Genomic DNA, 55,785 nt, shown 5'->3' on the forward strand with positions numbered 1-55,785 from the left:
GCATTGCCTCCGTACTGATTACACCATCCACTAGGTCAATGGTTCGGTCGCAGTGCATCGCCATTCGCGCATCATGCGTTGCGACGACAAAGGTGGTGCCCATTTCGTGACCGAGTGACTTCATCATTTCCACCACCAAGGCTGCGGTTTGGCTATCTAGGCTCGCGGTTGGCTCATCGGCAATCACCATTTCTGGTTGATGGACGAGTGCTCTCGCAATAGCAACACGCTGCTGCTGGCCACCAGATAAATTATCTGGTCTATGATCGACAAACTCCGCTAACCCAACTCTGTCGAGAATATCGAGGGATTTTCGCTTCTGCTCCGCGAGAGACAACCCGTTGAGCATCAGTGGGTAAGCGACGTTTTCCCACGCTGACATAACGGGAATCAAATTGAAGCGTTGAAACACAAACCCTAAGCGAGTACGCCGATATTGGGCGGCGGCCATTGGGTCTCTAGGGTAGGCTTTTCCCGCCAATTCAATCTTGCCCTGATAATCCATTTCGAGTAATCCGAGCACATTGAGCAAGGTACTTTTCCCAGACCCTGACGGGCCACAAAGAGCCACCATTTCACCTTGATTGATGCGCCCGCTCACCCCTTTTAGGGCGTCAACACGCTGTTGGCCCAGTTGGTACTGCTTAAAAATGTCCGTAAATTCAAGCATAACGCCTCCTTAAGCCGCTTTTTCGATAATGGCTTGAGCTTGTAGGGTAAGAGGATGTTGGCTATTTTTTTGTTCCATCACTTTTAGCCACAGCTGCGCTTGCTCTGGCTGCTCGGCGCGAAGTGCAGCACGAATCGCGTACAAGTAGATCCAAGACGTTGCATCATAATGCTGTTGTTGGAACTGCTCATCGGCAAGCAAATCGAGGTAAATGTCGTACCCACGCTCAAAGTGATTAAACATATCTGGCAAAGACGTAAATGTTGCTGCCGCGATAGCTTGGGCAAGTAAAGATTCTGGTAACCCTTGACGGATCGCTTGCTCCTGAAGAGGAACCGTTTCGCTTTGCAGTAAGTCGAGCCCTTTTGAGATAGTCGCTAACCCTTGCTCGGTGTACTTCATCTTGTTCCACGGCATAAACGCATCTCTTCCTTTTAGCGTCTCGGTACTGCCTAGGTAGACCAAGCTCAACGGATCCGCGCCTTGGTTTTCAATCGCACGTTGCAAAGTCTCGAAGACGACCTCGACTGCATTTTCATCGCCGTCTGCCGCTTGGTTGTACTGCGCGATCACCTCTTCGCTAGGTGCTGCAAAAGCGTTAACACTAATAAGAGCGGTTGCGAGCAAAGCCATTGTGAATTTTTTCATCGAGTTATTCCCTATTCCTTGATTTGACCATCTTAGAATAGTGGCAAGTGATGTGTAATTTTGGCCAATGCGACAAACGGTATATTGATGGCGTGAATGGCAATAATGCGGCGTGAACGGTTATTGTCTGAGCGGATAAACGGAAAACAGGTAGAATTAATCACAAAGGGTCGTTAAAGTAGCGGCCATTATTACAAGCTTCGCAAAGCCAGATTCAGAGCATAGACCATGATTGATGACAACAAAGTAATTGATAACCTTAAAGATCTAGAAACCTTTTTGCTAAGCGTTGAAAGTGGCGTTTTAGGGCTGCAAAACGTAGCGGGTGTAGCGCTGGCAACACAAAATTCAACTGGCCGCCACTTTGTCGCAGTCCTCGATGACAACCATCAGCTGCTGTTAGGTCATTGGGTTACAGAAGAGATTTTTAAAACGGGCCAAGATATGGTTCGCCACGGGCCGCGAAAGTCTCACTAATTTGCGCATAACAAAAGGCTCGCAGTGCGAGCCTTTTGTTTATATTTTATTTAAATTAGCGCGTTGGGTTTGCAATCCAGTCACCGTCCAAACTGACGAGTGACTGCTCGAAATCAATAGTGGCCTGAGCCCCTAGCGGCGTCACTAGCATAGGGTGCGTATGGCAGCTATCAAAACCCGCTAAGATTGGCATCGCTTGGCCATTCAATACTTCCAGTAAAATATCCAGTGGCTGCCTACCTGTCCCTTTGTCATCAAACAACTCATGCTTACCGAGAATAATCGCGGAAACTTTATCAAAAACGCCGCACGCTTTTAGATGGCTAAACGAGCGCTCGACATCAGGTGCGCCTTTCAAACAATCTTCCAGCAATAAGATGTCGCCTTGATTTATCTCTGGCATGTATGGGCTTCCCCAGATACCACTCATTGTATTTAGGTTGCCTCCAATAATCCGACCAGAAACTCTCCCCTTACCCAAGAACTGCCACTCATTGTTTTGCACTGGTTTCGCGTGAGTTTGGCTCTCCCAATCAATCACCGTATCCGTCCAATGCGAAGGCATACGATAGAGATATGGCGGATAAGCTTCGGCTTGAGGCTGGCAAACTAAGATATCAGCGAAAGACTGATACGTTTCATCCACCAACGGCGGATATTCACCAAAGGAGGCCACCAACGCCGGACCATAGTAGGTAATTAAACCTGTTTGCGCGTAGATGCCCATTAGTAGCGCCGTAACATCGGAATAGCCAATAATGATTTTAGGGTCTCGCTTAAGTGCTTGGTAATCGATATAGGGCAACAGTGCATTGCTGTTATAGCCACCAATCACAGACATAATGCAGCGAACATTTGGGTCTCGAATAAGTTGGTTCAGTTCGTCTGCACGCTCTTTTATGCTTCCTGAGCGATAGTGGTCGCTAGCGCCTGTTAGAGAGCCTGCTTTAAGCTGAAACCCTTTACTGGTAAGAAATGCCTTTGCGCGTTCGAATCGCTTTGGAGCAAACACGGTGGCAGGAGATGATGGAGAGAAAAAGCCTATCGTATCTCCTTGATTGAGGCGCGGTGCAAATAACGGCGGCAGATCCTTGTGCATGGTGGCTATTCCTTTAAACGTTACAAATAACCACCATAAAGTACTGATACTAATAACAAAAAACAAGTTTCAGTTACGTACGAATCATAACTCTTCTGGCATGACGAGCTGATTTCGCCCACGTTCCTTCGCTTGATACAAACATTCATCTGCAATGGAAAATGCGCGTTTAGAGACTCTCAACCCCTCTAGCGTATAGGGTTCGCTGGCACCAATAGAAATTGTGACCTCGAGTTGATGATCGCCAACCACGATAGGTTTCTTGTTCACCGCGGCAATAAGACTTTGGGCACGTTCGCAGTAATCGGCGCCATCACTAACCGCAAGTAAAAACTCTTCACCGCCCCAGCGGACGATGACCTCATGGTCTTGCAACTCACTTTTTATCCGAGCCGCTACTTCTTTCAGCACACCGTCACCCACTTCATGGCCAAAGTTATCGTTGATCAGTTTGAATCGATCGATATCGACCAATGTCACTCGGTAGATGGCTTTAGGATCAAGCACCACAGGCGTCTCTAACTCGCGTTGATAAAAACGACGGTTTCCGACTGCGGTCAGAGGATCGTTGAATGAGAGATCGTGCAAATACTGATTGCGTTTGCGTTCAGCGACCCAACGAGCCACAAGCCAAACCGCGACCAGCAACGCAAAACCCAACCAAATATAGAGAAGCCGAACCCGTTGCTCCGTCAAACCTTGCTCAAACTCTTTGAGCTCATTTTGCAAATCCAGCAAATCACGTTCACGCTCTAACTCTTGAATTTCAAAAGCGGTCCCTAAGTTCTGAATCTCACTTAAAATCTGGTTGCGCTCTTTCTCATGATAGGTTTGATAGACTTGTAGCGCTTGCTCATGCTCGCCCTGTTTCTCAAGGATATTCGCCTTTAACAAATGACTACGAATCAACCAACGCTTATGGTTAATCTCTGTAAACGACGCAATACTTGTCTCAATGGCCTCGCGAGCTTCGTTCAATCTGCCGAGATCTTTCAGCGCCATTGCGTGCTCCATTTGGCAAATTCCAAGCTGCCTTGGGTACTTATCAATCGCTTCAGCATTCATACACGCAATCGCCACTCCAAGGGCTTTGTCTGGCTGCCCTTCCAACAGTAGCAATCTCGTTTCAGACTTTAAGCGAATAATTCGGTATAAAGCGGGAGTGTGCTCATCAATATAACGAATTCCTTTTGCAAACGCCTCGCGTGACTCATTTACCTTGCCCAATTTGTTGTAGACAAAAGATTGGTTCATCAGAACGATAAACTTTGTTTCAGGTTCAATAGACTCAAGTGTTTCGCCCAATATCTCTGCTCGAACTAGGTATTCGATTGCACGCTCCCATTGCTCTGAGTGAACGTACAACAGCCCAAGGTTGTTATTAAAACGAACGTTGTACTCGCTCTCGGGGTATTTTCTACCGACCTCTACACCTTTAATGAAGTATTTTTGCGACAACTTGAGTTGATTGTCGGAGTTATACAGTGCACCCGCGGTGTTATACGCTTCCAGTAATAAAAAATCCGCTCGGATATGTTCTACAAACTTGATGGCATCCATGATTTTTGTGATGCCTTCAGGGTAGGAGCCACGACGAAAATCCTTGTAAGCACTTTCAATATCGAGCTTTGCCAGCAGCCAACTTAATCGATGTACTTTAGCAATCTTGTTCAGTTCACTATCGATCGAATCGAGAGCACTCGGCTCGTTTTTCGCCGCTAGCCGACGGACCCACAGTGAAAAGATTTGTTCGATGACTTCTGGTGGGCGCGTTAAACCCGCTCGCCACTGCTCTAGGCGAACAAGCGCTTCTTCCGGTGAACGAGCCGCCAACTGATGAATGGCGAGCAATGGGTGCTGAGCATCAATCGCTAACAGTTGCTTTTCTGGAGCCAATACCGGTGTCGTTGCTTCAGTCGTAGAGAGTTTCTGAGGGCGAAACAGAAACGTCTCAAGTGTCACTACAGTGAGTAATGACAGTGACATCAAAAGTAACGCAGTGGTTGCTTTTTTGAACATGGGTTTAAACGGGGCTCCAAGAGGCTAAGTGTGTGCGATAGAAATTATACAGAAATTGAATCATTTTCATAAATCTTAGCGTCAAAAACGGCTGGATTCGTAAATGCTGACTGTCAAGGAGCAGGTTTGTCGGCTTTTTGAATGATTAGGAAAGTATGTTGTTCAGGATACTGATCAAACTCCAGATGGCGGATGGCACATCCTAACTCCATAAATAGACGCAAAAAGCCGTCCGTGCCTAGGGTTGAATAGTACATCTTTGGCCCCATGACGTTATTGTCATGCTCGCCCGCCTCTTGCGTGCCACCAAAAGAAAACAGAAGGACACCGCCTGGATTTAAGGCATTGACGAGTTTTGTCATTACATAGCGTTGCGATGACAACGGAATGTGCCAAAGACTGTCCCATGCCGAGATAAAATCATACGTCTTTGTAAACTCGAATTGACAGATGTCGGCGTGGTGAAATTGAACAGCAGGATACTTGTTCTGAGAGAGTCGGATCATTTCGCTGGAAATATCGAGACCTTCAGGGGTAAGCCCTGACGCTTGCATAAGCTCTATAATGCGACCTGTGCATCCGCAGCCAACATCCAGCCCAGTGCTAGAGTGAGAAAGAAAAGTGAGTGCTTTTTTATGAGCGTCGATACCATTGGAGAGATCAAAGGAATCACTCTGCCATCGATGTGTAATTTGATCGTACGCCAATCCAACTTCGCTAGGTTTCACTGCACTTATTTCCGTCTAATGTATTAACGTTACAAAATAAACAGATAGGAAACCAATTGCAACCATTGAATTACAAATACAAAACAAAAGTGCACTCTATATAAATAGAATGCACTTTAATAAAACCTAATTTTTATTTAGAAGGCGGTGTACCTTCCGCGTTGGAAATAATAGCATCAATTTGAACTTTTGCGTCCATTGCTATTTCTTTCACGCCAATAACGGTTCTTGCTGGGAGCTCTTTTTCAAAGAATGAAGGATAAACTTCATTAATTAAATCAATATCAGCCATATCACGAAGTTGAATATTGACTTTGACGACGTCATCCATCACATGACCAATGCTTTCCACAATAGATTGGATGTGTGTTAGACACTGCTTCGCTTGCTCTTTTGCATCACCCGATACCAAAGACTGAGTGTTCAAATCAATTGGCAACTGGGCAGCGATATGGTTGTAGTGAGAAAACGCAACAGTTTGAGTGTACAACTCGTTAAGAGGTGCCGCATCTGTGTTACGTGCGCGAATCACAATGCCATGACGATCTTCAACTTCTTGAGGAGGCGTGCCGTCACCATGAGAAATCACCACATCAATTTGGACGCGAGCATCTAATGGTAACGCTTCTACAGAGACGACTGAGCGTGCTGGTACATATGCCACAGCGCGAGCAATCGCCGAGTCTGGGAAGAACGTAGAGTACACTTCATTCACAGCATCAAGATCATTTAGGTCAGTTAGATAGATGGTCGCTTTGACAATATCGTCAAACGGGACGTCGATGCTTTCTAAAATCGCTTTCACGTTCGCCAAGCATTGTGCGGCTTGCTCTTTAACACCACCTTCAACAAGCGCGCCAGTCGCAGGGTCAACAGGCAACTGTGCAGAAATGTTGTTGTAGTGCGAGAAAGCAACGGTGTGTGTAGAAAGCTCATGAGCTGGCGCACGTTCGGTGTTTCTTGCCAATTTGATCAATTCACATGGATCTTGCGGGTAAGTCCCTTCGCCATTTGAAATGAGTGCATCCATCTGAACCAGCGCATCCGCATCGGGTAGCGCAGCAACAGCGACCACCGTTCTAGTCGGGAAGTATTCGTGGAAGAAACTACGGTACGCCTCATCGACCGCCTCAACGTCTGCGATGTTTTTCACAAAGACGTTAATTTTGACCACATCTTCCATGACGTGACTAATGCTCTCAACAATCGCTTTAATATTAACTAAACATTGGTGAGCCTGCTCTTTCACGCCACCAACGACGATTTCCCCCGTCGCTGCATCAATCGGAAGCTGCGCAGAAATATTATTGTAGTGCGAAAAAGCGACAGATTGCGTTGAATATTCGCTAATAGGTGCATTATCTGTATTTCTCGATAATTTGATGATCACGTCACTCATTTAAGGTTTATCCTTATATTATTTTAAGCAATTAAAATCACTTATGTAGGTGTTATTGGTTATAATCAGAAAGTGAGAAAATACTAAGTTAAATATAAAATGCTAAATGTGACTAGAATCAAAAACCATTTCCACTAGCATGTAATATAAGGGTTGGATATTTAATCATTCGAGACTAATTATCCGAATAACGACCACTCTTTCGTATCACACCAAGATTTAAATAAGGAATTTATTGCAAATTAATGAGTAATTTCCCAATTTAGAAAAAGACCAAGTTCGCGTATTTTGATCAACTCTGTTAGCGCCTTCACAATAACGTCTATAAAATTGATCACCAGCAAAGACCCAACCGCGGTTTAACCCTTGATTACTGCATAAATACTCCGAGGCACAACTATCAATACCTCTGAACGGTAGACTCTGCTAAACTCCGCCCATTAATGAGTAAGGCGCCCAAAATGATGACTGACGAAGAGCGAATCGAACTGCAACGAAACAACCCTCTGCATGGGTTAAAACTTGAAACAATGTTGCAAGAGTTAGTGGATTTTTATGGCTGGGACATTCTAGATACAGCAATGCGCTTCAACTGCTTTAACACAAAGCCTTCCATTGCAAGCAGCGTAAAGTATTTGAAGAAAACCGATTGGGCGAGAGAAAAGTTAGAAAACTTCTACCTCTACCGTTTTAAACGCATGCCACGCGCAAGTGCGGAGGAATACAACTTACCGCCGAGAGCGCGTACATTTCCTCATGGCCTTGAACCTAAGGAGCCAATGCACCTTACGGTAGACTCCATTTTGAAGTCGCAAGCCAAAGCGGCGTCAGCATTTAAAAAACGCTCACCTCGTGGACGCCCACCACGTCGATAATGCGCTACAAAAAAGCGCCTTACTTGTGCATCAAGCAAGGCGCTTTTTCTGTTTAGGGAGCAATCACCAATTCGGCTCACCTCCCTAACACTATTCAGTGCGCTTTTTCTTCTTCTTTTTGCCTGTGCCTTCAGGCTTAGCACGCGGCTTCATAGGCAGGAAGTAAGCTTCACTTTGATCGTCTTCGACCTCAAACCCTTCAACCTGCTCGCGCTCAAGCTGAAACTTATTCTTCTTTTCGATCACTTTGAAATGATGGTAATCATCATAATCAATCAAAGACAAACCAAGACCAACTTCACCCGCACGACCACTTCGCCCAATTCGATGCATATAGTCAGCAGGGCTGCGCGGAAGATCAAAGTTAATCACCACGGGTAACTTCTCGATGTCGAGGCCGCGCGCTGCAATATCTGTCGCAATCAGCACTTGAATCTCACCCGACTTAAAGCCATCAAGAACACGAGTACGAGCACCTTGCCCTTTGTCGCCGTGGAACACTTCCGCGGTGATACCACGTTTTGACAGTTTTTGAGCCAAGTGATTACAAGCGTTCTTCGCATTCACAAAAATCAAAGTCTGTCGCCATTGATGCTTTTTGATTAGATGCACCAATACCGCCGTCTTCTCACCTTTGTTCACACTGAATACGCGCTGTACCAAGGTACTTGATTCTGCACTTTGCAGCTGAACTTCAACAGGATCACTCAACAAGTGTTGAGCCAAGGTGGTCACCTTTTCAGGGAAGGTCGCGGAAAATAGCAGTGTTTGCTTCTTCTCAGGAAGCAGCGCAAGAATCTTGTTAAGCTCATCAGTAAACCCAAGGCTCAACATACGATCAGCTTCATCGAGGACAAGCGTTTTCACTTGGTCCAACTTGATAGCATTACTCGAAACCAAATCAAGCAATCGACCTGGCGTGGCGACGATGATGTCACTCCCACCACGAAGGGCCAACATTTGAGGATTCACCGACACACCGCCAAATACAGCCACCGTTTTTACCTTATCTCGAAGGTGGTACGAGTAAGATTTCACGTTGTACGCAACCTGTGATGCTAGCTCACGAGTTGGGACAAGAACAAGGTGTGAAACGAAGTTACCGCGAGAACGGTTTGAATCACCTTGCTTGAGAATCTTTTGTAGGATAGGCAACGAAAACGCAGCAGTTTTACCAGAACCGGTATTGGCGCCACCAACAAAATCCTTGCCCTCAAGTACGTGAGGAATGGCGTAAGATTGAATTGGGGTTGGCTGACGATACTCCAACGCCTCAAGTCGTTCGACTAAGGTTGGAATCAGGCCGAGGTCGGCAAAGGTCGCTTGCTGTGTTTGATCTGTCATTACGATAAGTGGCTCAGTGCTAGGTAAAGGGCGTGTATATTATGCTATTTAGCCCAAGGATGTTAGCGATAATGTGACTGGCCTCCATTTCAAGATTTTCTTGGCGCTCTATCACCGTTCAATGCGGACTTAAACTAGAGCAAGAGGCTGCAATTACGCAGCCTCTATCCGTTTTTTAACTGTAGTTATTAGCGCGCCTTTCTAGCGAGCACCCCTCTGCCGGCCACCAGCAATATCATGCTCAGCAATACAGCGAGGTTCATACTGCCACCACCGCCGCCACTGCCACCGCCGGAGTAACTGGGTGTCGGTTGATTAAATGTCGGCTGATTCTTGTCAGCGCGGGTTGGTTTCACTGGATTGTTCTTTTTAACCTCACGAGCACTTTGTTCTTTCAGTACTCTCGCTTGGTTTTTGCGCTCCATACCCAGTTGCTGGAACATCTCTTCTTCTACCACTAGCAGCGATGTGTAATCTGTTAGCAGTCCATATTCCAAGGCAATATCTTCAATTGCCTGCTCTTTGTCGCGATCTTTTTGCTCCAAATAGTCCATTTGCTCCTGTAGGTCACGAATCGCTGAAAGCGCCCACATTCTTTCAAGTTCAGGATGTTCAAGTGCAGTTTCCGGCAGCATCACTTTAGTACGGTACTCGCGCGATTCCCCACCAATATCCATAGTCAACTTGATGTCGGCTTCTCCGCCTTGGAAGTAGTGGCCAAACACCGTCAATTGTTCACCACGGTATAGACTGCTGATCTGCTCCGGCGTCAGGTCTTTAATTTTTACGCCATCGATATCAAGCTGGATGTTTCGGTATGCTTGATGTGTCAGTTTGCTGGTCATGCTCATCAGGTGACCTATAATATCGTCCGCGTTAGATACGGAGGTCGCAACACCGTTCGACAACTTGGTCATTGGCACGAGGAGTGGCGTGTTAGCACTGTTACCCATGATGAAAGTAAACAGTCGCACATCGTGTTTTTCCATCAATTCAAAGAAACGGCGTTTTTCGGTTACCCCCACGTTTGCGACACCATCGGTCACTAAGACAATGCCAGTCGGACGATCATCATCGAGTTTACGAATCGCAGCAGCCATTCCTTCGTAAAGGTTGGTACCATTACTCGGCTCCACCTGCTCGACAGATTGCAGCGCTTTGCTGATATTGGACTGATTGACCGCTACAAATCCACCCGTTAAGTCATAAGTATTACTGTCGAACATCACAACGCGGAATCTGTCTTCAGAAGGCAACTTACCCAAACCTTGGCGCACGCCTTCCACAAGCGTCGAGTACTTGCCAGACATGGAACCTGACTTATCCAGCACGAACACCCAGTCGCGTCCTTGTGTTACGCGAGTCAGATCATCACCAGGAGTAAAAGTCAGTTTGACCGTGCCGCGCTTAGATGACTCTGGGTCACGATGCGCCACCATATCCACTCGCCCCGGCAAGCCATCTTGCAATCGCCAGTAGAAAACGACGTCCTGATCGAGTCTCATTGAAGCCTGAGCGATTTGCATAGACTCACCCTCTTGCACAGCATCGGCGATGTGGTTGCTGATGTTTGCCTTCCACGTGGTGTGCTCGCCATCCGCTTGCTGAGAGATCACTGCCGCAGGGTGCGCTGGCAGCCTGACATCATCCACCGGATAAGCGGAGCGTAATGTCACGTTGAATGAAAAATCTTGCTCAACTTTGTCGTTTCGGGTCCAAAAGCTGTTTTTGGCGACATCCACTCCGCCCTCTTCTAGTGGGTAGACATAACGTCCGATACCATGGTCCAACAAAGCATCTTGCATATAGACGAGTTTTACCTTCACGCTCTGTTGCGGCTGCACTGGATACACTCGAATATCAAAGGTTTTGTATTCGTCTTTTTCAGTCAGTGCTGTGGCGTTGCCTTGCGCTTTTTGGTCGTCGTAAATCTTACGGGCTTTTTCTTTAGGGACCGCCTCGGCAATGACTGGTGAGCCATTGATCCAATAAATAAACTCGCCCACAACGGCGTTTTGCGGAACAGGGAATGAGTACAAGGCTTCCAGTTCAGAGTCATTGGGATTAAAGAAGGTTTGTTCAATCGATGTGGTTGCGTATCCATCCTGAATTGCGACATCAACATGATGGGATTCGATCTGAAGATCTTTATATTGGCTGCCAACGGGCTTGAGTAATCCCGCGGCTAGCGCTTTTGATGAAAACGTAGCGATAAGTACAGCGATAAACAAAACGCTCCAGATGGCGGTTTGTGAAATCATTTTCAGTCGGTTCAACATGGTTGCCTCCGTTATCTTCTGTCATCAGAGAGTCTTTCTCTGGCTGTTCAGTAGGTTGCACGAAGGCAAGGCAGCAACAAAGCTCAGCGAGCAAAGTAGCAAATAGTATTACCACAGGTGTTATCCGATACGACTTTTCTCCGCGTCGTCTGTTATTTCGAACTCATCAAACAAGGGGAAGCTCCAGCGACGCATGGCAATCACCATAGAGGTGCCATGTCGCTGCTCCATAGCCAACTCGTTGTCGCTATTGCACGATTCATAAAACTCTTTCACTAATCGTTGAATCCGCTGTTGGAGCTTGTGATTGGTAGGTAACGACATCAACCCTGTCGCCATCACCAGTTTTTCGTCATTTTTGGAAAAGTGCGTGTGAAAGAAGGTGTTTATGACCTGCTGCTGGAAGAACTGCTGAATAGGTCCCCCTGCAATCCATGAAAACGAGGAGGAAATCTTGAGTTTAATGCGATTACCCGGCATTAGCTCAATCACTTTGAGGCGATCAAGGTGCGCCAGTTTTTGAATCAACTGAGGCTCACTGAGGTTGTATTGAGTTAGGATTTGTTCAAAGCGATAACCATTGGTGATACAAACGGCGACCAGCAGTAGCGCCTTATCCGCCACTAACTGTTTTTCCTGCTCCCAAGTCAATGAAGAAAGGTTTTGACTCTCTTCTTCGGCAAGTTTAAACAGCGCTGTCATTTCCAGATCAATCAAACTGCACACCGCAGACAAACGCTCAAGGCTCATGCTGCCACCGTTAGAGAATAGGCGCTTCACCGAACCTTCACTCAAATCCAGCGCTTTGGCGACATCTTGGTAATTCACACCGTGCGATTTTAATTGCTTTTTCAGTGCCTGAATCACCTGCTCACACTCTGACATCCACCTCTCCTTGATTAATCAACGGGCTCACAACCAACCTCTTGTGAATGTTGGCCATATGACACCTCACGGAGGTATTTTTCGCAGGTTTGATGTGATATTTCAACCGCTAATTTGGCGGAAAAAAGAGTCAGCCTTAACGGTCTGACTCTTTTTAATAGCTGTGTTTTTGGGGAGTGTAACGATGCTAAGGCAAATTACATGCGTTGATTAGTTTAAGTGATGCCCACTGTTTTTAGCGCTAGGCACAACTTAAGGAGGTCACCAAGCTCCCCGCTTCAGGGAAGCCTTTTGTCAAACCAAAAGAAAATAGCTTACTTCGGGAAAGCTATCTCTTCATTGCTCTAATTTACGGTTGAGTAAACGCAAATTAGAGCACATCCATATGCTTCACACCATCTGAAACAATGAGTGAAAACCATATTGGCATACACTTAACCAATACTTAGCACAAATCTCCCGATTGATAACTATTCGGTCTCCGTTCTATTGTACATTCGTAAGGTTAAAAAATTTTTAGTTCATGTCGAAAATGGCAAAGTGATAACGTCCTTGAATATGAAACAATAAACAAGAAGGAAACTAACCATGAAATACATGCTTTTGCTTTACGCTGCTCCTGACCAAGAGCCAGAATTTGGCACTCCAGAATTCGACAAGATGATGGAAGACTTTGCCACTGCCTCAGAAACTTTCGAAAAGGATGGAGTACTTGTTGGCGGTGAGGGATTACAGACTATTGAAACAGCCACTTCACTTCGGATTAAGTCTGGTAAGGTGGAAACCATGGACGGCCCCTTTGCGGAAACACGTGAACACTTAGGGGGATACTATATCGTTGATGTGCCAGACTTGGATGCTGCACTACGGTGCGCAGAAATCATTCCTGTGGCTAAGTTTGGCACCATCGAAGTTCGCCCTTTGTTGGATTACAACGAAGCAAGTTAACGTATGAATAACGCCTCTTCAAAAGCCATCGCTGTCAGTCATATTATTAATGATGTCCTGATAAAAGAGAGGGGGCGTCTTTTGGCTGTGCTTATTTCACGCCTTGATGATTTTCAATTGGCAGAGGATGTCTTACAGGAAGCATCGATTGCTGCGTTGAAGCACTGGACTCGATCCGGCATGCCCCATAACCCTTCGGCGTGGCTGCTGAGAGTCGGTTTAAACAAGGGTATCGACCATTTCCGCATGGTAAAACGAGAGCAACGTAAAACGGAGGATCTTGTTGACATTTTTTCCGATGGTCAGGTGTATGACGTTCCCGAAACTATTCCAGATGAACGTCTACGCCTTATCTTTACCTGTTGTCATCCAGCCCTGGAAGAAAAATCGCGTATCGCTTTAACCTTGCGCACAGTTTGCAATTTAACGACCAAGGAAATTGCCGCCGCCTTTCTTGATAACGAACAAACGATGGGGCAGCGATTGTATCGCGCTAAGGCAAAGATTAAAGCCAAAGGAATTGGTTTCTCTATCCCAGATGCAGATAGATGGCATGACAGACTGGATACCGTATTAACAACCATCTATTTGATATTCACCACTGGCTATGTCATGGAAGCTGAATGTCGACGTTCGCTGTGCCAAGAAGGTATATTTTTGGCCAGACTACTTAACAAGCTGAAACCCAATGATCCTGAAATCGAAGGTGCTCTTGCATTAATGTTGTTGACCGATGCGAGAAGCACTGCACGAATAAATATTGATGGAGCAATAGTGCCTATCGAACAACAGAACACGACACTATGGCTTCAAAATAATATTGATGAAGCTCACCGCATCCTTAACAACGCCATAGAACGAAGACTACCAGGGCCGTTTCAGATAAAGGCTGCGATCGCAGATTGCCACATGATGAAACCCAACCCCGATTGGTATCAGATGTCTTTGCTTTATCAATCCCTATGGCAATTCGAGCCTACACCAGTTGTAGCTTTGAACTGGGCAGTGGTGATAGCAGAAACAGGTCATCCAGAATTTGCACTCAACAAGTTGGATGAGTTAAAAGAAGATCTTAAAGATTACCAACCTTGGTACGCAGCACGTGCGCATATTCTCAGGAAATTAGGACAAAAAGCACAGGCTAGCATTTTTTACAAACTAGCAATTGAAAAAGCCCCAAGTGTGGCGACACGTCAGTTTTTGGAACTGGGATTACGAGAAGTCACAAATTGATTTACTCTTTAGTAGTATAGCTTCGGAATCCACCAACCAATTTCTGAATAGATCGGCATAGGCATAAACCTAGAAATGCGCTTTTAGAGATAGAGAAGCCCGTGAATACCAAGACTAAACAAGCGAATCAATTGCTCCTCTGTCTGATAAAAGCTCAATGACTAGTTTGGGGCACGAAAAGAGTTAGCCTGATAAACTGACTCTTTTAAATGAAAACACAGGGTATTGTTGAAGAAGCTAGGGATGCTTTGTTCTGTTGCAGTCACTGATTACTTGGATTGATGCCGCGTCTTCTTCGCAAACTTTTGCATCGCCTCGGCGAACGTTGTTGTTTTGCCTTTCGCTTTAACTTGCACAACCCTATACCCCATTTTTTCCAACGCATGGCGCTCTGCTAACACAGCTTTATCATCTTGTTGGCTACCTTGTGCTGGCTGGTGGATATAGCACCCCTCAAGTTGGCCATCCTCAACCAGTTGGTGATGCCTCAATGCATCGATGTCAAAATTCATAGTCAATATTATCGTTCTGAGTGGAGAGTTTCTTTGGCAGGTTACATACGCTTTAAAGGCTTAACAACGGTATCTAAGCCTTCTATTTTTAGCGCTAGGCATAGCTTAAGGAGGTCACCAAGCTCCCCTTGAGGGAAGCCTTTCTTATCAAACCAAAGCAAATACTCTTCCGGCAAATCAATCAAGACACGCCCAGCGTATTTCCCAAATGGCATTTGCATCCTAGCGAGCTTCAATAAGTTATCTTTTTCTAACATCTTACCATTCTATGGTTGTTCCCAGCCCTTAAGGGTAACACCTAATCGATCAACCCAATAGTTAATCGCGTCTTTCGCGTCATCTAAGGAATCAATAATAGTAGAAAAGTCTTTGTTGCCAGCTTCGCGATCTATCGCGGCAAAAAGTGGTTTACCCGTTTGGGCATCACTCACCAATAGCTCTACACTTGCGCTGCCTACATTCGTATGCTCACCAGTCGTGACCTTTGAAATTGTAGAAATTGCGAGCCCTACAGGTAACACGCTGCTCGTTACTGCAAGCACAGGGTTAGGCGTTTCAATGTTACTTAAAGCAACACTAATACGTAGACTTTTTCCTGTTGGCGATTGGACTACATTTTTGTATGGACTAATTTTCTCTGTAAGCCTAGATACCATATATTCACTAAGCTCTTTGATCTCATCTTCGTCCAATGCATTTTCATCTGTGACAACAAATACTTGGTCTATCACCACAGAGTCATATCCACTTAACTTAGCTCGAAGGCGATCCGGGTCTTGAAGACCGATACGTGCCCATACCAAATCCACGCCTCCCGGAGGACCTGGCTTAAAGTCTTCATAAGTCGTGAACTTGGTCGCGCGCTTAATTGGTCCATTTGCGCATCCAGCAAAAATAAAGACCGATAAGAAAAGAATCAGTAATTTTTTCAACTTCATAAACAGTACTCTCAAACACAGGCAAACAGAATACTATATTATAAATTCAAATTAGTCGAACTCTATGTCTCCAAGCTCTGCCTATTTAATGAAATTATGCGTCGTGCACCGTATGAGCGTATTCCACGACAACCTGATTACCTTCGATGTAGGCATTTTGTATTTCACCATCCACGGTCATTCTGCTTTTCAGGTAAACCACTCTCGGGCCTGCTTCGCGGTGCTCTTTAAGCGATGGGAAGGTATGTTTGGGCTCTAGATGCAGATGACGACAAAAATGGCTGACAAAAGACATCGTCATCGGACGCTCACCACGAAGAACTTGTGAGAACGTCAACTGATTCATACCCAGTTTTTTGGCAAATTCCATTTGGGTTAAGCGCATTTTCGATTTCTGTGACATCCACGTTTGGTAAAGCGCTTCTCGGTCTTGTTCGGTGAATTCCATTGTTGTTCCCTGTATTGGTAGCATCAATAAATTGTCGGCACTTTTATCCAAGTGGATGTCAGGTCAGCGTTAACGGAGCTTAAAGGTTTGGTTGATATTGAAGAAAACAGGCATGAATTCGCGACGAATAAAAGCGGGAAAAACCATTCAAAAATCAAATATAAAATAGAAATAAAGCATTGATTATCAATATTTTATTCAGCTTATCATTGACAAATAATCAAGTTAATTCATGTCAGAAATTTCAAATCGAGATTGCCCTTCCACAAACGCAATCGGATCGTCGCTTTTAAACAAAACTATCACTACATTTCGCGTGCTCAACTGCACTTCTGGCAAACTATCTGAAAAGTTAGGACGCAAAGTCTCCGGTCTGTCGACTTACTCAAGTCTATGATAGCGGGACCGCCACCCAAGTCGGGTGCCATCATGCCAAGGTGTCATCTTTTTATTCAGCGAATGTATAAGGATAGATGATGAATCAACTCCCTCAAAAAACGCTCATTGCTTTAAGTCTAGTCACTGTCAGTGGAACGGCCATTGGCCACGGCTATGTTTCGGCATATGAAAACGGCGTAGCTGCAAGCCGCGCTGCACTATGTAAATTCCCAACCAGCGACACCAACGAAAAGAATGCGCAATGCGGTGCCATTCAGTATGAACCACAAAGTGTCGAAGGGCCTGACGGCTTCCCAGAAACTGGACCCCGTGATGGCAAAATTGCGAGCGCAGAAACCTCTCTCGCCGCCGCATTAGATGAACAAACCGCCAGCCGCTGGGTGAAACGCCCTATTCAATCCGGTCAACAATTCTTTGAGTGGACGTTTACCGCCAACCATGTAACAAAAGACTGGAAATACTACATCACCAAGGCAGATTGGAATCCAAATCAGCCGCTTGCTCGTCAATCATTTGATTTACAGCCTTTCTGTGTGGTCGATGGCAATATGGTGCAACCACCAAAACGTGTCAGCCATCTATGTGATGTCCCAACACGTGAGGGCTACCACGTAATTCTTGCGGTGTGGGATGTTGGTGATACGGCGGCCTCTTTTTACAACGTTATTGATGTGAAATTTGATGGGGATTTGCCTGTTGATCCTGATTGGCGCCAAGGTGGACAGATCAATCCAACCATGGATCTGAACGTCGGAGATACCGTTTTTACACGCGTATTTGACCAAAGTGGCGAAAACATCAGTTACCGAACGCAGATCGTCATTAATAGTGAAGAGCAAGGCAAAGCGAATCAGTGGTCTTTTGCCCTCGCAGACAAAATCAACCAAGAGCAAAATCTCATCCGCTCTGGTGAACGAAAAGAAGATGGGGCTTTTACCCCAGTGTATGGTTCGAACCCGATTTACCTAAAATGGGGCTCTTCACTTGAGCGTGTAGAGATCGGCTATGACATTGTAACGCCTGAACCAGAGCTCGATTTGAGTGTTGAAGGCTTGCAAGATGAGTACACTGTGACCGAAGACGCCACCGTACTTAACCTTGAACTCTTGGCGACAGGCGATCTCAACGCTGAACTGACGGTGTACAACCATCACAAGGAATCATTAGCTTCGTACTCGGGCAAGCTTGAAGACGGGGCGGCTCAGTCAGTAGAGCTAGCGCTATCGAAATCAGAGCCTGGCCATCACATGCTTGTTGTTGTGACCAAAGATGACAAAGGCACACTGGTAGAACAAGAGACTTTAGACTTCCATTTGGTAGAAGAGCAAACACCACCGCCATCAGGAGACTATGACTATGTTTTCCCTAACGGCATGGAAAGCTACACGGCGGGAACCAAAGTACTTGCGAATGATGGCAACATCTATCAATGCAAAGCGTTCCCGTACTCAGGATACTGCGTGCAGTGGTCGCCGTCAGCCAACCACTATGAACCGGGAATTGGTTCACATTGGGAGTCGGCTTGGGACAAACTGAATCCATAGTTTCACATTTTCGAAGCCAAACAGAAAAGCGAGTGTTTCCACTCGCTTTTTTATATTGGGTTCCTAAAACCAGCTTGAAATCGTTCGCTTAATCCAATCAACGAAACGTTTAAACAGGCTTCCTTGCTCAACATCTTCAAGAGCGACGAGATCAGCACGAGCAACCTCTTGCCCTTCGACGTTATAAATCACATAGCCGACTTTGTCTCCTTGTGAGATAGGGGCAGTAAGCTCACCGTTAGTTTCGATTTCTGCTGATAGCTTTGCCGCATCGGCTTTGTTAAGCGTCAAGTAGCTGTCCTGACTCACTCCCACGTTAAGTGAGTCTTTGTCTCCCATCCACACTTTCACTTCACTTAATGATTCCCCCGCCTTTGCAGGAGAAACGGTGTCGAAGAATCGGAACCCATAGCTAAGTAGCTGTTTACTTTCCGACTCTCGGCTTTTCGTACTGTTTGACCCCATAACAACGCTGATTAATCGCATATTACCGCTCGTTGCAGAGGTCGCTAAACTATAACCTGCGCCGCTAGTGTATCCGGTTTTCATTCCGTCAACGTTCAAACTGCGGTCCCGGAGCAAGCCGTTTCGGTTGTATTGGGTAATGCCGTTATAAGTAAAGGCACGCTCACTGTAGAGGGGGTAAATCGATGGTAAATCTCGGATGATTGCTTGGCTTAGCTTAGCGATGTCATGCGGGGTGGAATACAGTGCATCACTGTCGAGGCCATGAGGGTTTGAAAACGAAGTATTGGCAAGCCCTAGCTTGGTCGCCCAGCTATTCATCAGGCTGACAAAAGCCCCTTCGCTGCCAGCAACATGCTCTGCGATGGCGACACTTGCATCGTTCCCCGATTGAACAATCAACCCACGATACAAATCGAGCAACGAGACTTCAGTTCCGACTTCAATAAACATCTTTGACGAATCAGGAAAGTTTTTCGCCCAAGCGCGTTGGCTGATCGTGACTTGGTCTTCTAATGAAATATTGCCATTTCGAATTTCTTGCCCTGCAACATAAGCCGTCATCAACTTGGTGAGACTCGCAGGGTTAAGCTGAGCATCCGCATTTTTTTCAACCAGTACGGCGCCAGTGTGATAGTCCAATAAGATATAACCCTTCGCGCCGATCACTGGAGGATCAGGGATGATGGTGGGAGCAGCTACAACGCTAAAAGAAAACAAAGAGACGAGTGTGGAAGTGAAAAACGTTTTTCTCATAGTGACGCTCTATAGTCCAAATGAAATTAGGGAACGGTTTGAGTATAAACAACGTGGTCATGCACGCAGCAGCTTTGTAATCAATCGTTACCTTTAATCGCGATTTATCGAAATTATTGCGAAATCGAACCCAATTTGGGGCACAAAAAAGCCAGCGACCTGAGCGCTGGCTTTCAATTCTACTTACAACAAACTGATTAAGCGGCTTTTGCTTTCAAGCTCTTGTTCACTGCGCGGTCTTTCACTTTGAACCACAAGTAAGTCGCCACAATTGAGAAGAACAAGTACGACAGCGAGAACACAAACGGAGACGTTACTAGCCCTTGGCTAAAGCCCCATACCACACCACCAACCGTGATTGATATTTTGGCTAGGAAGCCACAGATCAGTAATACAAGTGCTAACTGAGGAAAACGGCTGCTTCTGAATGCGAACCAGTAGCACGCGCCAACAGCAAGAGTTGCAATGTATAGGCCTAATAGAAACGAATGAAGGTGTTCAGCAGATGCGACACCAGCAGTCACGGAAATGATAAACAGGATAAACAACTTCATACGACACCTCGCTTTTAAACTAGAAAAAGCTTCCTTTCATTTTTGCAAACTCATTTTGCGTATATTTTCGCCCATCTAAGAAAAAGATCAAGGGGCCAAATTGTATCTTTTTTGTACAATTAAAGCTCGACGCTCAAATGTAAGATCATTGTTAACGCTATATTTTGTAACAGTCTCGGCAGATTCTGACTTTGTGGCTTTTGAGAAGATTGTGACTTTGAGATGTTACAGTTAGATAACATTTGAAATATTTTAAAACTTTTGTTTTTTGTGACAAACAACCCTCTATAGTTGGAGGGAAAATCCGCCAGATGACAAGATGAAACCTAAGATTTCAAATTCACCCCTTCCTTTACTGATTGTTCTATTTATTTAGTGTGAGCTTAGCCACTGTTCGCGCGCCTTTGACTCGTTTAGCAAACAGAGCTCTGGTACCTTTGCGTCACATATTTTTACGTACTACATACCATGCCTTCAGAGTACAGAATCCGTAAAATCGTCGAGATAGGCGATACTCTCCACCGTTGTGGATGCGCGCCCTACAAACTGGAAAAATACACACAGTTTTACGCACGAAAACATGGTGTCGATGTGATGATTCAAGCAACCCCGACTACCGTCAACTATCAGTTCCCTGATGACAATAATGCCGTCATCATGAAGCGACATCAGCCTGCATCCATCAACTTAAGTTTGTTGGCGAACACCATCATTCGCATTAACCAACCGAGCCAAGAGCCGGTTCCAGAGCCGGTTGGTTATCCTAAATGGGTTATTGCACTCGCCAATATGGGGATCCCACCGGCCTATTTAATGTTGGTGGGCTCAACCATGGACGCGATATATCTTTCTGTGTTCTTGGGGTTTATGGTGTGGTCAGCACAACAAGTGTGCAAAGCTAGGCGCTCGATCGCCGTTGAGTTCATTGCTGCCTTATTGACGGGCATATTGGTTGCATTCTTCGCCAGTACCGGCGCTGAAATCCCTGTTTGGGCACTCTGCATCGCTGCGATCGTTCTGTTTGTTCCGGGACTTTCTATCGCCAACTCTTTGGAGTGTCTTGCATTCAATGACTTAGTGTCGGGGACCAGTTTGCTCGGTCAAAGTGCATTAACCTTGATAAAACTGTTTGTTGGCATTGTTATGGGGTTGAATATTGGCGAATCTATTTGGGGACAAGCAGAGCCGCTGAGTTACATCAATGAAGTGCCTACCGCATTGCATATTTTTGGCCTGTTCCTTATCTCAATTTCATTGGGCATTATCTTTAACGCCAGACCAAAGGACATTCTACTCGGCCTACCTGTTGCGATGTTGGGGATGTGGGGACCGTTTTACTTAGGCTTTGAAAGTGGTTGGGTCGTTGGCACTTGGGTGACCACGGTATTGATTACGCTTTATGGTACTTGGGTAGCTAAAAAACTCGATCTCACCGGATCGATATACATCGTTCAAGGTATCATCATTTTAGTACCGGGAAGCCGTGTATTGGTTAGTGCGAGCCAGTCGGTGTTTGAGCAATCCATTCTTCCGATCCCAAGTATTGGTCTCTCCGCTCTATTTATGTTTTCAGCCATCGTCGCGGGACAAATCACCGCGTACTCCATCTACTCTCCGAAAATAGAGCGTTAAAGGCGCTAAACTTTTACAGCCAAGCCTCGCAGTAATCGATCACAATGATCGTTATTGCGAGGCTAGCTAACACGGCAACGCTCTAAATTCACTCCTACTCCTCTACCAACTATCTCGGCCCCAACCTCGCAAGGTTGTTGGTAAACTGAACAAGTCATACCAAGAAAACTGTTACCAAATGTTAATTTTCGAGTGAAAATATCATTTAAACAGATGATAATAATTATAAATATCAATAAAAATTATAAATCATCAGTTGAAATTGCCAATTTAATAATGCCAAAGGTAACAGAATCACAATGGATAAGTCATTTGTCGCAAGACAGCCAATTTTAGATAGAGAGGAAAAATTAATTGGCTACGAACTCCTTTTCAGAGAGGGACTCAACAACGCATTTCCAGACATTGACCCAGTGCGAGCCACGTCAAAAGTGCTCTCAAATGTGTACTTCAAAAGTGATAGCTACGAACATGTCATTCAGGACAAGGTAGGTTACGTCAACTTCCCCTACCAAAGCCTAGTCACACTTGTGCCTGCTCTGCTTCCAAAGGAGAAAATCGTGATCGAAGTGCTCGAAGACTGCAAACCGACCGATGAACTGCTGGTGGCAATCAAACACTTGAAAAGCCTTGGCTATACCATCGCTTTGGATGATTTTGTCCCAACCCCTGAATGGAAGCGTTTCCTTCGTTTTATCGACATCATCAAGTTTGATATCAGTGTCATACCACTCAACAAAGCGGCAAATCTCATTAAAAAACTTGGCGAACGAATTTCCTTTGTCGCTGAACGAGTCGAAACTCGAGAGCAGTTTTTGCAGTGCAAAGAGTTGGGATTTCACTACTTTCAAGGCTACTACTTTGCCAAACCTGAAATCATTGAGCAGAAGGCGATCTCGGCTTCCCAGCTGTCAGTGATCAAACTGTGCCAAGAAGTGGCTAAGGAAGAAATCCAAATCAAGCGATTGGAAGCCTTATTCGCGACGGATGTGGCGCTGTCTTATAAGCTCTTTCGCTACGTCAATTCATCAAACCTCAGCGCTCCAATACGCTCATTCAGACAAGCCTTAGCCTATCTTGGTGAAAACAAAATCAGGTTGTTTGTCTCCCTCGTTGCCCTCTCGTCAGACAGTGAGTCAGGACCAAAGCCAATCTATCATATGGCTATCCAGAGAGCCTATTTCTGTTCTCTCATCGCAAAAGAGCTCAATTTGGCTCGTTCGGATGCTTATATCGTGGGATTGTTTTCCCTGTTAGATTCAATATTCAAAGTGAGTTACGACACGATTTTTCAATCCGTCAAAGTCAGCGATCTTGTTACCGAGGCGATTCTCGAACATAAAGGCGTACTCGGAACGGTTTTACGACTTGTTGAATCCTACGAAAAAGCGGATTGGGACTCAATTACCTCGCTAAACGAGGAACTCCAACTCTGCCCCCACGTCTCATCACGTTGCTTCACTAGCTCCTTAAAATGGGAACAACCTAGTGACAAAGCTAGCTTAGCGGCCTAACTATGTAAAAAGCCCTATTCGAAAGACGCTGTTAAGCAGCTTTTGAATAGGGCTCTTTGCCTCTGTGTTTCATTTTGCGGCTGAAACTGCCTTTGCCTTTTTTCGCTTTTTCCACTCTCACTTTAAACAATTCACTGGTAACAACCGCTTTCAAAGCGTTATCTTTGATCTCGCCGCGTCCCACTTCTAATTCGTGTTGCAACGAGCACTCTTTCCTCATCTTCTGAGGTTTATTTTTGGCCATATCTAGCTCCTTTGATTTTGGGTTTTTATTGGTCACTAAAGAGAATTTACTCAGCAACCAAAGCAGACAAATGTTACACCAATAATAATTAAAACTGTATAAATTTAAATCTTTTACCTAGCGCAAACTTTGAATGAAAAAGCCTGTGACAACTGAGATTTGCCCCGAAATCTTATTGACTTAGTTGCACTTCAGCCTACACTGGATTTCAGCTAGAAAACGGTTCTTGTTTACCCCGCCGTTTCGTTGGATTTATGACTGTCCGCCGTAACGTCGTGCTCAATAGCAATCTCCTTTTCCACGCTATCGGTGCCGTCATGGCTTTTGCAAGATTTATCAAGGATATACACTATGTCTAACACTGTAACTGGTACAGTTAAATGGTTTAACGAAACAAAGGGTTTTGGTTTTATTAAGCAAGAAAATGGTCCAGACGTTTTCGCTCACTTCTCAGCAATCACAGGTGACGGTTTCCGCACTCTTGCTGAAGGTCAAAAAGTTGAGTTCGTAATTACTCAAGGTCAAAAAGGCCCTCAAGCAGAAAACATCAAAGCGGTTTAATCACAACCACTTACAGCATACAATAGCCAGCACTATCGCTGGCTATTTTTTTAAGTATTACTATGGCACTCAAACCCACTATCTATAAATTCCGTCTTTCGCTCTCTGACACGAATAGAGATGTGTACGATTCAGCGCAACTGACGATCGCGCAACACCCATCTGAAACCATCCCGAGAATGATGGCTCGTGTCCTTGCCTTTTGTGCCAAGTACCAACCGGACTTGGTGTTTACCAAAGGCTTGTCCACCATCGAAGAACCAGACCTATGGGTAAAATCACTCGATGATCAGATTCAGTACTGGGTTGAAATTGGCGAACCTTCATTAGATCGAATCAAAAAAGCGACTCGATTGTCACCTCGTGTGGATGTGTTTAGCTTCAACAGCAAATCTGATGTCTGGTGGGAACAAACCAAAAACAAAGCGCATCAATACAACGCGAGCTTTTACCGCTTTAACTGGGATGCAATCGAAGCGTTATCAGAAGTTGTCGAGCGAGGCATGGATATCTCGGTGATGATTACCGGCGATAGTCTGTTTGTCGACGTCCCACAAGGCTCTTTTGAAGTACAGTTAGAGACCCTCTACAGCAATGAGTGAGCTTGATAAGTCACTGCGAGAGATTAACGCTGACGTCCTGTTAAAATCACCGCAGCAAGAGCGGCAGTGGCAACTGTTTTGTGAACAGCATGAGCGCTTATTTGTGCAAGTGAGTAAGAAAAAACCCGATGTTGATTTTACTCATCACCTGTTGGGTATTTTGACCAAAGCGCATATCGAGGCTCAAGCAACCATCGAAAATCACAAGCAGGCGATTCAAGCGATGCAGCAAAGCATGTCTAGCCATTTAGGGGATGAGGAAGCCAAAAAGTTTAACAACCAAAGCTTGCTGCAACTCGAGTTTGTCACCCATATGTGGTTATACCTGCAGGGTTACTTAAAGATGGACTTTAGTCTGGCCAATGATCATGCCGAGCAAACAGCGCTCACTATCACAGCAGTTACGCCGAGAGATAGCCACGACCTGCGCACAGAGTTTCTCGAAAGCTTTTATTTGGGCGATCAACACTCGCCACTCGTTCAAAAACGACATTGGTTCTGGTCGTTGATTACTAAGCTGTTTAGTCCAAAACCATAAATTAAGGCCTTCAATTGAAGGCCTTTTGCAATAAAATGCGCACCCCATTTACAGGTAAGTGTGTGGGCCAAACACCTCGTAATGAATGCGATCGCGTGATACGCCTAGTGATGCAAGCTGCTTAACAATGCTCTCCATAAACAGCACCGGACCACAAATATAAAAATCCGCCTCAGTCATAGGCAGTACTTCACTCACAAGGCAAAGATCCATTTGGCCTGAGAAATCCGCTTCTGCGTTTAGATACCACGCAAACTGCTTCCACCCTTGCTGCTCAATTAATTGTGCCGTTTCTTGCTTGAACGTGTGCTGCTCGGCCCCATTACACGCGTACAAGTAGCTCACGTCTTGCTTACCCGCATCCGCGAGACTATGAAGCATAGACTGCATTGGTGTCGCCCCAACACCCGCCGAAATTAACACTACAGGCAGGTTCTTTTCTTGATAGTAAAAGTCGCCCGCTGGTGCGTATAAGCGAACCACATCACCCACTTTCACAGCGTCATGCATGTGATTCGACACCAAGCCCTTGTGCTCACCCACTTCGCGCTTAACAGAGATACGATAGTCTTTGCCATTTGGTTTGTGCGATAACGAATACTGCCTGATCTCAACATGTTCTGAACCTGCAGGCTTCACCTCAATACCTAAGTATTGCCCGGGTTGATAATCCAGTACTGCGCCACCATCAACGGGAGCGAGGACAAAGCTGGTGACAAACTCAGACTCGCGGATTTTTTGCGTAACTTTGAATTCGCGCGCGTTCTCCCAACCTCCTTTGGCTTGGCTGCGCTGCTGATACAAGTCACCTTCACGATCAATGAAAATCTGCGCTAAAAACAAATAAGCCGCTGTCCAAGCTTCTTCCACTTCCGCCGTAAATGCATCTGGCGCAAGTTCACGTAAGGTCTCAATCAAATGGTGACCGACAATGTGGTAATGCTCAGCTTGAATATTGAAACTGGTATGTTTGTGAGCAATGCGCTCTACCGCAGATGTCAGAGCTGCAAGGTTCTCAATGTTCTTTGCATACGCTGCTACCGCCTCAAATAATGCGACACTTTGGCGTCCTGTTTTTTGGTGCGTCATATTGAAAATGTCTTTGAGCTCAGGATTATGCGCAAACATACGCTGATAAAAGTGGGCCGTAAGCGCTGGACCGGCACTTTCAAGTAATGGAATGGTGCTCTTTACAATGTCAATATGCTGGTTGTTAAGCATGAAGTTCTCCTCAATGGGGTTTTATTTATACGTTATGTTTACAACTTTACTACCCAGCCTAGAGCACAAATGGTGCCAACTTCTTGTTTACCGATGGCGCTATGGTTCATGGCAATAAAACAAGAGAATCTAGGTCAAAATGACCTTTTGATTTCATGTCCATTTGACTCTACAATGCATTAATCACTCACACTAAGTGAGTGCAAAACAACCTATTTAAAACAAGTACTTGGATCATTATGCAAGATATCTCTGTTTCCACGTTGATCGATATGACCATCAGCCTTGCTGTCGGTGACAATGACCACGATAGATTCAACAAATTACTCGATGCCATTCGTAAAGCGATTCAATGTGATTGCGTCGCGCTACTCTCACTACAAGGTGATACTCTCGTCCCTTTAGCCATTCAGGGACTGACTCGAGACACACTAGGGCGTCGATTTAAAGTAGACGAGCACCCAAGGTTTAAAAACATCTGTGAGTCCAAAAGTGCCATCCGTTTTGACGCCGACTGCGAACTTCCCGATCCTTTTGACAGCCTACTACTGGATTATGAAGGCGACCTGCCAATGCATGCCTGCATGGGACTGCCGCTGGTTTACGCGGAGACGCTCATTGGTATTCTCACCCTAGATAGCCTGACACCGAATGTATTTGACCAGATTCCTACTCGTAGTTTAGACGCTCTCTCTGCCCTTGCTGCATCAAGCCTTAAGGTCGCACTCACCGTTAGCCAATTAGAGCAGCAAGCGAAGCAGACTCAACAACGTTTTGAAGAACTCAATGAGGAGGCATGGGAGCGAGATGGCGGAGAGATCATTGGCGCCAGTGATTCGATGCAATTGCTCAAGTCGGATATTGAGGTGGTGGCTCCATCAAATTTCAACATACTGATTCACGGTGAAACCGGCGTAGGCAAAGAGTTGGTCGCCCGCAGCCTTCATCACTTGTCGCCACGAAAAAAACAGCCCTTGGTCTATGTAAACTGTGCTGCGATTCCAGAAAATTTGGTCGAAAGTGAGCTGTTTGGTCATGTAAAAGGGGCGTTTACTGGGGCCGATAAATCCCGTATGGGCAAATTTGCTCTGGCTAACGGCGGTACGCTCTTTTTGGATGAAATTGGTGAGCTCCCGCTTGCAGCGCAAAGCAAAATATTACGAGCACTGCAAAACAACGAGATTCAGCCTGTTGGTCAAGACAAGGTTGAAACCATCGACGTTCGGGTACTAGCCGCCACCAACCGTGACCTCAAAAAGGAAGTCGCTGACGGCCGTTTTCGCTCTGACCTCTACCATAGATTGAGCGTTTACCCGATACAGGTTCCGCCGCTTCGCGAGCGCGACGGGGATATTATTCTGCTAGCAGGGTACTTCTTAGAACAAGCAAGGCGAAAACTTGGCATCGTGCAAATCAAGTTAGGTAAAGAAGCTCGGTTGGCTTTGGCCAAATATAATTGGCCAGGAAACGTTCGAGAGCTAGAACACGTTATTAATCGTGCGGCGCTTAAAGCACGGGCAAGGGTGCGAAGTGGCCACCTTATCACGGTGACTCTTGAAGATATTGGCGATCTGCATTCCGTATCAGGGTTAACCGCCCAACCGTCCTCTGCTCCAGCCACATTGACTCATGATATTGACTGGTCGAAAGGGCTTCGTGAAACGACGGAATCCTATCAACGAACTATCATCATGGCCGCCCTCACCGAAGCCAATTTCAACTGGGCTCAAGCAGCGCGGGAACTTAAAACCGACCGAGCTAACCTGACTCGCTTAGCGAAACGCTTAGGCATAAATGTCACCAAAAAACACCAAATAGAACTCAACTAAGCCAGTATCCTCTTGATTACAACTTGGTTACAATAGGCCGCATAAGGATGGGACGGGCTACCTAACCCATCCACTATTAAGTCAACCTCCAGCTACACTAAAGGGAATAGTATGAAATTTATTCGTTGGTTTTTGGGCCGCGTTATTTTGTTGCTCAACTATGTTTTCTCCCCGAGAGGAGTCAAACGTTCACCAGATGCGCAAAACGAGGCCGATACCAAAGCGCAATCCATGGCCCTGTATCAATTTGAAGCGTGTCCATTTTGTGTGAAAGTACGCCGTGCAATGAAGCGTCAGTCAGTGAATATTGAGCTCAGAGATGCTAAAAATGATCCAACCCATCGCGCTGATCTTGAAGCGGGTGGCGGCCGTATTAAAGTGCCATGTCTTCGCATTGAAAAAGATGGCCAGGTCGAGTGGATGTACGAATCTTCAGACATCGTCACTTATCTGGAGAAAGAGTTCGCCTAATACCCATTTAAACATAAGGTACAGTCTATGCCCGCAATTCAACTTGATACTACCTCCATCAAAGCAATTGTATTCGACCTAGACAATACCTTAGTCAGTTCAAACATGGACTTTAAATGGTTAAGAGAGCAAATCGGCTGCCCTTTGGACAGTGATTTGCTCTCATTTGTCGACACGCTCAATTGCCCTGTTGAAACCGAGCAGGCTAACGCAATGATTCTCCAACACGAACTCGACGATGCTCAGCACTCAACGCCGATGCCGGGTTGCATGAAACTGCTCGACTTCATCAACGCCAATCAACTGCAAACCGCCATCATCACTCGCAACTGCGAGCAAGCAGCCAAACAAAAAGTTGCTCACAACCAGTTGGATATTTCGCGCATCATCAGTCGGGAACACTATCCGCCAAAACCCGCCCCTGACTCCTTACTCGCTCTTGCCAAAGAATGGTCACTCCGAGCGCACCAAATTCTCTATGTCGGCGATTATCTGTATGATTTACAAGCGGCTTATAACGCCAATATGCCCTCATGCTTGGTGACTCATGGACAAAGAGCGCAATTTGCAGACCACGCCTCGTTAGTGGTTGAGTACCTCGACGACATCATTGACGCCATCAGCCGAGGCAGTCGTTAGCACGAGGCTCTCTCCGTCAAACTCATACATGGATTGTCCACGAATTTTTGAAACTGTTTCTGTCATTTAGTAAAGGTTACAAATGGTTAAAACGGTATCTCTGTGCAACAATAACCTCATTCTATAAAACCGTGAGTCTTTGTTTGCTATGCCAACCAACAACGTCCTTGTTCTCTATGCTCATCCGTCACCGAGACGTTCAGAAGTGAATCAACCTTTGTTCCGCGCGGCAAAGGCGATCGAAGGTGTCACCGCGGTCGATCTCTATTACGAGTACCCAACCTACAACATCAATATAGACCTCGAACAACAGCGGTTGCGCGATCACGACATCATCATTTTCCAATTTCCGCTTTATTGGTATTCCACGCCGTCGATCTTGAAGGAGTGGCAAGATCTTGTGCTGGAGTACGGTTTCGCGTACGGCAGCGAAGGTAATGCCCTCCACGGCAAGAAGTTTTTCTGTGCTCTCACCGCTGGCGGTAAAGAAGACGCCTATCAAAGTGATGGCTATAACCATTTTACGATTCGAAAACTGCTCTACCCGCTTGAGCAAATGGCATCACTCACGGGGATGAGATACCTCGCGCCTTTCGCCCTGTTTGGCGCAAGAACAGCAAAAGAGGAAGGGCGAATTAAACAGCACGTTGAAGAGTGGAAAACGCTTCTTCAAGCGCTTGTGGATGGGCGCTTAAATTTCAAACAGGCAGCAAAAGCAGAAAAACTGACTCATTGTTTAGCAAGTATCAAAACTGAGGATAAGGCATGACAGGTTACTTTCTCCAAGCATTTATCTACCTTGTCGCGGCCGTTATTGCTGTCCCTATTGCAAAGCGACTCGGCCTTGGTTCGGTACTCGGCTATTTAATTGCCGGGGTAGTCATTGGCCCAATAATCGGTTTAGTTGGCGAAGAAACCACCACCATTCAACACTTTGCCGAATTTGGCGTTGTCATGATGCTATTTCTGGTCGGTTTAGAGCTAGAACCGAAAATGCTCTGGTCAATGCGAAATCGACTTCTGGGCCTTGGCGGTCTGCAAGTTGTCGGTACTGCGGCTCTGATCATGGCGATAGCTCACTACTTTAATCAACCGTGGACAATTGCCTTAGCCATCGGCCTTATTTTTGCGCTTTCATCAACTGCGATCGTACTGCAAACCTTTAACGAAAAAGGACTTAGTAAGACAGAAGGCGGCCAAAATGCCTTTTCGGTTTTGCTATTTCAAGACATCGCTGTTATCCCAATGCTGGCGTTTATCCCTTTGCTTGCTTTGCCCGAATTGGTCGAGAAAGCACAGTCTGGCGCTGCAGCGGCGGCGGCACACCATGAGGAGCTGAGCCTAGTCGCCGGATTACCTGGCTGGGCCTACGCGATCGTGATTGTGGTCTCGATAGCTGGCTTAGTGGTTGGTGGGCACTACTTGAGCCGCCCACTGTTCCGATTTGTCGCCAGTTCTGGCCTACGTGAGATCTTCACTGCCACGGCGTTGATGTTGGTCGTTGGCATTGCCGCGTTGATGAGTTTGGTTGGGCTATCTCCTGCATTAGGCGCGTTTTTGGCTGGTGTCGTATTGGCAAACAGTGAGTTTCGCCATGAACTGGAGTCAAACATCGACCCATTTAAAGGCTTATTGCTCGGTCTATTTTTTATCACCGTCGGGGCGGGGATCAACTTTGCCATCCTATTCAACCAGTTCTTTGTTATCGTTGGTCTAACACTTGGGGTCATGCTGCTCAAAGCGCTGATTCTTTTCGTATTAGCCTTTGCTTTTCGTATCAAGAGCAGCAATCGATGGTTGTTTACACTGAGCCTTGCCCAGGCTGGTGAATTTGGTTTCGTATTGCTGAGCTTCACAGTGCAAAATCACGTTATTCCTGTTGAGCTTGCGCAAACACTCTCTCTTGTCGTCGCCCTATCGATGTTTTTAACACCAGGCTTATTCATCTTCTTTGATAAAGTCATTCTTCCTCGCTACCAGCATCAGTCCAATGATCAGGTCGCTGATACGATAGAAGAACATGGCAGCGTGATCATTGCAGGAATTGGTCGCTTCGGTCAGATTGTGAATCGACTGCTTGTGTCTAATGGAATAAAAACCGTGGTTCTTGACCATCAGGCTGACCAGATTGATGTCGTTCGCCAAATCAACACTGAAGCCTATTTCGGCGACGCCACCCGACCGGATATGCTTCACACGGCGGGGATTGAAGAAGCAGAGATGTTGGTCATCGCTATCGATAATCGCGAAAGCAGCGTTGAACTCACTAAATACGTCAAACACACCTACCCGCATGTCAAAGTCCTTGCACGTGCCTTTGACCGCGGTCATGGCTACCTTCTTCGCCAAGCGGGGGCTGATGTGATCGAACTAGAAACTTACCACTCAGCATTAGAACTGGGCGCGCATGCGATGCGTGGCCTCGGGCACCACCCGTTTTTTGTTGAGCAGCAAAAAGCAGCTTATCAGCGGGTCGAAAATCGCAAGTCAGACAGTTTGTATCAAGCTTGGGAAGAAGATTCGAGCGGAGAGCGGTTTGACAATAATTACCGTAAACTGTTTATGCACCTTGAAGAGCAGATCAAACTTGAAATGACGCGAGATCGATCCGACAAACATGCAGCAGACGAACGAGGCTGGACACCACCGCCAAAAGGGTACGCAGACGATCTTGACGACTAACCCACAAGAACAGTTTTCCAAGTGCCGAGGTCATGCCTCGGCTTTGCTTTCTAAAGAACCGCCTTCACTAAAATAGAGAGATTATGGCTTCAAACACGCTCAATACATCGCCTTCTTTGGCACGACAACTTTTTAATATGACTTGGCCAATGCTATTTGGCGTCTTATCGCTTATGAGCTTCCAACTGATTGACAGTGCTTTTATTGGTCAATTGGGCGTTCTACCGCTGGCTGCACAAGGTTTTACGCTGCCAATCCAGATGATCATTATTGGCATACAAGTCGGTTTAGGTATCGCAACAACAGCAGTCATTTCCAGAGCACTGGGCGCAAAACAAGAACGTTATGCGCAGCAGCTAGGAGGCCTGATCATTGTGATGGGCAGTGTCGGCGTCGCCCTCATCTCGCTGTTCATTTATCTGCTGCGTGGCCCTATCTTGGCGCTACTTAGCGCGCCTGAATCGGTACTCCCAATCATTGATAGCTACTGGATAGTTTGGCTTGTTAGTGCGTGGACAGGCGCCCTTTTATACTTCTTTTACAGTATATGTCGTGCAAATGGTAACACCATGCTACCAGGCACCATGATGATGGTGACGAGTTTACTCAACCTCGCATTGGACCCGATTTTCATTTTTACCTTTGATCTGGGTATCAATGGCGCTGCGATTGCAACTATCTTGGCATTTGGTATCGGGATTCTTGTCGTTGCACCCAAAGTTAGCCGAAAAAAATGGCTTTGTTACCAATGGGCTGACCTTGATGTCAGCCAAAGTGTTCGTTCGATTGCCAACATCATGGGTCCTGCCATGATTAGCCAACTGCTGCCTCCTTTATCTTCAATGTTAGCCACAAAACTGCTTGCCAGTTTTGGCACGGCGGCTGTCGCTGCTTGGGCGCTCGGATCTCGATATGAGTTTTTCGCCATCGTATCCGTGTTGGCTCTAACCATGTCGATGCCTCCAATGATAGGACGACTGCTTGGCGCCAATAAGTTAGATGACATTCGCCAATTGGTGAGCATCGCCTGTCGTTATGTCCTAGGATTTCAGCTGCTTATTGCCTTGATTACTTGGCTAGGCGCTGAGCCACTTTCAACGCTGATGACCAGCGAAACCAACGTGAGCGATATTCTCCATTATCACCTGCTAATCGTCCCATTCAGCTTGGGCGCCTTAGGTATCTGTATGCTGATGGTGTCTGTCGCAAACGCACTTGGAAAATCCTACACTGCGTTGACAATTTCAGCGCTGCGGTTGTTTGCGTTCTTCTTGCCATGTCTTTGGGTTGGTGCTCAATTAGCGGGGATTGAAGGACTATTTTGGGGCTCATTAGTGGGCAATTTCCTTGCAGGTGGCTGCGCATGGTGGATGTATCAAAGAGCCTTGGTTCAATTGGAACAGCAGTCGGCGGATAAAGAGGTTGCATAGCACTTACTATCACGTTAGGCTAAAAAATCATCAAACAGGATTATGATTATGCACTGCACATTTACCTACCTTTGGCTCCTTCTGCTTAATGCCCGTAGCTGGTAGGTAATTGTGTGCCTGGCTACGAGAGAACGTAGCCAGTCGCCCACTCTCTCGTCGCCTTATCTTCACTTTCAAGGATACGAGACTATGACCGAAGACTCTCAACCCATACCCTCAACCGTAGCATCTACAACGCAGATCGGCATCTTGCTTGCTCTGGCAGGGTGTATTCTCTTTTCACTGAAACCCGTTTTAATAAAAATTGCCTATCAAGCCGGCGGCGATGCAACCTCGATAATGGCGCTGCGTGCGTTTAGCTCTCTGCCTCTCTATATCGCGATGTTTTTTTACCTTTGTCGTCGCGCAGACAATCGAAACAAAGTCAGGGACCATGGGCTAAAAGCGGTGGTTATTGGAATCCTAGGTTACTACTGTGCCAGCTATCTTGATATTGCATCACTGGCTTTTATCTCGGCTCAACTTGAGCGTCTGCTGATATTTTTGTTCCCAACATTTGTGGTTCTGATTAGCTGGGCGCTCTACAAGCAAGTCCCGACCAAGCAGGTCATGCTATCGGCGCTGATTGGTTACTTAGGCATCGCCTTTATTTTTATCCATGACTTTCAGCTACTTGGCAAATCCATTGTTAAAGGCAGCCTGTTGGCTATGGCCTCCGCACTGGTGTTTGCGTTCTATTTGGTTTGGAGTAAACCACTCATCTCCCATCTTGGTAGCGCGCTATTTACCAGCATAGGAATGGGCAGTGCTGGGTGCGCCATCTTACTTCATCTGCTCAGCAGTGGTGCACACATAACACAATGGAGCCAAGAGCTGATTGTTATTGGTGTGCTACTCGGTATTTTTTGTACCGTTCTGCCTTCTTATCTGATTGCCGCAGCGATGGCGCGGCTCTCCCCTACACAACTGAGTTTAACGAGCAATATAGGTCCAGCAATTACTGCCATCGCCGCCGTGTTTCTCCTTGGCGAGACATTTACGCTCTGGCACGCGATTGGAATGACGCTAGTCGTTTTCTCTGTGGTTACGATGAATCGGCGTAAACCCCAGTAAAACAAGGGATTAACCCTCGATAAATTTGAACATCAACAACGAGATAGAGTGGTGACGCAAGAGGGATAAACACGTATGATTCAGCAACCCTTTTTCATCTTTACAAGATTATGAATTCTAGAGCCCACCACCCTATTCAAGGCGCAAGCTGGATGCTGACAGCCGGTCTTGCTTTCGCCATCGTCAATAGCCTTGCGCAAGTCGCCAGCATCAACTTTGGCCTCTCGTCCACAACGGTGGCACTAATACAATATGCCATCGCTTTAGTGGTCATTCTTCCTTATCTAAAAACGCTTGGCATTAGACAATCGCTGAAAACACAACACCTTGGTCTGCATGTGTTTCGTGTGTTTCTCTCTGTTATTGGTATTCAGCTTTGGCTTTGGGCGTTAGCTTATCCAGTACCGATTTGGCAAGGCATTGCACTACTCATGACATCGCCTCTGTTTGCGACGGTCGGCTCTGGGCTAATCTTAAAAGAAAAAGTGGGACTCGCTCGCTGGTTTGCCACCCTCACCGGATTTGTTGGCGCGATGATCATTCTAGAGCCATGGGCAGATAACTTTAACTGGGCATCCTTGCTGCCCGTTGGCGCCGCCTTCTTCTGGGCATGTTATTCATTGATGGTGAAGAAGCTTTCGTCAGATGACTCTCCTTCGACCATGGTGGTATACCTACTGGTTCTGATCACGCCCTTTAATATCTTGTTGGCACTACCCGACTGGCAAATGCCGACGGGTGGAACGATCTGGTTGGTGCTTCTTGCCGCTGGCGCCATGACGGCCTTAGCGCAATGGGCTATTGTTAAAGCATATTCCGTTGCTGACGCCTCTTTTGTGCAGCCTTTTGACCACGCAAAACTGCCTCTGAACGTACTTGCTGGATGGATGGTGTTTGGCTGGGTACCACCAGGAAGGCTGTGGCTGGGAGCTGCAATCATTATCGCGTCAGTGGCATTCATCACCCAGTGGGAATCAAAAAAATCGCGCCAAGCTGAAATTAAATCCGCCTAGTACCTTTCTATTAGGTAAAGGTTTACGGGAGAGAGCTCAATGACAAAGCCAATTAAAATTACACTGTATCGCTGGGGAGGCAGTTGGGGTCCATTCAGTGTCAAGATTCCTTGCGGTGAATGTACTCTAACAAAAGACATCCTCAAAGATACGTTTGAAAACGAACTTGCTGACGTGCCAATAGAGCTCGAAGCAAAAGATTGGCTCTCTCATTGGTGGGAACCATTGAAAGTTGGTGCTTGGCATGCCCCAATCCTGATGGTTGAAGGTAAAGTCATCAGCCAAGGTGAAGCACTAAACCGCGGTGTATTAGTGCAATCTGTGATCAAAGAATGGACAACGCGCGATACCCTGAAAGGTAACATTGTCTATGGCAAAGCGACCTGCCCTTACTGTGTCAAAGCGAAGAAAATGCTCGACGATGCTGGCATTGAGTACCAATATCACGATGTCGTGAAAGAGAGCGCCGCTTTGTACCGAATGATTCCAGAGGTCAAAGCCATTATCGGTGAGAAAACCCCTGTGACTGTGCCACAAATCTGGATGGATGGTCACTATGTAGGAGGTTCAGATAACCTTGCCGCTTGGTTGGATGAAAAAGGCTTGAGCAATGTACCTGATAATGTGGTGACTCTGGACGAGAATCAAAGCTCAGTCGGATGACTCTCAACGTTACCCAGAAAAGCAAAAGCCGGAAATCAGCGATGATTTCCGGCTTTTTAAATTCCATTTCACTCTAAGCGTTTACTTGCTCATTTTCTTCATCATGCGTTTGATGAAAGAAGCTTTCTTCGCCTTAGGCTTTCCGTACAATGCTTCGTGCATTGCTTGCTTTGCGATCATTTGACCTAGATATGCATTGCCTAATTCGTGATTCATGTGTATCTCCTCGACAGTAAGGAGCGTGATTTTAATCACAATTAAAACAAAAACAAGATCTAAATCACATTATTTTGCGCGTTTTGGTTGGTGATACGTTTTGCCTGCCGCTTGGTAAGTCTCTTTGCGTTTCACTTCAAACATGGCATCAAAGAACCAAGCAACGAACACTATGACATTATCGCCTTCGTTCATCACATGCTCGATAAACTCTTGCTCTTCACCTTGCTCATTTTCTTGGATCGTAACATGGTAAATTCGCTTCTCGCCTTCCACTTCCGCCAAGGCAAACTGACCAACCAAAGATTGTGCCGCTTCTGCCACTTCAGGGTCGTCTGACGCTTTTAGTACTTCTAGCGCTTGGGGCAAATTCTCTTTTTCGCACAGGGCTTTCACCAACTGTTCAAACTCTTTGTGTTCCATGCTTTCTACCTATTGGGTGCATTTAATTTTGCTGCGCGCATTGTAACAGTCGTTTGTGCCCATTCAAGCAAACTCTTGCTTAATAATAGGTCGACGAAACGTCATGTAGGTCACGCTCGCCATAATGGTTGCGGCGATAATGTATCCCCACCCCAACGAAGTTTGGCCTTGAACCCAATGCTCAACAAGGTAGCCACCAAATAATCCTGCTAGACACATTTGAATAGAACCCGATAAAGCGGACACCGCTCCGGCTTGTTTTTTATGCGGCTCCAACAGCATGCTGATCGACAAAGGAAATGACATTCCCTGTGCAATCGTCAGCCAAGTAAACGCCCAAATCAGGTTAAACAGCGTGGTTTGAGTGACCAACAGCCAAACACCAGCCGACCCCATAATCGAAATGGATAAGACTAAAAGCTGCGCAGTAGATAGATAACGGTTGAGGACATTGAGAGTTAAGCTACCCAACATTAACCCCGCTGAAGGGATGATCATCACAGAGCCATACTCTGCCGCCGTTAATCCGATTTGATGTTGCAGCAAGAATGGCATCACCGAAAGCGACACAAGGCTGGTTAAGTAACTGATCCAGTTATAACTAGCACTCGAGATAACTTGTCGGTTGCCAAGCAAACGCCCATAGTTTTTTCCCACCTCGACCACGTTGAATCGATGCTTGCCGCTGTTGTTTGTCTCCGGCAGGACGAAATAACCCAAGGTAAAAATCGCCGCCAAGTAGATCAGCACAAACAAAAACACCGACTGCCACCCAAGATAAAAAGCCATCCAACCGCCAAACACCGGCGCAACAATAGGCATGATTGAAGCCGTCACCGAGATGTAAGAGAGCGCCTTAGTCAATTGCGGGCCGTCGTAACTATCTCTAAGCACACTCCGCCCAAGAACAGATGCGCTTCCCGCACCTAGACCTTGCAGTAAACGCCCGAGAATCAAGGTTGAAAGATCACTCGAAAATGCAACGCAAATCACCGTCCCCAGTAAATACACGCCCTGACCCAACAAAAACACCGGTCGTCGCCCGATAGCATCAGACAAGGGTCCATAAAACAGCTGGGAAGCGCCAAATCCGACCAAGAAAAGGGTCACTAACAGTTGAACATCGGCATGGCTGGCAGCCAAGTCTTGGCTAATTAGGGGTAAAGACGGCAGATAAATACTGACACCAACTTGACCCGTCGCAATGATCATCATTGCCAACAAAATAGGTGTTTTTCTCATTCTCCCCCCTTAGTTGCACCGATTTCATTTCAGTGTAAATTAGGTACTGGATAAAGATAATACACTTCGTTGGAAACTGATTAGTTCCAAACAAGAATCAATAAGGCAATGGTATGGATTGGATTCAAAGCGTTCACAGTTATATTCGTGTAGTTGATGAAGGGAGCTTCAATGGCGCAGCACGAAAAATGAACACCACCAGCTCTGCTATTTCCAAACGAGTCCACTGGTTAGAAGAGCGAATTGGCGTACAACTCTTAAAGCGCACCACCCGGACAGTAACACAGACCGAGGCCGGGGCTCTTTTTTACGAACGAGCCAAGATGCAACTGGAGGAGTGGCAATCCATTGTCGATGAGACTCGCTCGGTGAGCCAAAGTCCTGCGGGGTTACTAAAAATTGGTGCCACGCTGGCGGTAGGATCGAAATTTCTCGTCCAATACTTGAATGATTTTCTTCGCATGTATCCCGATATTCGCATTCAGCTAATCACCACGACACCAGGGCAACTGCCAGAGCTGAGTTTGGATCTTTTTATCAGTCGCGAGTTGGAGCAACTCAACTCACTTAGCTTCAAAGCCACACCACTCTTCGAGCATAAAGCGGGCTTTTATGCCTCACCAAGCTATATAGAGACTCACGGAGAGCCGAAAACTATCGAAGAATTGACCTCACACAATGCCCTGATATGGGGGGAGAGACCGCAAAGAGAGATCACACTAACGCAAGGAAAACGCATCATGCTGTCTGGCAATTTTGCAACAACCAACCCAGAGGCAATGTTCTATGCGGCGAAAAACAGCATGGGTATCTTGGTCACAAACGATGTGATGATCAAAGACGATCTCAATAACGGCACGCTTCGACGCATCTTACCAAACATCACGGCAGATGAAGCGACCGTGTACGCCTATTACCCTAAATTGGACTACCAGCACACGCGCACCAAACTGTTTTTGGACTATTTAAAAGAGCGCCTAGCCAAAGAGCGATCGGACTAAAGTCGAAGGGATAAATCGACAATCTCACTTGCGATAATATGCGACCTATACCATATTTAATTTGAACCAATACTAACAACATGTGACTCAAGTCACTCAATATGGGTTCTACTATGGCTAGGAATACAATGATCGCTCCGTCTATTGATTTGGATGTAATCAATAAAACACTGAGTTTAGATGGCGCGGAACTGCTCAACAACGTAACCCTCGTGTTGCATCAGAATTATTCAAGTTTCTGCACATGCTTGATAGAGGTTGATCGCTTCAAAACCAAAGCAAGCACCTTGTCTTTCGCGTGCGAGAATCAGTTGCAACCCCCTTTCGCCTATGCGTTAACAGCAACACCCTGTGCAACGGTCACCAACACAGAACTTGACTATGTCCTGTATGAAAACGAAGTTGTAAAACGCTTCCCTCACGATGTGTACCTCAAAGAAAATGGCATCAAGTCCTATTTAGGTGTACCACTTCGTTCAGAAACGGGCGAAGTGTTGGGCGTACTTCTCTCCAGTTTCACCCGAGAGTTACACGATGTCGAAGAGATGATTTATCACCATAAGCTGTTCGCCCATGTTGTGGTTCACAGCCTACGTGCTAAATGGCTTTCAGCTCGCTCAGACAGCTTGGTCAATCAACTGAGTTTCGAGGTTTCCCACGACAATTTGACTGGCCTACTCAATCGAAGCTTTTTGGCTGATAAGCTGGAACGGTTGACCGAAATCGGGACAACTCCGTTTACACTTGCCTATATCGATATCGATAACTTCAAGTCAATCAATGACCTGTATGGTAATTACATTGGCGACCAGATCATCAAGTTCGTCGCCAAGACGATTGAAGAAACAGTCCACGACAAACAGCTGGCCTTTCGTATCGCGGGGGATGAGTTCGCCTTTATTTCACTATCTGGCGACCCATTTGAAGTGTGCAATCGCATCATCGATAGACTTGAACAAGGGTATCAAGACCCAGCTCACACCATTCGAGTGAAAGTCAGCATCGGCTTAGCGCGCTACAGTGCTCATAGCTTAAATGCGGACCAAATCATGTTAAATGCCAGTCTCGCCTTGAAAGAAGGCAAGCAGTCTCGACACCTATCCATTCAATGCTATGACACCCACTTGAGCGCACAATACTATCGAAGGGCAATGATCATTGATGCGCTAAGAAACGAATTGGACCCCACTACCAGAGATAACGAGATCTACGTGGTGACTCAGCCAATTGTCAGTCGCCACTCTGAACAATGGAACTACTTCGAAGTGCTTGCGCGTTGGAATAGCCAAGCGCTAGGCGCGATTTCTCCTCTCGAATTTATCGAAGCTGCGGAGCAATCAGGCCTGATCATTGAACTTGGGGAGCGAATTGTAGAATTGGCCTGCGCCGCTAAACAGAAACTTGAAAAAGGATTGGGACATAAAGTAAAGCTCGCGCTGAACTGCTCTGCCTATGAAATAACCAATGCCAAACGGTATTTAGAACACTTGCTAGAAACCATTGAGCATTACGGATTTAAACCGGAAGAGTTCACCATCGAGCTCACTGAAACCGTGCTCCTTTCACGTACCAAGGAAGTGAAAATTATCTTAGATAAACTGAGATTGCTTGGTTTTACCGTGGCTCTCGATGACTTTGGTACTGGCTATTCGAGTTTAAACTACATTCACAGCTACCCAATAGACTGCATCAAGATCGACGCGACGTTTATTCGCAATATGTTGACCAACGAGACGTCTGAAAGTGTGGTTTGGCTCATCATCCAACTAGCGAATAGACTTCAAGTGAGCTTAGTCGCTGAAGGGGTTGAAGACCAACAAGCGCTCGACAAGCTTTACGCGATGGGATGTGAACAAATTCAGGGCTACTATTTTGCTCGCCCTGCACTTCCTGAAGAAATCATTGAAATGCAGTCTGCACTTTTGGATAAACAGCAGCATGTTTCTAATGGCTAGCTTCCCCCCTTCGCTAGCCAGTTTTCTTTTTCCATACCGAAAGCAGGGTTGATAAAAAGATCTTATTTGATAATAATTATCATTAAGATTAAAAAGTCGAGGCGAATCATGCATTGCCAGCAACCCTTGTATTTGTGTTTCTTTAAAGCACAGGACCGCTTTAACAATAAACTCACGTCTGGTGGTTTTGAACCCGACGTTATTCAAGACTACATCCACAGCGCAATGAACCTGTCGTCGTTTTATGAACCCGGAGCGACTAACGAAAACACACTACTATGTGAGCTCTTCCTAAGGCGGCTCTATTTCGACTTGTTAGATGCCATCCAAGATCCAATTCGCAGCCGAATATTTCGTCGTGTCTGCCTCGATTCCATTCACACGCCCCTACTCTGTCTCAAGCGGTTTTATTACCACTGGGATGACGGTGATATTCGATTTCTTCAATTACAACAACAATTACAGCGCATTCAAGCGCCTTTAGACTGATAACGTAAGGAATAAACATGACTCAACCTTCAAGCTCGCCTACATTTCGTGTCGAGAAAGACAGCATGGGAGAGGTTCAAGTACCTAAAAATGCCCTTTACCAAGCTCAAACTCAACGTGCCGTCGACAATTTCCATTTTAGTCGCCACAAGATGCCAGTCGCTTTCATCCAAGCACTCGCTTATGTCAAGCAAACCGCAGCAATCACGAATGCACAGCTTGGTTTACTTGAGGGTGATATTGCCAATGCCATTGCGGACGCCGCTCAGCCAATCATTGACGGAGAACATCTAGAACACTTTCCAATCGATGTTTTCCAAACTGGCTCCGGCACCAGTTCAAACATGAATGCGAATGAAGTGATCGCAACGTTGGCGAGCGAAATTCTTGGGGCAGACGTAAGCCCTAATGACCACGTGAACATGGGCCAAAGTAGTAACGACGTTGTACCAACCGCGATCCAAGTCAGCACCGCCATTTCAATTGAGAAACAACTGCTACCTGCACTCGATCATCTGATTAACGCACTTAAAGTAAAACGAGAAGAAGTGGGACAAGTTGTCAAAACAGGACGTACTCACTTAATGGATGCGATGCCGGTCACCTTCGACCAAGAGCTGGGTGGTTGGCAATACCAAATCGAACAAGCTCGCACTGGCATAGTTCATAGCTTGGCCGCTGTTAAAGCGCTCGCTCAAGGCGGGACAGCGGTAGGGACAGGCATCAATGCCGATCCTAGATTCGCTGCTGCATTTGCAGACAACCTATCGCAAGCGACGCGTATTCAGTTCGCTGCCAGCAGTAACTTCTTCTACAACCTAAGTTCGCAAGATGCGATTGTTGCGCTGTCAGGACAACTGAAAACAGCCGCTGTCGCCACCATGAAAATCGCGAATGATCTCCGCTGGATGAACTCTGGTCCTTTAGCTGGTCTTGGCGAAATCGAATTGCAAGGCCTTCAACCGGGTTCTTCAATCATGCCAGGTAAAGTCAACCCTGTGATTCCAGAAGCGGCTGCTATGGCGTCTGCGCAAGTGATTGGTAACGATGCCACCATTACCCTTGCTGGCCAATCAGGCAACTTCCAGCTTAACGTCATGCTACCGGTTATTGCTCACAACGTAATTGAAAGCATCGAGCTGCTGTCTAACTCAGCGATTACACTGGCAGACAAAGCCATCGCCACTTTCAACGTGCGCGAAGACAACTTGCAAGTTGCCCTTTCACGTAACCCAATTTTGGTCACTGCACTCAACCCAGTAATTGGTTATCTCAAAGCGGCGGATATTGCCAAGAAAGCCTATAAACAGGGCCGAGCCATAATTGACGTGGCAGAAGAAGAGACCGATCTGGATAGATCGACATTAGAACGTTTACTCGATCCAACTCAGCTAACAAAAGGTGGGGTTGCGCAGTAAAAAGCACACATCCTTGTGCAGTGTGCTCTGGTTTAAATCCAAGCCAGGGCAATAAGCAAAGCAGGCACGGCAATCATTGCGGCCATTTTTGCCAGCGACATCAGTTCGCGGAGTGCAACATCACGCTTTCTAGACGTCATGTACTCCGCGGAATGCGCCGCTACAGCGTGTGTGGCGTTCATCGGTATTTCCTTAAAATACAGATTGAATCAAGGAGCGGCGATTCTACGTAAATGCCCTTCGTGGTGCAATGGAACTGACCTATTCTTACTCCCCCTTTAACCAACAACGCATCGTTTACCATTTAACTAAGTAATAAAGCGGCACTCGGAACTGACAAAGCTTGCTCCGAGTGCCCAACCCCTTTGCTTTAGCCGAAAAGTTGGCTTGAGCTAAAAATCCCAGTCTTCATCTTCGGTGGCAACCGCTTTACCAATGACATAAGACGAACCAGAACCCGAGAAGAAATCGTGGTTCTCATCGGCATTTGGCGACAGTGCCGCCATAATGGCTGGGTTAACCTGACACAGTTCATCAGGAAACAGAGGCTCGAATCCAAGATTCATCAGTGCTTTGTTCGCGTTGTAGTGTAGGAAGTGCTTCACGTCTTCCGTAAGACCCACTTGGTCGTACAACGATTCTGTGTATTGGCTTTCAATTTCATACAAAGAGAACATCAGCGAGTAAGCCTCATCCTTAACCTTAGCTTGCTCTTGTTGTGACAGTTCGTTAAACGCCAGTTGGAACTTATAGCCAATGTAGTAGCCATGAATCGCTTCGTCTCGAATGATCAGTCGAATCAAGTCTGCGGTGTTGGTCAGCTTTGCCCGACTCGACCAGTGCATTGGCAGGTAAAAACCGGAATAGAACAAAAAGCTTTCAAGGAAAACACTGGCCACTTTTTTCTTGAGCGGGTCGCCTTGCGCTAGGTAATCTTCCAGTACTAACTGAGCTTTCTTTTGTAGCAGCGGATTCTCTTCAGCCCAGCGAAACGCTTCATCAATTTGTGGCGTGGTGCACAAGGTCGAGAAAACAGACGAATAACTGCGGGCGTGTACCGCTTCCATAAAGGCGATATTGGTTAATACCGCTTCTTCGTGAGGAGTGCGAGCATCAGCCATTAAGGCAGGCGCGCCAACGGTATTTTGAATGGTATCAAGCAAAGTCAAGCCGGTAAAAACTCGTATCGTCAGGGTTTGCTCTTCCTCAGTCAGTTGCTTCCAAGTTTGAATGTCATTGGACAATGGCACCTTCTCGGGCAACCAAAAGTTCACTGTTAAGCGGTTCCAGATCTCGAGATCTTTATCATCTTGCATTCGGTTCCAGTTAATCGCTCGAACCGGTTCAGGGTGTGGGTGACTCATAATGGGTTCCTTGTTTACAACGAGCAAGAGACGCAACCTTCAATTTGCGTACCTTCAAGGGCTTTTTGGCGCATACGAATGTAATAGAGCGTTTTGATCTTCTTTTTCCATGCATAGATTTGGGCTTTGTTGATATCACGAGTAGTCACTTCGTCACTAAAGAACAGCGTCAGGGATAAGCCTTGGTCGACGTGCTCTGTCGCTGCTGCATAGACGTCAATAATGGCTTTAGGGCCAATTTCATAGGCATCTTTGAAGTACTCGAGATTATCATTACTCAGGCATGGCGCAGGGAAATAAACCCGCCCTATCTTGCCCTCTTTACGAATTTCAACTTTTGCGGTGACGGGGTGGATAGAAGCCGTCGCGTCATTGATGTAACTGATCGAGCCCGTCGGTGGAATCGCTTGCAAGTTGCGGTTGTACAGACCAGACTCCATCACCTTAGACTGAAGCTGCTGCCAATCATCAATCGACGGTACCCGCATATCCAATCGTTCAAACAACGCCGCGACAATGTCCGTACGAGGCGAGTAGTCTTGCTGCAAGTATTTGGTGAAGAACTCGCCAGTGGCGTACTTGGAGTGTTCGAAACCAACAAAGACTTGCTTCCTCTCCTGAGCTAATTTGTTTGAAGCGGTTAAGCAGTGATATAAGGTCGTGGCAAAGTAAGTACGAGTAAAATCGACCGCCTCTTCGCTGTCATAGTGAATTTGCTCGCGAGCTAAAAATCCGTGCAGATTCATCTGGCCTAAACCAATGGCGTGGCTTTCATCATTGCCTCTACGTATTGACGGCACGCTGTCTATGGCACTCATTTCAGACACGGCGTTGAGTGCGCGAATCGACACCTCGACAGTATGGGCTAAGTGACCGCCATCTAGCGCTTTGGCAATGTTGACTGACCCTAAGTTGCATGAGATATCACGCCCTAGGTGGGCATAGCTCAAGTCGTCATTAAAGTGAGAGGCATCATTAACCTGCAAAATCTCGGAGCAAAGATTCGACATGTTAATTCTTCCCTTTATTGGGTTGGCTGCATTCACCGTATCCTCAAACATAAGGTAAGGATAACCAGACTCAAACTGAATCTCTGCAAGGGTTTGGAACAATCCACGCGCCGAAATCTTACTCTTGCGAATACGCGGATCATCAACCATTTCATAGTACTTCTCACTCACGCTGATTTCAGAGAAAGGCACACCGTAGACCCGCTCCACATCATGGGGCGAGAACAAATACATGTCTTTGTTCTGTTTGGCGAGCTCTAAGGTAATATCGGGAATCACAACGCCCAAGCTCAAGGTTTTGATGCGGATCTTCTCATCGGCATTTTCCCGCTTGGTATCTAGAAACTGCATTATGTCCGGATGATGCGCGTTCAAATACACTGCGCCAGCCCCCTGACGGGCACCTAGCTGATTCGCATAAGAAAAGCTGTCTTCAAGCAGCTTCATAACAGGCACAACACCCGAACTTTGGTTGAGTATCCCTTTAATCGGCGCACCTTGTTCACGCAGGTTACTCAAAAGAAGAGCAACCCCACCTCCTCGACGAGAGAGCTGTAACGATGAGTTAATTGCCCGACCGATACTCTCCATGTTGTCTTCAATACGGAGCAAAAAGCACGAGATCAGCTCTCCGCGACTCTTTTTCCCCGAGTTGATAAATGTTGGCGTAGCAGGTTGAAAACGTTGAGAAATGATCTCTTGCATGAGATCGAGCGCAAACGCTTTGTCACCACGCGCAAGGGTTAGTGCCGTCATCACAACGCGGTCTTCGAAGCGCTCCAAATAGCGCTTTCCGTCGCGGGTTTTCAGTGCATAAGAGGTAAAAAACTTGTACGCACCAAGAAAGGTTCTAAAGCGGAATTTGACTTGATAAGCTCGATCCCAAATCAGTTGAAGAAACTCTCTATCATATTGTTCTAACACTTCTTTTTCGTAATAGCCTTCGTTGACCAAGTAATCGAGTTTTTCCGTCAAGTTGTGGAAGAAAACCGTATTCTGGTTAACGTGCTGTAAGAAGAATTGACGCGCAGCTTGTCGGTCAGCATTTAGCTGGATATTGCCCTTTTCATCAAGCAAGTTAAGCATGGCATTGAGCGCGTGGTAATCGAGCGGCTCGGTGCTAAATTGGTTATCCATGTTGTTTCCAAAATTGTTCGAGTCCCTGCTGCACGGCTTGAACATCGTGCTGGGTCCCTGAAAGTTCAAAGCGATAAAGCACAGGGACCTGGCATTTATGCGCAATAATGTTTCCAGCCTGGGCGAACAGCTCACCAAAGTTACGATTTCCCGAGGCAATCACCCCTTTGAGGTGCGCGCGGTTTTCTGCATGGTTGAGAACTTTGATCACTGATTTAGGTACCGCGCCGCGCCCTTCTCCATCCGCATAGGTGGGACAAACCAAAACATAAGGCTGATCTAGAATCGGAATAGGCTCGTCGGCGTTTATCGGAAGTCGAATTGAGTCCACATCTAATCTTTCCACGAACCGCTGAGTGTTTCCCGACGCGCTGGAGTAGTAAACAATCATTAGGCGAGCTGACTGATCATATCTGGACGAAAACCAGACCAATGTTTCGCTCCCGCCACAACAACAGGGGCTTGCCGATAACCCATCGACTGAACAGATTGCATCGCTGAGTTGTCTAGCGTCAGATCAATCACTTTGTGTGCGATGCCTTTGGCTTTAAGTGCTTTTACTGTCGCGGTGCACTGAACGCATTGGGGCTTGGAATATACAACGATGTCCATAAAGAAATACCTCTTAGATTAAAAATGTAATGATAATTATTATCAATTGATATCTACATATAGTATTGCTAGGTAACTATTTGTCAATATATAGAAATCATTCGCATTACCCTCACTAAACTCATGGTTGATAAATAAATGATAATCAATATCATTCTCATACATTTGCGAACAATAGGAATTTTAAATGAGTATTCCAAGTTCAGATTCAACTCAAATCTCTATTCACGATATGGAGTGGCAAGGAGTCCGTCTCTCTGAGAGCGCGGCAAAACGCGTCGCGGGGCTAACCAAACAAGGACAGTATTTTCACCTTAGTGTCCGCCCTTCTGGCTGCACTGGGTTTGCCTATGAAGTCACGCTAGTCGACACCATCGCAGACGATGATTTGCGATTTGAGTCACACAACACCCCGTTCTATGTCGCGTTGAGCGCCATGCCAATGCTTGACGGTACTGAACTGGATTTCGTCCGCCAGGGCCTTAACAGTCATTTCGTCTACAACAATCCCAATGTGAAAAACCTTTGCGGTTGTGGCGAAAGCTTTGGAGTTTGATCATGTGTGCAGTTGAAACACAGCCCGAAGTCGAAGAACTATTCCAAACCAGTCATTACAAAGAGGGTTTCTATACCCAACTTTCTTCTGACACACTCTCCAAAGGCATCAACGAAGACGTTGTTCGTGCCATCTCAGCAAAACGTAGCGAGCCAGAATGGATGCTGCAATTTAGGTTAGATGCCTTCAGGAAATGGCAGCAGATGGAGGAGCCGCACTGGCTCAAAGCCGAGTATCCCGAGCTGGATTATCAGGACTACAGCTACTACTCAGCACCAAGCTGCGCAAGTTGTGACACAGGCTGCTCAGATGATGGTTCCAATGAATATTTGACCAACGAAGTTGAAACTGCTTTTGAGCAACTCGGTGTGCCAGTTCGAGAAGGTGCGGAGGTAGCCGTTGATGCCATTTTTGATTCCGTTTCTGTTACGACAACCTACAAAAACGAACTGAAAGAGTTGGGAATCATCTTTTGTTCGTTTAGTGAAGCGATCCAAGAGCATCCCGAACTGGTACAGCAGTATCTAGGTACCGTCGTTCCGCCTGAAGACAATTTTTTTGCCGCGTTGAATGCAGCTGTCGCCTCCGACGGCACCTTTGTTTACATCCCTAAAGGTGTTCGATGTCCTCGGGAGCTGTCGACCTATTTCCGCATCAATCAAGCGAAGACGGGCCAGTTTGAACGCACCATATTGATCGCTGACGAAGAAGCTTATGTCAGCTACATCGAAGGTTGTTCAGCCCCCATGCGCGATAGCTACCAACTGCATGCCGCGGTTGTGGAAGTCATTATTCATGATCGTGCAGAAGTAAAATACTCGACCGTCCAAAACTGGTTCTCTGGCGAAAAGGATAGCCAAGGCGGCATCTTAAACTTTGTCACCAAAAGAGCTGTGTGCGAAGGCGACCACAGTAAGATGTCATGGACTCAATCTGAAACGGGTTCTGCGATTACTTGGAAATACCCAAGTGTCATTCTCAAGGGCGACTATTCTGTTGGGGAATTCTTCTCGGTGGCGCTGACTAATGGCGCTCAACAAGCCGATACGGGAACAAAGATGATTCATATCGGCAAGCACACGCGCTCTACCATCATCTCCAAAGGTATCTCAGCGGGTAAGAGTGAAAACAGTTATCGCGGCCTAGTCAAGATACTACCCAACGCCGAAGGGGCGCGTAATTTCACCCAATGCGACTCCATGTTGATCGGCACTCAATGTGGCGCACATACCTTCCCTTACATCGAAGTGAAAAACCCAACGGCTCAAGTGGAGCATGAGGCAACCACCTCTCGGATCGGTGAAGACCAGCTGTTTTACTGCGTGCAACGCGGCATCAGTGAGGATGATGCTATTTCTATGATTGTAAACGGGTTTTGCAAAGACGTATTTTCAGAATTACCGCTTGAGTTTGCTGTAGAAGCCCAAAAACTGCTTTCAATCAGCCTTGAGCATAGCGTGGGATAAATCAATGCTAGAAATTAAAGATCTACACGTGAGTGTAGAAGACAATCCAATACTTAAAGGCATCAGCCTGACGGTGAAGCCAGGTGAAGTTCACGCGATCATGGGGCCGAATGGCTCAGGTAAAAGTACCCTTTCTGCGACACTCGCTGGCAAAGACGACTACGAAGTTGATGCAGGCGAGATACTATTTAAAGGGAAAGACCTTACCGAACTGGATCCAGAAGAGCGGGCGGGTGAAGGTGTCTTCCTTGCATTCCAATATCCAGTTGAAATTCCGGGTGTCAGCAACAAACTTTTTCTCAATACCGCTTTAAATGAAATTCGTAATTATCGTGGCCAAGAGCCATTAGATCGCTTTGATTTTGAAGATCTATTGGAAGAGAAAGCAAATCTACTCAAGATGCCAACCGCCCTGCTCAATCGTTCAGTAAATGAAGGGTTTTCCGGCGGCGAGAAAAAGCGCAACGACATTTTGCAGATGGCGGTGTTATCACCCGATCTATGCATTCTTGATGAAACGGACTCTGGTCTAGACATTGATGCTTTGAAAGCCGTCTCTTCTGGCGTTAACGCTCTGCAAGATGGTCAGCGAGCCTTCATCCTTGTCACTCACTACCAACGTATTCTGAATTACATCAAACCAGATTATGTGCATGTCTTGTACAAAGGAAAAATCGTGCGATCAGGCGATCACACGCTGGCACATGAGCTAGAGGAGAAAGGCTATGGGTGGATTACTGGTGAAGAGTAACTGTCCTTCAGTGGATGCCTTACAGCACCTAGTACAGGGCCAAGACTGGCAACAAAATCAATTTGTTAAAGCCAAATCTGTGGGTTTACCTAGCGCTAAAGCAGAAGGGTGGAAGTACACGCCTCTCGAACAGTTCTATTCTCTGCCACTGCAACCTGCGGCCCTGCAGTCAGCGGAAAATATCTCTTATGAAGGGCTCAGCCTAGGTATCGATGCCTATCGACTCGTTTTCTTTGATGGTCACTTTTCAGCAAGATGTTCCGATTGGATTCCTAAAGTGCGCGTCACTCCGCTCAACGTGCTAACCGCAATCGAAACCAATGAGCTCTCGCGCTCAGTGCGAGCCGATGCGTTTACCTACCTGAATGATGCGACAGCATCAGGCGGCGTGCTGATTGAAGTCGAGCCCAATACACGAGTCACCAAGCCGATTTATCTACTGCATATCAGCTCTGGTCAAAAAGGCGAAGTGTGTAGCTATCGCCATCATATTGAGATGGCTCCCCTATCGGAACTCGAAGTGATCGAGCACCACATATCACTTGAGCAAGGAGGTGGAGTGACGTTGTCACGATTAACAAGCTACATTGGTGAAGGTGCCAACTACCAGCACACCAAGTTGATCGAAGAATCGAAGCAACAACATCACTTTGGCCACAACGATATTCGTTTGCAAAGAGATGCCAAAGCGAATTCGACGGCCGTGCTGTTATCAGGCCTGTTGGTTCGTCATCAAACCAGTTCAGAACTGAGTGGTGACAATGGAGAGTTAGCGATGAACAGCATCGCCATGCCGAGAGATGAGCAGACGTTTGATAGCCGAACGTATCTTAAGCACAATGCTCCACACTGCCACAGCGAGCAAATGCATAAGATTATCGGTCGAGACAAAGGCAACGCGGTATTCGACGGCATGATTTACGTTGACCCGATCGCCCTGAAAACTGATGGCCAAATGGACACCCATAGCTTGTTGCTCAGTGACCATGCACAAGTAAACTGCAAACCTCAGTTAGAAATTTACGCCGATGATGTGAAATGCAGCCACGGCGCAACCACGGGGCAGCTGGATAACAATCAAATTGACTATATGCGCGCCAGAGGAATAAACCGACAACAAGCCGAACAGATGCTGATGTCCGCGTTCGTTTGCGAAGTTGCCGACAAAATCCGCCATCCAAGCCTGCGAAGTTACGTGAATACCAGACTCGCAGACTCGTTACACAAAGAGGTTAACCATGGCTAATTTACCTCCCATTGCAAGCCCGTGGGCAAAGGACTTTCCAGCGCTAGGTACGCAAGTCTATGGTAAGCCGCTGGTTTATCTTGATACAGCGGCCACCGCGCAGGCACCTGCTTCAGTAATAGAAAGAATGACGCAATTTTATCAGCGCGACTACGCTAGCGTTCATCGTGGCGCTCACTATCTCAGCGCCAAAGCGACCGAAGATATGGAGCTGGTACGAACTCAAGTTGCTGATTTCATCAATGCCGACGAAGCCAGCAATATTGTGTTCACCAAAGGCACCACTGAAGCCATCAACTTAGTGGCCAATAGTTACCTTCGACCAAAAGTAAAACCAGAAGACGAAATCATCGTCACTGAGATGGAACATCATGCCAACCTTGTCCCGTGGCAACTGTTATCCGACCTTTGCGGTGTAAAGATTCGCGTCTGGGAAATAAGCAGCCAAGGCCAACTCGATGTGGCGGAGCTGCAAAAACTGCTCAACAACAAAACGCGATTGGTCGCATTGACCCATGTTTCCAATGTACTAGGACAGATAAATCCTGTTAAGAATGTAGTCAAACTGGCGCACCAAGCAAACGTGCCTGTACTGATCGATGGCGCTCAAGCGGTTATGCATCAGCAAGTAGATGTCAGCGAGTTAGACTGCGACTTTTATACCTTCTCTGCCCACAAACTCTACGGCCCAACAGGTACTGGGGTGCTTTACGCCAAAACCGAGCACTTGACTAGCATGGTGCCATGGGAAGGGGGCGGCGCGATGATCGATCAGGTGACGCTTCCTATCGGCACGTCTTATGGGCGAGCGCCGTGGAAGTTTGAAGCAGGGACGCCCAACATCGCGGGTATATTAGGTTTAGGGGCTGCGATTGATTATGTGGAAAACATCGGCCTGAACGCAATCGCGGCTCACGAAGCCAAGCTCATGCACTACATGGAAAAATCGTTAGCCAATGTGGCTGGAATTGAAATCTATGGAGAGAGCAAAAATCGCAGCGGCTTGATCTCATTTAACCTCAAAGGCCATCACTCGTTTGACGTGGGCGCATTTCTAGACAGGTACGGGATCGCAATTCGAACTGGCCACCACTGCGCCATGCCACTGGTAAAAAAGCTCGGCCAAAGCTCTGTCTGTCGCGCGTCCATAGGCCTGTACACAAGCTCAAACGATATCGACAACTTGTGTCAGGCGTTGCAACGAATCAGCCAGTTGTTAAGGTGATTAATCATGACACCAGAAAAAGTACTCAAAAACTTTAGCCGCTGCGCCGATTGGGAAGAGCGATATCTTTATCTCATCGAACTCGGTGAACGCTTACCCGCCTACCCGTTGGATAAACAGCAAGATGACTACCTTGTAACTGGCTGCCAAAGTCAGGTTTGGGTCGATATTCAATGCTCAAAGCAAGGAATTCTCACTTTACGCGCCACCAGCGATTCTTCCATCGTTAAGGGGTTATTGTCGTTGATTTCGATTGCCTACGATAAGCAAAGTGTCGAGCACGCGAAGCGCTTTGACGTTCATGCTTGGTTTGATTCGCTAGAGTTAAAATCTCACCTTACTCCGGGAAGAACGCAAGGGCTGGATGCCATTATTCAACACGTTCGCCATCTTGCGGCTCAAAGTGACATTACACCGCTCCCCCAATAGCCAATAGACATCACGTCAAGAGGCCTACGCTCTGGCCTCTTACTCTCAAACAAAATCGTTTGTCGTCTAGATAAAATCCATCAGTTGCTGCTCTCACACCTAGTCACTACACTGCGCCCGTCCCTAGCGCTGTGGGCCTATTATGCTCTTTAATATTGATGACTCTTCGGTGCAACCAAACTATCTGGTTGATCCAACAATGCGCCCCTTAGATAGCCCCCTTTTAAAGAACTCGTTCTATTAACCTTTTGAGCACATGTAAACGCTCTCAACTATCTACATGACTTTATTGGAGTACTCGTTGTGAACAAACTTAAAGGCATCAGCCAGAATCGCATCGGAAAAGAACGTATCAAGCGTGAATATGATCTGCGCGTTCTTAACCTCGTCGGTGAAAGCGAATACCAATCTCGTATGGCAATCTGGAACAACCTTAACTTCACGAATGATACCGTCAATGACATTAAAACATTTGTCGATCAGGCATTTAGCAAGTTACAGCAAGAGCTTTCTAACAATAAGGCGGAGCTAAACATCGATTACAATGAGTTTGTAATTACCGCAAACGAAGAGATTAACTACATTAAAGGCAATGTCGCGGATACCACTTCTCAGTACTTTTGGTATGCGATGATTGCACTTATGGTGGCTGGTACAATCGCGATTTGTGTCTAGGTATTGGTACCTACTCTAAGAAATCAAAAAAGGCGAACCTAGGTTCGCCTTTATACTATTTCAGTACATCTCCGATTTCTGGGTCAGCGAAGATTTTCTCAAATCGAGCTTTATAAATAAGCATCATTTCATTCATGATGGCACCACTATCTGGGATGTCATTTTCTCCTGAAAATTTCTTGGTCACTACTTTTGTTCCTGTCTTGTCTGACGCAACAACATCTAGATCATACCAAGATGAATCAGAAAACGGATGGAAATCATATTTCCATTCATTAAGCACAAACAAGATAGATGGCTTTCCATCACTCTTCAACGTAGAGGCTATCTCGCTAAGCGGCGTATTGATCGTTGTTGGGTACTGTGTCACTTCGATACCCTTTTGTTTCATACCGTGCTCTAGTCGTTTACCCAAATAAGTCGCCATTGGTTCACGCGTCACGGTTGAATGGCTGTAGGGGATACCGATACTACTGCGAATAATGCCTTCGAAATCAGCCTGCTTGTCTTCGTCCAAAACGTATGGTCGTTGATCAAGTACCGCAAAAGAAACTGATTTGGTTGTACTAGGAATTGTTACCTGAGGTGCCGATTCTTCAACTGATAGCGGGCTAACACAACCCATTAAGTAAAAACTGCTGAATACGACAATAAGCCATTTCATATTACGTAACATATCTAACCTTTTAACATTGTTTTATTAATTTTATTTCTTACCCTACCTATCACTCATTAGTGCTAGTTAGTAATAAGGATGCGAACAATATCAGTTAGTTATGCTTTATAAAACCATCACCAATGTATAAAGTGATCTAGGTATAAAACGGTTTAATTTCATACAAATAAATACGACTCTACGAATCAAACCTCGATCTACGATATCTAAGAGTTCAAACTTATTATTAGCATATGCCAATAACAAGCGTATAGTCATACTGTTCAATTCAGAAAAAGCTAGGAGTCAGCATGATTTACGCCGTGCCGTGCAATAGCACATTGATCAGTAACCACTTCTCTCGTTGCGAGCAAATCGCCATCATCGATTCAATCACTCATCAGACTCAATACCTGTCTATCGCGCCCGATACATCTTGTTGTAGCGTTAAGAAAAAGTGGCTACGGGTTATTGATGATTACAAAGTAGACGTTGTTGTAGTGAGAAATATTGGCCAAAATATGCTCAAGGGACTGTTTCAAAGCCAAGTTACAGTGCTGGCGGCAAAAGCGAAACTAGAGTTACGCAACATCCATTTTGCCGAGCTTATGACAGTGGAGAGTTTGGACTACGGCCGTGTATCACCAAAGAAAAAGACCTGTGGCAACAGCAAGAATGCCACGCTCTCTTTGGCACCACCGCAGTCAGGCTGGCACTCAATCCGGAGGATTAGACAATGGCATTACTGCTTACTGTACTTATATTTGTGAGTTTTATCAGCCTCATGGCGATAGGAGTCATGTTCTCTCGCCGACCGATTCAAGGCAGTTGTGGCGGTCTATCTAAGCTAAGTATTGCTCGGGAGTGTAATTGCAAAGACACTTGCGAAGGAACAAAGCGCACGCTTTATCAAATTAAAGAGCCTGATTAAGCGCCTGCTATTGAAGTTTTAGAGCGTGACCTTGGATGATGCTGCTCGCAACCTTTTGCCTCGCTCGTTTGATGATATTGCCAAACGTTTGACGTGACACCTGCATCTGCACCGCAGCATCAATCTGATTGAGCCCTTCTTGATCGGCGAGCCTAAGCGCTTCTAACTCATCTGGCAGCAGTTCGACAACTTGCAATTCGTCCATCCCAACGCCATTAGGTTTGTAAAAAGCATAAGCTGCGCGCGTGCAGACTTTTCGGTGTATTTTTGGGCGAGCCATAATCTCAATCCAACAGTTTCTCAAAGAGACGTTATCATTACGTCGGTGCAAGATTGTAGCAACCTAGCCAAGACTAAACCATCTGAATCCAAAGGTTGCATTTATGGCTGAGCCGATTTCGCGCAGAGAGGTCCAGATACTCTCTGCGCTTGCCTGTCACTAACTCGATAGATTGCGCAGCTTTGGATCGTCGGTCAAGTACTCGACAAACTCTACCTCAAAACCCGCAGGGTCAACAAAATAGATGTTCTTACGATACGGTTCTTCAGCGCCAGGTTTGGCGATAGAAAAGCCCGCATCTTGTAGGCGGCCGATCACGGCATCAATATTAT

60 protein-coding genes and 1 riboswitch (2 of these 61 cut by a window edge) are annotated in these 55,785 nt (G+C 46.3%); of the genes, 32 read left to right on the forward strand and 28 right to left on the reverse strand.

What is annotated here, in order from left to right; all coding sequences use genetic code 11:
* Nucleotides 1-670 carry the 5' portion of an ABC transporter ATP-binding protein gene (locus RJ47_RS02260; RefSeq protein ID WP_038188603.1) on the reverse strand. The gene continues 14 nt to the left of window position 1, outside the view, so only the first 670 of its 684 coding nucleotides appear in the window; the start codon lies at nt 668-670; its stop codon lies off the left edge, out of view.
* Nucleotides 671-679: 9 nt separating this feature from the next.
* On the reverse strand, nt 680-1,318 hold the full coding sequence (locus RJ47_RS02265; RefSeq protein WP_038136313.1) for a hypothetical protein: 639 nt from the start codon (nt 1,316-1,318) through the stop codon (nt 680-682).
* Nucleotides 1,319-1,546: 228 nt separating this feature from the next.
* Between RJ47_RS02265 and RJ47_RS02270 the strand changes: the two genes are divergently transcribed.
* On the forward strand, nt 1,547-1,795 hold the full coding sequence (locus RJ47_RS02270) for a hypothetical protein (RefSeq protein ID WP_005474639.1): 249 nt from the start codon (nt 1,547-1,549) through the stop codon (nt 1,793-1,795).
* A 55-nt stretch (nt 1,796-1,850) separates the two neighbouring features.
* Here RJ47_RS02270 and RJ47_RS02275 read toward each other — a convergent pair whose 3' ends face one another.
* From RJ47_RS02275 to RJ47_RS02290, 4 genes are all read right to left on the reverse strand, one after another.
* Nucleotides 1,851-2,894, reverse strand: coding sequence for a S66 family peptidase (locus tag RJ47_RS02275; RefSeq protein WP_039480997.1), 1,044 nt, complete (start codon nt 2,892-2,894; stop codon nt 1,851-1,853).
* A gap of 84 nt (nt 2,895-2,978) precedes the next feature.
* Nucleotides 2,979-4,913 carry a GGDEF domain-containing protein gene (locus RJ47_RS02280; protein ID WP_039480998.1) on the reverse strand — a complete coding sequence of 645 codons (1,935 nt, stop codon included), beginning with the start codon at nt 4,911-4,913 and terminating at the stop codon, nt 2,979-2,981.
* Nucleotides 4,914-5,026: 113 nt separating this feature from the next.
* On the reverse strand, nt 5,027-5,641 hold the full coding sequence (locus tag RJ47_RS02285; protein WP_039481001.1) for a class I SAM-dependent methyltransferase: 615 nt from the start codon (nt 5,639-5,641) through the stop codon (nt 5,027-5,029).
* A 133-nt stretch (nt 5,642-5,774) separates the two neighbouring features.
* Entirely contained in the window at nt 5,775-7,040 is a 1,266-nt protein-coding gene (locus RJ47_RS02290; protein WP_005474600.1) for a RidA family protein, read from the reverse strand.
* A 461-nt stretch (nt 7,041-7,501) separates the two neighbouring features.
* Here RJ47_RS02290 and RJ47_RS02295 point away from each other — a divergent pair, with 461 nt between their 5' ends.
* Complete coding sequence (locus tag RJ47_RS02295; protein ID WP_038136300.1) at nt 7,502-7,915, forward strand: VF530 family DNA-binding protein; 414 nt, start codon at nt 7,502-7,504, stop codon at nt 7,913-7,915.
* A 90-nt stretch (nt 7,916-8,005) separates the two neighbouring features.
* On the opposite strand, the gene RJ47_RS02300 is transcribed toward RJ47_RS02295, so the two are convergent.
* From RJ47_RS02300 to RJ47_RS02310, 3 genes are all read right to left on the reverse strand, one after another.
* The gene (locus RJ47_RS02300; protein ID WP_039481003.1) at nt 8,006-9,259 is read right to left on the reverse strand and encodes a DEAD/DEAH box helicase; all 1,254 of its coding nucleotides are present in this window, start codon (nt 9,257-9,259) and stop codon (nt 8,006-8,008) included.
* Between the two features lie 188 nt (nt 9,260-9,447).
* The gene (locus RJ47_RS02305; protein WP_039481006.1) at nt 9,448-11,538 is read right to left on the reverse strand and encodes a VIT and vWA domain-containing protein; all 2,091 of its coding nucleotides are present in this window, start codon (nt 11,536-11,538) and stop codon (nt 9,448-9,450) included.
* Nucleotides 11,539-11,658: 120 nt separating this feature from the next.
* Nucleotides 11,659-12,423, reverse strand: a complete 765-nt coding sequence (locus tag RJ47_RS02310) for a helix-turn-helix domain-containing protein (protein ID WP_039481009.1) — start codon at nt 12,421-12,423, stop codon at nt 11,659-11,661.
* Nucleotides 12,424-13,011: 588 nt separating this feature from the next.
* Between RJ47_RS02310 and RJ47_RS02315 the strand changes: the two genes are divergently transcribed.
* Both RJ47_RS02315 and RJ47_RS02320 read left to right on the forward strand, forming a co-directional pair.
* Nucleotides 13,012-13,371, forward strand: coding sequence for a YciI family protein (locus RJ47_RS02315; protein ID WP_039481012.1), 360 nt, complete (start codon nt 13,012-13,014; stop codon nt 13,369-13,371).
* A gap of 3 nt (nt 13,372-13,374) precedes the next feature.
* Entirely contained in the window at nt 13,375-14,604 is a 1,230-nt protein-coding gene (locus RJ47_RS02320; RefSeq protein ID WP_039481015.1) for an RNA polymerase sigma factor, read from the forward strand.
* Nucleotides 14,605-14,873: 269 nt separating this feature from the next.
* Here the strand turns inward: RJ47_RS02320 and RJ47_RS02325 are convergent, their stop codons facing one another.
* The 4 genes from RJ47_RS02325 to RJ47_RS02340 form a co-directional block, all read right to left on the reverse strand.
* Nucleotides 14,874-15,116 (reverse strand): hypothetical protein, encoded by a 243-nt coding sequence (locus tag RJ47_RS02325; protein ID WP_038136285.1) that lies wholly within the window; start codon nt 15,114-15,116, stop codon nt 14,874-14,876.
* Nucleotides 15,117-15,157: 41 nt separating this feature from the next.
* Nucleotides 15,158-15,373: a DUF3820 family protein gene (locus RJ47_RS02330; protein ID WP_039481019.1), complete on the reverse strand. Its 216-nt coding sequence runs from the start codon at nt 15,371-15,373 to the stop codon at nt 15,158-15,160.
* 9 nt (nt 15,374-15,382) lie between these two features.
* The gene (locus RJ47_RS02335) at nt 15,383-16,054 is read right to left on the reverse strand and encodes a DUF3313 domain-containing protein (protein WP_039481021.1); all 672 of its coding nucleotides are present in this window, start codon (nt 16,052-16,054) and stop codon (nt 15,383-15,385) included.
* A 94-nt stretch (nt 16,055-16,148) separates the two neighbouring features.
* Nucleotides 16,149-16,502: a helix-turn-helix domain-containing protein gene (locus RJ47_RS02340; RefSeq protein ID WP_005474660.1), complete on the reverse strand. Its 354-nt coding sequence runs from the start codon at nt 16,500-16,502 to the stop codon at nt 16,149-16,151.
* A gap of 324 nt (nt 16,503-16,826) precedes the next feature.
* Nucleotides 16,827-16,915, forward strand: a riboswitch (cyclic di-GMP riboswitch).
* A 63-nt stretch (nt 16,916-16,978) separates the two neighbouring features.
* On the opposite strand from RJ47_RS02340, the gene gbpA reads away from it, so the two are divergent.
* On the forward strand, nt 16,979-18,445 hold the full coding sequence (gbpA, locus tag RJ47_RS02345) for an N-acetylglucosamine-binding protein GbpA (protein WP_039481024.1): 1,467 nt from the start codon (nt 16,979-16,981) through the stop codon (nt 18,443-18,445).
* Nucleotides 18,446-18,508: 63 nt separating this feature from the next.
* On the opposite strand, the gene RJ47_RS02350 is transcribed toward gbpA, so the two are convergent.
* Nucleotides 18,509-19,666: a D-alanyl-D-alanine carboxypeptidase family protein gene (locus tag RJ47_RS02350; protein WP_039481027.1), complete on the reverse strand. Its 1,158-nt coding sequence runs from the start codon at nt 19,664-19,666 to the stop codon at nt 18,509-18,511.
* Nucleotides 19,667-19,863: 197 nt separating this feature from the next.
* Nucleotides 19,864-20,220, reverse strand: a complete 357-nt coding sequence (locus tag RJ47_RS02355) for a hypothetical protein (protein WP_038136275.1) — start codon at nt 20,218-20,220, stop codon at nt 19,864-19,866.
* Between the two features lie 468 nt (nt 20,221-20,688).
* Here RJ47_RS02355 and RJ47_RS02360 point away from each other — a divergent pair, with 468 nt between their 5' ends.
* Both RJ47_RS02360 and RJ47_RS02365 read left to right on the forward strand, forming a co-directional pair.
* A complete protein-coding gene (locus RJ47_RS02360; RefSeq protein ID WP_005470145.1) occupies nt 20,689-21,852 on the forward strand; it encodes a threonine/serine exporter family protein in 1,164 nt (387 codons plus the stop codon).
* 299 nt (nt 21,853-22,151) lie between these two features.
* Nucleotides 22,152-23,366 (forward strand): EAL and HDOD domain-containing protein, encoded by a 1,215-nt coding sequence (locus RJ47_RS02365; protein WP_039481030.1) that lies wholly within the window; start codon nt 22,152-22,154, stop codon nt 23,364-23,366.
* Nucleotides 23,367-23,397: 31 nt separating this feature from the next.
* Here the strand turns inward: RJ47_RS02365 and RJ47_RS02370 are convergent, their stop codons facing one another.
* A complete protein-coding gene (locus RJ47_RS02370; protein ID WP_038136270.1) occupies nt 23,398-23,610 on the reverse strand; it encodes an alternative ribosome-rescue factor A in 213 nt (70 codons plus the stop codon).
* Nucleotides 23,611-23,961: 351 nt separating this feature from the next.
* Here RJ47_RS02370 and RJ47_RS02375 point away from each other — a divergent pair, with 351 nt between their 5' ends.
* The 3 genes from RJ47_RS02375 (at nt 23,962) to RJ47_RS02385 (ending at nt 25,311) form a co-directional block, all read left to right on the forward strand.
* Nucleotides 23,962-24,171: a cold-shock protein gene (locus RJ47_RS02375; protein WP_005470115.1), complete on the forward strand. Its 210-nt coding sequence runs from the start codon at nt 23,962-23,964 to the stop codon at nt 24,169-24,171.
* A gap of 62 nt (nt 24,172-24,233) precedes the next feature.
* A complete protein-coding gene (locus tag RJ47_RS02380) occupies nt 24,234-24,773 on the forward strand; it encodes a YaeQ family protein (RefSeq protein WP_005470198.1) in 540 nt (179 codons plus the stop codon).
* On the forward strand, nt 24,766-25,311 hold the full coding sequence (locus tag RJ47_RS02385; protein WP_039481033.1) for a hypothetical protein: 546 nt from the start codon (nt 24,766-24,768) through the stop codon (nt 25,309-25,311). The genes RJ47_RS02380 and RJ47_RS02385 overlap by 8 nt, the downstream gene beginning before the upstream one ends.
* Nucleotides 25,312-25,359: 48 nt before the next feature.
* Here RJ47_RS02385 and hmpA read toward each other — a convergent pair whose 3' ends face one another.
* Entirely contained in the window at nt 25,360-26,532 is a 1,173-nt protein-coding gene (hmpA, locus tag RJ47_RS02390) for an NO-inducible flavohemoprotein (protein WP_039481036.1), read from the reverse strand.
* Between the two features lie 239 nt (nt 26,533-26,771).
* Here hmpA and norR point away from each other — a divergent pair, with 239 nt between their 5' ends.
* From norR to RJ47_RS02435, 9 genes are all read left to right on the forward strand, one after another.
* Nucleotides 26,772-28,361, forward strand: coding sequence for a nitric oxide reductase transcriptional regulator NorR (gene norR / locus RJ47_RS02395; protein ID WP_039481039.1), 1,590 nt, complete (start codon nt 26,772-26,774; stop codon nt 28,359-28,361).
* A 111-nt stretch (nt 28,362-28,472) separates the two neighbouring features.
* A complete protein-coding gene (locus RJ47_RS02400) occupies nt 28,473-28,832 on the forward strand; it encodes a glutaredoxin family protein (RefSeq protein WP_039481042.1) in 360 nt (119 codons plus the stop codon).
* A 27-nt stretch (nt 28,833-28,859) separates the two neighbouring features.
* Nucleotides 28,860-29,471 carry an HAD family hydrolase gene (locus RJ47_RS02405; protein ID WP_039481047.1) on the forward strand — a complete coding sequence of 204 codons (612 nt, stop codon included), beginning with the start codon at nt 28,860-28,862 and terminating at the stop codon, nt 29,469-29,471.
* A 148-nt stretch (nt 29,472-29,619) separates the two neighbouring features.
* Nucleotides 29,620-30,240 carry an NAD(P)H-dependent oxidoreductase gene (locus RJ47_RS02410; protein WP_005470226.1) on the forward strand — a complete coding sequence of 207 codons (621 nt, stop codon included), beginning with the start codon at nt 29,620-29,622 and terminating at the stop codon, nt 30,238-30,240.
* Nucleotides 30,237-32,153: a monovalent cation:proton antiporter-2 (CPA2) family protein gene (locus tag RJ47_RS02415; protein WP_005469945.1), complete on the forward strand. Its 1,917-nt coding sequence runs from the start codon at nt 30,237-30,239 to the stop codon at nt 32,151-32,153. Before RJ47_RS02410 ends, RJ47_RS02415 begins: the two co-directional genes overlap by 4 nt.
* An 83-nt stretch (nt 32,154-32,236) precedes the next feature.
* Nucleotides 32,237-33,583, forward strand: a complete 1,347-nt coding sequence (locus RJ47_RS02420) for an MATE family efflux transporter (RefSeq protein WP_038136258.1) — start codon at nt 32,237-32,239, stop codon at nt 33,581-33,583.
* Nucleotides 33,584-33,772: 189 nt separating this feature from the next.
* Nucleotides 33,773-34,696 (forward strand): DMT family transporter, encoded by a 924-nt coding sequence (locus RJ47_RS02425; protein ID WP_039481052.1) that lies wholly within the window; start codon nt 33,773-33,775, stop codon nt 34,694-34,696.
* A gap of 110 nt (nt 34,697-34,806) precedes the next feature.
* Nucleotides 34,807-35,709: a DMT family transporter gene (locus RJ47_RS02430; RefSeq protein ID WP_038136254.1), complete on the forward strand. Its 903-nt coding sequence runs from the start codon at nt 34,807-34,809 to the stop codon at nt 35,707-35,709.
* Nucleotides 35,710-35,748: 39 nt separating this feature from the next.
* On the forward strand, nt 35,749-36,372 hold the full coding sequence (locus RJ47_RS02435) for a glutaredoxin domain-containing protein (protein ID WP_039481055.1): 624 nt from the start codon (nt 35,749-35,751) through the stop codon (nt 36,370-36,372).
* Nucleotides 36,373-36,453: 81 nt separating this feature from the next.
* On the opposite strand, the gene RJ47_RS21585 is transcribed toward RJ47_RS02435, so the two are convergent.
* The 3 genes from RJ47_RS21585 to RJ47_RS02445 all read right to left on the reverse strand — a co-directional run bounded on the left by RJ47_RS21585 (nt 36,454) and on the right by RJ47_RS02445 (nt 38,253).
* Nucleotides 36,454-36,588: a hypothetical protein gene (locus RJ47_RS21585; RefSeq protein ID WP_005469995.1), complete on the reverse strand. Its 135-nt coding sequence runs from the start codon at nt 36,586-36,588 to the stop codon at nt 36,454-36,456.
* 69 nt (nt 36,589-36,657) lie between these two features.
* Nucleotides 36,658-37,011, reverse strand: a complete 354-nt coding sequence (locus RJ47_RS02440) for a hypothetical protein (RefSeq protein ID WP_005469919.1) — start codon at nt 37,009-37,011, stop codon at nt 36,658-36,660.
* A gap of 63 nt (nt 37,012-37,074) precedes the next feature.
* A complete protein-coding gene (locus tag RJ47_RS02445) occupies nt 37,075-38,253 on the reverse strand; it encodes a multidrug effflux MFS transporter (RefSeq protein WP_038216808.1) in 1,179 nt (392 codons plus the stop codon).
* 113 nt (nt 38,254-38,366) lie between these two features.
* On the opposite strand from RJ47_RS02445, the gene RJ47_RS02450 reads away from it, so the two are divergent.
* From RJ47_RS02450 to RJ47_RS02465, 4 genes are all read left to right on the forward strand, one after another.
* Complete coding sequence (locus RJ47_RS02450) at nt 38,367-39,254, forward strand: LysR family transcriptional regulator (protein ID WP_005469978.1); 888 nt, start codon at nt 38,367-38,369, stop codon at nt 39,252-39,254.
* A gap of 113 nt (nt 39,255-39,367) precedes the next feature.
* The gene (locus tag RJ47_RS02455; protein WP_039481056.1) at nt 39,368-41,209 is read left to right on the forward strand and encodes a putative bifunctional diguanylate cyclase/phosphodiesterase; all 1,842 of its coding nucleotides are present in this window, start codon (nt 39,368-39,370) and stop codon (nt 41,207-41,209) included.
* 108 nt (nt 41,210-41,317) lie between these two features.
* Nucleotides 41,318-41,698 (forward strand): hypothetical protein, encoded by a 381-nt coding sequence (locus RJ47_RS02460; protein WP_005470085.1) that lies wholly within the window; start codon nt 41,318-41,320, stop codon nt 41,696-41,698.
* A gap of 17 nt (nt 41,699-41,715) precedes the next feature.
* The gene (locus RJ47_RS02465; RefSeq protein ID WP_039481059.1) at nt 41,716-43,116 is read left to right on the forward strand and encodes a class II fumarate hydratase; all 1,401 of its coding nucleotides are present in this window, start codon (nt 41,716-41,718) and stop codon (nt 43,114-43,116) included.
* A 32-nt stretch (nt 43,117-43,148) separates the two neighbouring features.
* Here the strand turns inward: RJ47_RS02465 and RJ47_RS21375 are convergent, their stop codons facing one another.
* The 5 genes from RJ47_RS21375 to nrdH form a co-directional block, all read right to left on the reverse strand.
* Nucleotides 43,149-43,298, reverse strand: a complete 150-nt coding sequence (locus RJ47_RS21375; RefSeq protein WP_039481061.1) for a hypothetical protein — start codon at nt 43,296-43,298, stop codon at nt 43,149-43,151.
* A 210-nt stretch (nt 43,299-43,508) separates the two neighbouring features.
* The gene (nrdF, locus tag RJ47_RS02475) at nt 43,509-44,480 is read right to left on the reverse strand and encodes a class 1b ribonucleoside-diphosphate reductase subunit beta (RefSeq protein WP_039481063.1); all 972 of its coding nucleotides are present in this window, start codon (nt 44,478-44,480) and stop codon (nt 43,509-43,511) included.
* Nucleotides 44,481-44,494: 14 nt separating this feature from the next.
* Nucleotides 44,495-46,627: a class 1b ribonucleoside-diphosphate reductase subunit alpha gene (gene nrdE, locus RJ47_RS02480; protein ID WP_039481065.1), complete on the reverse strand. Its 2,133-nt coding sequence runs from the start codon at nt 46,625-46,627 to the stop codon at nt 44,495-44,497.
* Complete coding sequence (nrdI, locus tag RJ47_RS02485; RefSeq protein ID WP_039481067.1) at nt 46,620-47,018, reverse strand: class Ib ribonucleoside-diphosphate reductase assembly flavoprotein NrdI; 399 nt, start codon at nt 47,016-47,018, stop codon at nt 46,620-46,622. Before nrdI ends, nrdE begins: the two co-directional genes overlap by 8 nt.
* Nucleotides 47,018-47,239 (reverse strand): glutaredoxin-like protein NrdH, encoded by a 222-nt coding sequence (gene nrdH, locus RJ47_RS02490; protein ID WP_038136237.1) that lies wholly within the window; start codon nt 47,237-47,239, stop codon nt 47,018-47,020. Before nrdH ends, nrdI begins: the two co-directional genes overlap by 1 nt.
* Before the next feature lie 187 nt (nt 47,240-47,426).
* On the opposite strand from nrdH, the gene RJ47_RS02495 reads away from it, so the two are divergent.
* From RJ47_RS02495 to RJ47_RS02525, 7 genes are all read left to right on the forward strand, one after another.
* Nucleotides 47,427-47,795 carry a HesB/IscA family protein gene (locus RJ47_RS02495; RefSeq protein ID WP_039481069.1) on the forward strand — a complete coding sequence of 123 codons (369 nt, stop codon included), beginning with the start codon at nt 47,427-47,429 and terminating at the stop codon, nt 47,793-47,795.
* Nucleotides 47,796-47,797: 2 nt separating this feature from the next.
* On the forward strand, nt 47,798-49,261 hold the full coding sequence (gene sufB / locus RJ47_RS02500; RefSeq protein ID WP_039481071.1) for a Fe-S cluster assembly protein SufB: 1,464 nt from the start codon (nt 47,798-47,800) through the stop codon (nt 49,259-49,261).
* Nucleotides 49,262-49,265: 4 nt separating this feature from the next.
* Nucleotides 49,266-50,012 (forward strand): Fe-S cluster assembly ATPase SufC, encoded by a 747-nt coding sequence (gene sufC, locus RJ47_RS02505; RefSeq protein WP_039481074.1) that lies wholly within the window; start codon nt 49,266-49,268, stop codon nt 50,010-50,012.
* A complete protein-coding gene (gene sufD / locus RJ47_RS02510; protein ID WP_039481076.1) occupies nt 49,987-51,258 on the forward strand; it encodes a Fe-S cluster assembly protein SufD in 1,272 nt (423 codons plus the stop codon). The genes sufC and sufD overlap by 26 nt, the downstream gene beginning before the upstream one ends.
* Nucleotides 51,251-52,483: an aminotransferase class V-fold PLP-dependent enzyme gene (locus tag RJ47_RS02515; protein WP_039481079.1), complete on the forward strand. Its 1,233-nt coding sequence runs from the start codon at nt 51,251-51,253 to the stop codon at nt 52,481-52,483. Before sufD ends, RJ47_RS02515 begins: the two co-directional genes overlap by 8 nt.
* A 6-nt stretch (nt 52,484-52,489) precedes the next feature.
* Nucleotides 52,490-52,912 (forward strand): SufE family protein, encoded by a 423-nt coding sequence (locus RJ47_RS02520; RefSeq protein ID WP_039481082.1) that lies wholly within the window; start codon nt 52,490-52,492, stop codon nt 52,910-52,912.
* A 336-nt stretch (nt 52,913-53,248) separates the two neighbouring features.
* A complete protein-coding gene (locus RJ47_RS02525) occupies nt 53,249-53,587 on the forward strand; it encodes a thiamine-phosphate diphosphorylase (RefSeq protein WP_197058124.1) in 339 nt (112 codons plus the stop codon).
* A 55-nt stretch (nt 53,588-53,642) separates the two neighbouring features.
* Here the strand turns inward: RJ47_RS02525 and RJ47_RS02530 are convergent, their stop codons facing one another.
* Nucleotides 53,643-54,263: a hypothetical protein gene (locus tag RJ47_RS02530; RefSeq protein WP_039481088.1), complete on the reverse strand. Its 621-nt coding sequence runs from the start codon at nt 54,261-54,263 to the stop codon at nt 53,643-53,645.
* 290 nt (nt 54,264-54,553) lie between these two features.
* On the opposite strand from RJ47_RS02530, the gene RJ47_RS02535 reads away from it, so the two are divergent.
* Nucleotides 54,554-55,012, forward strand: coding sequence for a NifB/NifX family molybdenum-iron cluster-binding protein (locus tag RJ47_RS02535; protein ID WP_039481091.1), 459 nt, complete (start codon nt 54,554-54,556; stop codon nt 55,010-55,012).
* Nucleotides 54,979-55,173 carry a (Na+)-NQR maturation NqrM gene (gene nqrM / locus RJ47_RS20750; RefSeq protein WP_072036309.1) on the forward strand — a complete coding sequence of 65 codons (195 nt, stop codon included), beginning with the start codon at nt 54,979-54,981 and terminating at the stop codon, nt 55,171-55,173. The genes RJ47_RS02535 and nqrM overlap by 34 nt, the downstream gene beginning before the upstream one ends.
* Nucleotides 55,174-55,180: 7 nt before the next feature.
* On the opposite strand, the gene RJ47_RS02540 is transcribed toward nqrM, so the two are convergent.
* Nucleotides 55,181-55,453 carry a DUF134 domain-containing protein gene (locus RJ47_RS02540; RefSeq protein ID WP_038136194.1) on the reverse strand — a complete coding sequence of 91 codons (273 nt, stop codon included), beginning with the start codon at nt 55,451-55,453 and terminating at the stop codon, nt 55,181-55,183.
* Between the two features lie 159 nt (nt 55,454-55,612).
* Nucleotides 55,613-55,785: the 3' portion of a VOC family protein gene (locus tag RJ47_RS02545; protein WP_038136191.1), read on the reverse strand. 247 nt of this gene lie beyond the right edge of the window; the window shows 173 of its 420 coding nt (coding positions 248-420); its start codon lies beyond the right edge, outside the window — the gene reads right to left on this strand; its stop codon occupies nt 55,613-55,615.

It is taken from the genome of Vibrio sinaloensis (assembly GCF_000808535.1).
GTDB classification, from domain to species: Bacteria; Pseudomonadota; Gammaproteobacteria; order Enterobacterales; family Vibrionaceae; genus Vibrio; species Vibrio sinaloensis_D.

Excerpts from the sequence above, each read along its gene's own strand:
- RJ47_RS02265 (WP_038136313.1), bottom strand. The coding sequence starts at position 1,318 with ATGAAAAAATTCACAATGGCTTTGCTCGCAACCGCTCTTATTAGTGTT.
- RJ47_RS02270 (WP_005474639.1), top strand. The coding sequence starts at position 1,547 with ATGATTGATGACAACAAAGTAATTGATAACCTTAAAGATCTAGAAACC.
- RJ47_RS02275 (WP_039480997.1), bottom strand. The coding sequence starts at position 2,894 with ATGCACAAGGATCTGCCGCCGTTATTTGCACCGCGCCTCAATCAAGGA.
- RJ47_RS02280 (WP_039480998.1), bottom strand. The coding sequence starts at position 4,913 with ATGTTCAAAAAAGCAACCACTGCGTTACTTTTGATGTCACTGTCATTA.
- RJ47_RS02290 (WP_005474600.1), bottom strand. The coding sequence starts at position 7,040 with ATGAGTGACGTGATCATCAAATTATCGAGAAATACAGATAATGCACCT.
- RJ47_RS02295 (WP_038136300.1), top strand. The coding sequence starts at position 7,502 with ATGATGACTGACGAAGAGCGAATCGAACTGCAACGAAACAACCCTCTG.
- RJ47_RS02300 (WP_039481003.1), bottom strand. The coding sequence starts at position 9,259 with ATGACAGATCAAACACAGCAAGCGACCTTTGCCGACCTCGGCCTGATT.
- RJ47_RS02305 (WP_039481006.1), bottom strand. The coding sequence starts at position 11,538 with ATGTTGAACCGACTGAAAATGATTTCACAAACCGCCATCTGGAGCGTT.
- RJ47_RS02310 (WP_039481009.1), bottom strand. The coding sequence starts at position 12,423 with ATGTCAGAGTGTGAGCAGGTGATTCAGGCACTGAAAAAGCAATTAAAA.
- RJ47_RS02315 (WP_039481012.1), top strand. The coding sequence starts at position 13,012 with ATGAAATACATGCTTTTGCTTTACGCTGCTCCTGACCAAGAGCCAGAA.
- RJ47_RS02320 (WP_039481015.1), top strand. The coding sequence starts at position 13,375 with ATGAATAACGCCTCTTCAAAAGCCATCGCTGTCAGTCATATTATTAAT.
- RJ47_RS02325 (WP_038136285.1), bottom strand. The coding sequence starts at position 15,116 with ATGAATTTTGACATCGATGCATTGAGGCATCACCAACTGGTTGAGGAT.
- RJ47_RS02330 (WP_039481019.1), bottom strand. The coding sequence starts at position 15,373 with ATGTTAGAAAAAGATAACTTATTGAAGCTCGCTAGGATGCAAATGCCA.
- RJ47_RS02335 (WP_039481021.1), bottom strand. The coding sequence starts at position 16,054 with ATGAAGTTGAAAAAATTACTGATTCTTTTCTTATCGGTCTTTATTTTT.
- RJ47_RS02340 (WP_005474660.1), bottom strand. The coding sequence starts at position 16,502 with ATGGAATTCACCGAACAAGACCGAGAAGCGCTTTACCAAACGTGGATG.
- gbpA (WP_039481024.1), top strand. The coding sequence starts at position 16,979 with ATGAATCAACTCCCTCAAAAAACGCTCATTGCTTTAAGTCTAGTCACT.
- RJ47_RS02350 (WP_039481027.1), bottom strand. The coding sequence starts at position 19,666 with ATGAGAAAAACGTTTTTCACTTCCACACTCGTCTCTTTGTTTTCTTTT.
- RJ47_RS02355 (WP_038136275.1), bottom strand. The coding sequence starts at position 20,220 with ATGAAGTTGTTTATCCTGTTTATCATTTCCGTGACTGCTGGTGTCGCA.
- RJ47_RS02360 (WP_005470145.1), top strand. The coding sequence starts at position 20,689 with ATGCCTTCAGAGTACAGAATCCGTAAAATCGTCGAGATAGGCGATACT.
- RJ47_RS02365 (WP_039481030.1), top strand. The coding sequence starts at position 22,152 with ATGGATAAGTCATTTGTCGCAAGACAGCCAATTTTAGATAGAGAGGAA.
- RJ47_RS02370 (WP_038136270.1), bottom strand. The coding sequence starts at position 23,610 with ATGGCCAAAAATAAACCTCAGAAGATGAGGAAAGAGTGCTCGTTGCAA.
- RJ47_RS02375 (WP_005470115.1), top strand. The coding sequence starts at position 23,962 with ATGTCTAACACTGTAACTGGTACAGTTAAATGGTTTAACGAAACAAAG.
- RJ47_RS02380 (WP_005470198.1), top strand. The coding sequence starts at position 24,234 with ATGGCACTCAAACCCACTATCTATAAATTCCGTCTTTCGCTCTCTGAC.
- RJ47_RS02385 (WP_039481033.1), top strand. The coding sequence starts at position 24,766 with ATGAGTGAGCTTGATAAGTCACTGCGAGAGATTAACGCTGACGTCCTG.
- hmpA (WP_039481036.1), bottom strand. The coding sequence starts at position 26,532 with ATGCTTAACAACCAGCATATTGACATTGTAAAGAGCACCATTCCATTA.
- norR (WP_039481039.1), top strand. The coding sequence starts at position 26,772 with ATGCAAGATATCTCTGTTTCCACGTTGATCGATATGACCATCAGCCTT.
- RJ47_RS02400 (WP_039481042.1), top strand. The coding sequence starts at position 28,473 with ATGAAATTTATTCGTTGGTTTTTGGGCCGCGTTATTTTGTTGCTCAAC.
- RJ47_RS02405 (WP_039481047.1), top strand. The coding sequence starts at position 28,860 with ATGCCCGCAATTCAACTTGATACTACCTCCATCAAAGCAATTGTATTC.
- RJ47_RS02410 (WP_005470226.1), top strand. The coding sequence starts at position 29,620 with ATGCCAACCAACAACGTCCTTGTTCTCTATGCTCATCCGTCACCGAGA.
- RJ47_RS02415 (WP_005469945.1), top strand. The coding sequence starts at position 30,237 with ATGACAGGTTACTTTCTCCAAGCATTTATCTACCTTGTCGCGGCCGTT.
- RJ47_RS02420 (WP_038136258.1), top strand. The coding sequence starts at position 32,237 with ATGGCTTCAAACACGCTCAATACATCGCCTTCTTTGGCACGACAACTT.
- RJ47_RS02425 (WP_039481052.1), top strand. The coding sequence starts at position 33,773 with ATGACCGAAGACTCTCAACCCATACCCTCAACCGTAGCATCTACAACG.
- RJ47_RS02430 (WP_038136254.1), top strand. The coding sequence starts at position 34,807 with ATGAATTCTAGAGCCCACCACCCTATTCAAGGCGCAAGCTGGATGCTG.
- RJ47_RS02435 (WP_039481055.1), top strand. The coding sequence starts at position 35,749 with ATGACAAAGCCAATTAAAATTACACTGTATCGCTGGGGAGGCAGTTGG.
- RJ47_RS21585 (WP_005469995.1), bottom strand. The coding sequence starts at position 36,588 with ATGAATCACGAATTAGGCAATGCATATCTAGGTCAAATGATCGCAAAG.
- RJ47_RS02440 (WP_005469919.1), bottom strand. The coding sequence starts at position 37,011 with ATGGAACACAAAGAGTTTGAACAGTTGGTGAAAGCCCTGTGCGAAAAA.
- RJ47_RS02445 (WP_038216808.1), bottom strand. The coding sequence starts at position 38,253 with ATGAGAAAAACACCTATTTTGTTGGCAATGATGATCATTGCGACGGGT.
- RJ47_RS02450 (WP_005469978.1), top strand. The coding sequence starts at position 38,367 with ATGGATTGGATTCAAAGCGTTCACAGTTATATTCGTGTAGTTGATGAA.
- RJ47_RS02455 (WP_039481056.1), top strand. The coding sequence starts at position 39,368 with ATGGCTAGGAATACAATGATCGCTCCGTCTATTGATTTGGATGTAATC.
- RJ47_RS02460 (WP_005470085.1), top strand. The coding sequence starts at position 41,318 with ATGCATTGCCAGCAACCCTTGTATTTGTGTTTCTTTAAAGCACAGGAC.
- RJ47_RS02465 (WP_039481059.1), top strand. The coding sequence starts at position 41,716 with ATGACTCAACCTTCAAGCTCGCCTACATTTCGTGTCGAGAAAGACAGC.
- RJ47_RS21375 (WP_039481061.1), bottom strand. The coding sequence starts at position 43,298 with ATGAACGCCACACACGCTGTAGCGGCGCATTCCGCGGAGTACATGACG.
- nrdF (WP_039481063.1), bottom strand. The coding sequence starts at position 44,480 with ATGAGTCACCCACACCCTGAACCGGTTCGAGCGATTAACTGGAACCGA.
- nrdE (WP_039481065.1), bottom strand. The coding sequence starts at position 46,627 with ATGGATAACCAATTTAGCACCGAGCCGCTCGATTACCACGCGCTCAAT.
- nrdI (WP_039481067.1), bottom strand. The coding sequence starts at position 47,018 with ATGATTGTTTACTACTCCAGCGCGTCGGGAAACACTCAGCGGTTCGTG.
- nrdH (WP_038136237.1), bottom strand. The coding sequence starts at position 47,239 with ATGGACATCGTTGTATATTCCAAGCCCCAATGCGTTCAGTGCACCGCG.
- RJ47_RS02495 (WP_039481069.1), top strand. The coding sequence starts at position 47,427 with ATGAGTATTCCAAGTTCAGATTCAACTCAAATCTCTATTCACGATATG.
- sufB (WP_039481071.1), top strand. The coding sequence starts at position 47,798 with ATGTGTGCAGTTGAAACACAGCCCGAAGTCGAAGAACTATTCCAAACC.
- sufC (WP_039481074.1), top strand. The coding sequence starts at position 49,266 with ATGCTAGAAATTAAAGATCTACACGTGAGTGTAGAAGACAATCCAATA.
- sufD (WP_039481076.1), top strand. The coding sequence starts at position 49,987 with ATGGGTGGATTACTGGTGAAGAGTAACTGTCCTTCAGTGGATGCCTTA.
- RJ47_RS02515 (WP_039481079.1), top strand. The coding sequence starts at position 51,251 with ATGGCTAATTTACCTCCCATTGCAAGCCCGTGGGCAAAGGACTTTCCA.
- RJ47_RS02520 (WP_039481082.1), top strand. The coding sequence starts at position 52,490 with ATGACACCAGAAAAAGTACTCAAAAACTTTAGCCGCTGCGCCGATTGG.
- RJ47_RS02530 (WP_039481088.1), bottom strand. The coding sequence starts at position 54,263 with ATGTTACGTAATATGAAATGGCTTATTGTCGTATTCAGCAGTTTTTAC.
- RJ47_RS02535 (WP_039481091.1), top strand. The coding sequence starts at position 54,554 with ATGATTTACGCCGTGCCGTGCAATAGCACATTGATCAGTAACCACTTC.
- nqrM (WP_072036309.1), top strand. The coding sequence starts at position 54,979 with ATGGCATTACTGCTTACTGTACTTATATTTGTGAGTTTTATCAGCCTC.
- RJ47_RS02540 (WP_038136194.1), bottom strand. The coding sequence starts at position 55,453 with ATGGCTCGCCCAAAAATACACCGAAAAGTCTGCACGCGCGCAGCTTAT.